Genomic DNA, 57,671 nt, shown 5'->3' on the forward strand with positions numbered 1-57,671 from the left:
AATGGTATACATACGCTTTGCCATATCTATTCCCGCCTTTTTTCGGTCAAGCGCCTTCTTTATCTTTTATCTTACTACACGTAAAAAACCAACGAAAATGAAACGGAGTTGTTGCATTGTTTTTGAGGAAGGCGTAAAATACATCCCGTGTCGAAATACGGGGCCGGTTGCGATGCTGGTGCACGCCAAAGTCTTCAAAACTTCCGGGAGGCGCGTGACGTCTCCGCTGGGTTCGATTCCCAGACGGTCCCGCCATTTCTTATCCCAGACCGAACAGTTTTTTCCACCACGGTTTTTGCTCTTCCTCACGTCCCTGTTCTGTTTCGGTTTCCTCTACAAATATTTCTTCTTTGTGAACAGCTTCCCCTTTGGCAAGCACGAGCCCTATATCACTTTGTTTATCAAGAGACGTTATCCGCTGCGATTCCACCCCGTACGAGGAGGCCAGTTTCGTGTAGGCCGAAAGCGCTTTATACCCAAGCTTTCCGTTCACAACCATCACCGCATCAGGGTGGTCATGAAGCATCTGTTCCACTTCCGGAAATGTTCCTTTTTTCATCACCTGTTTTTTCGTCAACGCAAGCAGTACCCTTTCTCTGAATGTTCCCAGAAACCTGCGTTTTTCATCCGGTTTTAACTCCTTCGGACCATAAATACCTTCTTCCAGATAATCGTTCACATTTTTTTCAGCCATGATTCTCTCCTTTCTGCCGTTTTCAGTGTACCAGAAGTCCCGGTACGTATAATATAAAAATGAAAGCCCGGTCTATGTTTTTTAAAACTGTTTATGATAAAATATCGTTAGGATGAACGAAGACGAGGTGAAACAGATGCCTTCTGATATGTTTATGTGGTTTATTGTGGCTTGGTCGGTATTTTTAACGGTCATGATGTTTATCGGCGGGTATTTCATGTTTCGCAAATTTCTGCAAAGGCTCCCCAAAGAAGACGGCCGTTCCATCCTCGACTGGCAGGATCATTATCTCGAAAAAACCATCCATTTGTGGCCGCAGGATAAAAAAGACCTCCTGGAAGAATTGGTGGAACCGGTGCCGGAACTTTTCCGCGATACCGCCCGGGAGAAAATAGCCGGTAAGGTCGGGGAAATTGCACTTGAAGAGCGCGCCCGGCGGATTGATGAGGACCTGCTGATACGCGGGTACATTACGGCCACTCCGAAGCGGGATCATAAATTCCTTCGAAAGAAACTGGATGAAAAACAGATTGATGTATCCCCCTATGAACATTTATTTCTATAACCCGTGCGAAAGACCGCTCCAATCAAACGAAGCGGTCTTTTTAATGCGAATGCGCCGGAGCTTGTCTACTGCTCTGCAGCCTTTTTTTCTTTTCCACTTTTTTGAACTGAACGAGCATGAAAATGCGCCACGGAATAATCATGCCATAGGCAAGAATAAAGAACATCCCCGCCAGCTCCTCCACGTTAATAGCATCTCCTATCAGCAGCTTAAACACGATTCTTGCTGCGAGCAGCGTGAAAAGAAGAAACACAAACGCTTTGGAACGGACCATGTAAATGTCACTGTCCCGTATTTCAAAACGGGAGGTTTTCATGAGAAGCAGGGAGAAAACGACCCCGACACTGAATGCTTCAAAAATCTGCGAAGGTTCGAGCCTGGTCGGTTCGTATACAAACATAAGAAAACCAGTGGACATGAAAAATGGCGGAAGTATGATTTTTTTTACCGTTGCCGGTCTCTTGATGGCTTTCATGCGGATAAAAATGGCGGCTAGTGCCACCATCGCAGCCCCGGCAGTGGATAACAGCAGCATGGCATTCATAATTAAGGCCAACTCCCATTCCCTGACTGCCAAAGCAGCAGGGTTATCTACTACATGTCATTATTTCCATGATACAACGAAAAAAAGCCGGGATGCAATCTCATCCCGGAAAAACCTCAAGCAGAGGCTGCTTTCCCGGCAGCCGTTTTATACCGTCTGCGTCCGGAAAAGCAGCCTTATTGAGCTATTTTTTATCCTGTTGTTTCTGCATAGCTTTCATCATTTGATTTATCTTCTTCTGTGATGGGTTTTGTCCCATCTGCATCATCATGACCCGGAGCATCTGCTCATTAATGGGTGGATTCTTCTTTAAGTAATTCATCATTGTTTTGCGGGCGATAAAAAACCCTAATGCAGCACCCGCCAATAAACAAAGAACACCGACGAGTACAAACCAAAGCCAGTCCATCCCGTTCATTTCCTCCTTCTACTACGTTACAGCGATACGTATATCATCATTACAATAATTCACCTTCATAATTATAACGTATCCCCGGACTGTTGGAAAGAGAAACTCCTTTTTTTGCTCATAAAACGGAATATACTTTAAGTGGCTTAAGCCATCCATACGTCTGTTTTTTCATATTTACCGCAAAGAAGTAAGGAGAAATTTTCTTGAAGCAGTCAAACACCTGCCACTCTTCTCTGGCATCTCCGGCATGATTAAAAATAATCTGCCGGTCGTCCAGAAAAATCGTGCTGCCGGTTTGCGCCCGCGTGTAAGCGTCACGGTTTTTTTTCAGAAACCCTGCTTTTTGCAAATCTTCATCGAGTGAATGGATGAAGTATGGATACAACAGAGGCTCGGTGATATAGTAAATCTGTTTTTCCAGAAGTGGGCGCGCCCATTCATAAGCCTGATGGTAATCGAGAAATAAACGGTAAAGCTTGTCCTCGGCCTGGTAATATTGAAGCGCCACTTCTTTTGTAATGATAATCAGTTGATATCTTGTCATGGATATGCACTCCTTTCACCTCTTATCGGGAGCAGCGGCTGGTGTGATGTACAAGACCAGCATAACCAATAATGCGTGAAAGACCTGTCATTTTCTGAATATAAAAACAACTTTTTTTGTCGAATACCTCTTTTTTCTCGACGTAACGAAAGGACCTATTGTCAAAATAAAAAAAAAAGACTGCCCTTCTCTGGAATGTCCGTCCAGAAAAAGACAGTCTCTTTGTCATCACTTGGAATCAAGAAGGGTTTTCACCCGGGCCGTGACGTTTTCGACCGTGAATCCAAAATTCTCGATGTTGACATCACCTGGTGCTGATGCACCAAAACGGTCAATACCGAGCACGCCTCCGTAAGCTCCTGTGTATTTATACCAGCCGTGGGAAGCCCCCATTTCAACAGCCAGCGCCGGCACGCCTTCCGGAAGTACCTCACGCTGATAGGAGACAGGCTGTTGATCAAAGGCATGCCAGCTCGGCATGCTGATCACATTCGCCTGAACGCCCTCTTTCTCCAGTGCCTGTGCCGCCTTCAATACAAGGGATACTTCCGATCCGGAAGCAAGAAGTAATACGTCGGGGCTCGCGTTGGTTTCAGCGAGAATATAAGCCCCTTTTCTGACACCGTCTTCCGCATTTTCAGCCGTGCCGGGCAGTGTAGGCACACCCTGCCTTGTCAGCACCAGCGCTGTCGGAGTGTGGGTGCTCTGCAGAGCCGCCTTCCATGCAGCGACCGTTTCATTTCCGTCTGCCGGACGAATCACGTTTAGATTCGGAATGGCACGAAGAGAAGATGTCTGCTCAATCGGTTCATGGGTCGGACCATCTTCTCCGACGGCAATGCTGTCATGGGTGAATACGTACGTGACCGGGAGTTCCATTAAAGCGCTGAGACGCAGAGCGGGACGCAGATAATCCGAGAACACCAAGAACGTGGAAACATACGGATGAACACCGCCGTGGAGCTTCAGTCCATTTCCTGCTGCTGCCATGGCGAACTCACGTACACCGAACCAGATATTACGTCCCCGGTAATTATCTCTGCTGAAATCCGTTTCTTCCTTAATCAGCGTTTTGTTGGAGCCGGAAAGGTCGGCCGAACCGCCGAACAACGAAGGCACCGATTTTGACAATGCCTGAAGTGCCTCCCCGGACACTGCACGTGTTGCCGCTTTTTCATCTGTGTAGACAGGAAGATGCTGTGCCCAGTCCTCTGGAAGGTCTCCTTGAACAGCAAGTCGGAACTGTTCTGCAAGCTCTGGATATGTTTCTTTATATTTATTAAACAGCTTGTTCCATTCTTTCTCTTTTTCTGCTCCTTTTGCTTTCAGACCGGCAAAGTGTTCTGTTACTTCCGGAGGAATATAAAAAGAATCTTCATAGGACCATTTATAGGAGTCCTTTGCAAGTTTCACTTCATCTTCCCCTAGCGGAGCTCCGTGGGCCGCACTTGAACCGCCTTTGTTCGGGGCACCAAAACCAATTTCCGTTTTCACTTCAATAAGGGATGGGCGGTCACTGTCTTTTGCTTCCTGCAATGCTTTTTCAATACTTGCCAGATCCGTGCCGTCTTCAACGAAAACGGTGTGCCAGCCGTAAGCTTCATACCGCTTCAGAACATCTTCTGAAAAAGCCTGATGAAGATCTCCGTCCAGGGATACATCGTTGGAGTCATACATGAGAATAAGACGGCTTAACTGCAGGTGGCCTGCAAGCGAAGCCGATTCAGCAGATATGCCTTCCATCAGATCCCCGTCGCCGCATAAAACGTACGTGTAATGATCGACAAGGGGGAAATCCTGGGTATTATAAGTTGCTGCAAGCTGACGTTCTGCCATCGCCATTCCGACAGCCATACCGATACCCTGTCCAAGCGGACCGGTAGTCGCTTCCACTCCCGGGGTGTCGCCAAACTCCGGATGGCCTGGTGTTTTACTGCCCCACTGCCGGAAATTTTTGAGTTCCTCCAGCGGAAGATCATAGCCTGAGAGATGAAGAAGGCTGTACAAAAGCATAGAACCGTGACCTGCCGACAACACGAAACGGTCTCTGTTAAACCAGTCCGGGTTGTCCGGATTATGGTTCATAAATGTGGACCAGAGTTTATACGCCATCGGTGCCGCCCCCATCGGGAGACCGGGATGGCCTGAGTTTGCTTTTTCCACGCTGTCTATCGATAGGGTTCGTATCGTATTGACGGCGAGTTCTTCTACATTGTTTGCGCTCATTATGTTCCCTGCCTTTCTTTTCGGAAAACGTTATATGTATATTGTACCTCTTCTATTATCATAAATGTAAATGCCCGAATGCACAAGCCTGGACAAAACACCAATGATAGGAGGAACCTTAAAAAACCCTGATGAATGAAGCAGCTCATCAGGGTTTTACAATTTTGTAATCTATAAGCAGTTGAAAGACTTTGCTGTTAACTGCGGTAATGAGGATTGTTTCGTTTCGCTTTTTCCAGTTTCTGAGGCGTGACATCGTCCCCTTCGGGATCCACCACTTTAACAGACTGCAGCTGACTTTTGAACGAGGAACGGAATTTCGCCAGGTATTCATTACGAAGTTCATGCTGCTCGTTTTCTTCCTGCTCTGTCAATCCTGTCGTTTTGGACCGGCGGGCCAGTTCATTTATCCGGTCAATCTTTTCCTGAGAAAGCATAGGCCTAGATTACCCTCCCTTTGCTCCTTAATCATTCCACATTCAATGTAAATCAGAACGTTTTGAAATGCAAACGAATCTGCTTACAGTGAGGGTGCATGAAAAGCAGTCCACTATACTGAAAAGCACGTTTATTCCATTTCCTCCTGATTCGATTCATATGTATGCCGCCCCTCGATATACTCTTTATATCTCCGGTGGACGGTTGCTTTTGATACAGAGTAACCAAGTCCCCGCAGCGTGGCGGCAATATCGTAAAAAGGAAGCTGCCGGCTGCGCAGCCGGATAATCTCTTCAAGCGGCGCTTCGATTTTCTTTCTTCCTCCGCCGCCGCTTTCCGGAAGGTTGTCCTCCGGATGATAGCCGGATTCCACTGCGCGCTTCATCCCGCGCTTTATCTTTAAATTGTGAAGCCGCCGCTGCTGTTCTTCCACCATGGACAAAATATCCATCAGCATGGTGTCATTGTCCGACAGCTGCAGTCTTCCTTCATCCCGTATAGTATAAACCGGCACATTCAGCGCGGACAATTGGTGCAAAAGGGCAATCTTTGCATTTCCGCGGCCCAGCCTCGTCTCGTCCTGAACGCAGAGAACATCTGCTTCACCCGCGCTGAACAGGTCCATCATGTCAAGCAGCCCGTCCCTTTCAAGAGTATAGCCCCCAGCTTCCTCCTTAATCGTCTGCCGGATATGAAACCCATTATTCTGCGCCAGCTGAAACAGTTCTTCCTCCTGACGTTTCAGGGAGGTCTGCTGAGTCTCTTTCGTAGTACTGACGCGGCAGTATATCATGCAGCTTGTCATATTATTCCTTCGCTTTCTCTTCGTAATTTACCGTCCAGTCATAACTAAGTATATCAGACGGCTCCTCCTGTTTTACAGTATCGGCATATCCACCCGTCTCCTCCGTCGTCTGCGACCATTCCACCACAGCAATCAGCGTAATAATAGAAAGAATAAACAGCAGCAGAATCATCCATTCCTGTAAGCTGATCCGTTTCCATCCAAAATTCATTTCGACCCCTCCAACTATGAGAATATCTGTTCTGCCTTCAACTAATATCAGTATATAAAAGAACTATTGTTCCCGTCAAGGAAAAATTAGAACGGGTGTTTGCGGACGTATGTTTTCCATGATATAATAAACACAATAAATTTATGGAAAAAGAGGTGCAGCCTATGCCTAAGCTTTCAAAAAGACAACAGCAGATTCTCGACTATATAAAAGATGAAGTAAAACTGAAGGGCTATCCTCCTTCCGTCCGGGAAATAGGTGAGTCGGTCGGACTTGCTTCAAGCTCCACCGTCCACGGCCATCTTGCCAGACTGGAAAACAAAGGTTATATACGCCGCGACCCGACGAAACCGCGGGCTATTGAAGTTCTTGAACTGGAAGATGACAATGTATCCATATCTGAAAGTCAGGCGGTCTACGTTCCGGTTCTCGGGAAAGTCACGGCCGGGGAGCCGATTACAGCGGTGGAAAACATTGATGAGTATATTCCTCTACCTGATCGTATGGTTTCCGATGAAAAAGTATTCGTCCTGACAATTGAAGGGGACAGCATGATCGAAGCCGGGATTTATGACGGGGACATGGTTATCGTAAAACAGCAGCAGACAGCTGATAACGGAGATATTATCGTCGCGATGACAGAAGAGCTTGAAGCGACAGTGAAACGGTTCTACAAAGAAGATAATTATATCCGTCTCCAGCCGGAAAATGCTGCAATGGAACCTATTATTCTTGATAACTGTACTATTCTCGGAAAAGTATCCGGCGTATTCCGCAACCTGCATTAATACTTATACCGCCGGATGGAATCATTTATCACGCAGCAGTCAGGCCCCGTTCCACATTTTTGTGGAACGGGGCCTGTCTTATACACCTCAATCACTTTACCACCCCCCTTTTTTCTTCCATCAGCCAAAACCAAACATAAATGAAAAGTCCGTAGAAAACGAGTGCTTTTTTCTTTGGTTCCCGGGGTTTTTGTATCGATTTCATTCTATATGGATTCCAAAGCGTTCCTTCCTTTTCTCTATTAGATCCCACGCATTTACCCATCAATATGCGCTCATACCAGCTCACTCAGCACTCAAACACAGAAAACCCCTGCCACCACATTGGTGACAGGGGTTTATACGTTTTAGTACGTGGAAAGGAACTGCTCTCTTTCCCAAGGATGAACCTGGGAGCGGAACATATCCCATTCAATTTCTTTTGCTTCGGCAAAGTGCTCGATGGCATGGGAGCCGATAGCGTTGACGAGTGTTTCATCGCCGAGAAGGTTATCAAGTGCAGCGCGCAGATCTCCCGGGAGATCCTTGATTCCTTCTTCTTCCCGTTCTTCTCTCGTCATAACGTAAATGTTGCGGTCTGTCGGTTCCGGAGCGCTGAGTTTGCGCTTGATGCCGTCAAGTCCGGCTGCAAGCATGGAAGCCATAGCAAGGTATGGGTTGGCCGACGGGTCCGGACTTCTTACTTCAATACGCGTGCTCATGCCGCGGGAAGATGGAATCCGGACGAGCGGACTTCTGTTTCGAAGCGACCATGCAACATATACAGGAGCCTCAAAGCCTGGCACAAGACGCTTGTAGGAGTTAACAATCGGATTCGTAAGTGCAGTAAAAGCCTGAGCATGCTCAAGGATGCCGGCGAGGAACTGCATAGCTGTTTCACTGAGCTGGGAATCGGTTTTCTTGTCATAAAACGCGTTTTCCTTGCCTTTGAAAAGGGACATGTTGCAGTGCATACCGGAGCCGTTCACGCCAAACAGCGGTTTTGGCATAAAGGTTGCGTGCAGTCCGTGTTTTCTTGCGATTGTCTTAACAACCAGCTTAAACGTCTGGATATTGTCACACGTCGTTACAGCATCTGCATATTTGAAGTCAATCTCATGCTGTCCCGGTGCCACTTCGTGGTGCGACGCTTCGATTTCAAATCCCATGTCTTCGAGTTCAAGAACGATATCGCGGCGGCAGTTTTCCCCGAGGTCGGTCGGAGCAAGGTCGAAGTAACCGCCTTTGTCGTTGAGTTCCATGGTAGGCTCGCCGTTTTCATCGTTTTTGAAAAGGAAGAATTCCGGCTCCGGTCCAATATTGAAGTCTGTATAACCGAGGTTCTCCGCTTCTTTCAGCACGCGTTTCAACACACCGCGCGGATCTCCTTCAAACGGCTTCGGTTCTTCGCCGGGAGCGCCTGGTTCATATATGTCGCAGATGAGACGTGCCACTTTGCCTTTTTCCGGAGTCCACGGGAACACAACCCATGTTTCAAGATCCGGGTATAAGTACATGTCGGATTCTTCGATGCGGACGAAACCTTCAATGGAGGATCCGTCGAACATCATCAGGTTGTCCAGCGCTTTATCAAGCTGGTCGTACGGGATCTCCACGTTCTTGATAATCCCCTGGAGATCGGTGAACTGCAGACGAATAAATTTTACGTTTTCTTCCTCAGCCATTCTCATAATGTCTTTTTTTGTAGTGGCCATGACGTAATCTCCTCTCTTGTAGATAAAATGAATATGAAATCCTCCGCCGGACGGCAGAAGAAGGTTCATCAAAACTAATGAAAAAATCGTGAAAGCTGTCCCTGAATCATAGAGGACCTGCCCTGGGATCCAGCCATCATCACTTCTTTCTGCAGATGGCGCCTCAGTTCTTTGTCACTCATGCTTTCGGTGTTTTTAAGCGCCGGCGCAGGTTTCTTCTGTTCTTGTTCAACCCGGAGTTCGAAAATTTCCCTGATACCGGAAATATTCACTCCCCGTTCGATCAGGCTTTTAATCTCGAGCAGTTTATCGACATCATTGAAAGAAAACTGGCGCTGGTTTCCTTCCGAACGGGAGGGATGAACCAATCCATTTTCTTCATAATACCGAATCTGCCTGGCCGACAGCTCTGTCAGTTTTTTCACAATACTTATAGGAAATAAAGGCATGTTCCGCCGGATATGATCATTCATCTGGCTGCCTCCTTTCCTCATTTAAGTTATGTTTATCTTACACGATGTAAGGTTTTTAGTCAATGACATGTTAACTATTTTTACATGAAAAATCACATATCCGATTCTGCCGGGAGTGTAATCAGTTTTTCCTGAAGCAGCGTCTCGATTCCGTGTGTCACCGCATAAATGACATGGGCGGCGGTCAGACCACCCTGCACGTAAGCCCGGTACGGCGGACGCAGCGGTCCGTCTGCTGTCAGTTCAATGCTCGACCCTTGAATAAACGTTCCGGCAGCCATGATGACGTCATCGGCGTATCCGGGCATCGGTGACGGCTGGGGCTGCACCATCGCATCCACCGGTGATGCTTCCTGCACCGCCTGGCAGAACCGGACCATTCTCTGTTTTTCTTTAAATTCCACAGCCTGCACGATATCGGTCCGTGCTTCGCTGGTTGAAGGGAACGTTTTTAACCCGGTCTGTTCAAAAAGAGCAGAGGTGAACAACGCTCCTTTCAGTGCTTGTCCGACAACGTGCGGCGCCATAAACAGTCCCTGATACATCTCAGGAAGGGTGTTGAACATGGCTCCGCCCTCAAGACCAATTCCCGGCGCGGCAAAACGTGACGATGCCTGTTCCACAAGCGGCTGCGCCCCCGCGATATAGCCGCCGCTTCGGACGATGCCGCCTCCAGGGTTTTTTATTAAAGAGCCGGCAATCAGGTCTGCACCGGCATGACCCGGCTCCTCTTCTTCGGCAAACTCGCCGTAGCAGTTATCCACAAACACAATAATATCCGGACGGTGCGCTTTGAGGCGGGAAATGGTGTCTTTTAGTTTCGTTATCGACAGAGACGGCCGGTCATCATATCCTTTGGAGCGCTGCAGCGCGACGACTTTCGTATTCTTCTCGAGACACGAAAGCAGGATCTCCGGGTCAGGAACCCCATTCTTATCAAGTGGTGCAATCGAGCATTCCATCCCGTACTCTTTCATCGTTCCTGCTTCTTCATTATTCAGCCCGACTGCCGTCTGAAGGGTATCATACGGCGCTCCTGCATAAAGAAGGTGGTCACCGGGGCGTAGTACTCCAAACAACGCAGCGGTAATGGCGTGCGTTCCCGAAATGAAATGGGGCCGCACGATGGCCGCTTCGGTTCCAAATACATCGGCATATATATTATCCAGTGTTTCCCGTCCGATATCATCGTACCCGTATCCACTTGATGCCTGCTGTATATGAACAGAAGACGCCTTATGTTTATGAAAAATCTGAAGCAGGCGGCGCTGATTGGCTTCCGCCGTTCTTTCCACCGCCCTATACCCTGGTGCCGCTGTTTTTTCCGCCTGTTCACGCAGAACATTCACTTTATCCGTTACAAACATGGTATGGTTTCCTTTCTATTTTTTCCATTGCTGAAGTGTCCCCTGGACCGGATGATCCAAAAAGGCAGACCCGGTAAAGATTACGTACCGGCTGTCATCACTCATCTCTTCTGTATCAACCATCGTTAACCGCTGAATATCGGCAATGGCTTTCCCTTCTTCTACGGGCACTTTCACTTTGTAATACTGCATTTGTTCCCTGAGCGTCTTCTCCATCAGATGCCGCAGGGAATCGACATCCTCTTCTTCAAGGGCCGACATATAAATAAACGGATGCTTCGATGCGGTCGTTACGTAATTTCCATTCATCTCATCCGCCTTGTTAAAAATGGTGATCGCCGGAATCGTATGGGCATCCAGTTCTTCAAGCAGCTTGTCCACAGTGTCAATATGGTCGTCCGCCGAAGGATCGGAGGCATCGACAACATGAATAAGCACATCTGCTTCTTTCACCTCTTCGAGTGTAGAGCGGAACGCTGCGATAAGTGTAGTGGGAAGATTCCTTATAAAACCAACCGTATCTGTAAGCAGCACCGGGTAGCCGGAGGGCAGCTGCGTCTGCCGGGTCAGCGGATCCAGTGTTGCAAAAAGCAGATCCTCCTTAAACGTCTCCGCACCGGAAAGGCTGCTTAACAGTGTCGACTTGCCGGCGTTTGTGTAACCAACGAGGGCAAACTGAACAGCTTTATTTCTTCGGCGCTGTTTCCGGTAGTTTTCCCGTTGCTCTTTCACTTCCTGCAGCCGGGCTTTTAAATCATCCATTCGTTTCAATAAATACCGCCGGTCCGTTTCCAGTTTTGTCTCACCGGGACCGCGTGTTCCGATACCTCCTCCAAGCCTGGAGAAAGATTCTCCCTGCCCGGCAAGCCTGGGAAGAAGGTATGAAAGTTGAGCGAGTTCCACCTGAATCTTCCCTTCTTTGGTATGGGCCCGCCCGGCAAAAATATCGAGAATCAGTTGTGTCCGGTCGATGACACGGACCGGAATTTCCCGGTCCAAATTCCGGATCTGCCCCGGGGATAACTCATCATTAAACACAACCAAATCCGCTTCCTGCTCTTCGACCGCATGATTGATTTCTTCAATTTTCCCTTTTCCGATAAACGTGGCCGGATCCGGTTTTTGTCTTGCCTGGATAAAGCGTTCCTGCACCTGCCCGTTGACGGTATGAACAAGGGCGGTTAATTCTTCCAGACTTTTCTCCAAATCCTCTTCCGAAACACCCGGAAATCGACATCCGGCTGTTATTACTTTTTCAGTCATTTCTTTACTCCTTTCATGCATCGGGCATATCTACTTCTTCGAGTGTCATCAGTGCGTGTTTATTCATCGTTACCGGTTCTTCCAGAAGACGAAGGGCATGGCGGCGGATGATGCGTTCCACCAAGTTTCTCACGTATCGGCCATTTTGACGAAAATCCGCTTCCCGCAGCATCTGAAAATGACGGGACAATTTCTGCCGCATTCGAGCTGTAGGCTGATACTGCTTTTCCTCCATCAGCTGTTCCGTCAGTGTAAGCATATCAGCTCCGGAAAAATCACGGAATGAAAGCGTATTGGGAAATCTTGAGGGCAGACCGGGATTCAGCTTTAAAAACTGTTTCATTTCATCAGGGTACCCAGCCAGAATCAAAACAAATTTATGCTGCCTGTCTTCCATTGCTTTTACAAGGGCATCAACGGCTTCCCTGCCGAAGTCTTTTTCACCGCCCCGTGCCAGCGAATAAGCTTCATCAATGAATAGAATGCCTCCTTCCGCTTTTTTTACGATATCTTTTGTTTTTTGTGCCGTCTGGCCGATATATTCCCCTACAAGATCCGCCCGGTCCGCTTCAATAAAGTGACCTTCTTCCAGAACATTCATATCTTTGAGCATGGAGGCCATAATCCGGGCAACTGTCGTTTTTCCTGTGCCTGGGTTTCCTGTGAAAAGCATATGGTAATTCTGGGGGGATATCGTCATCCCTAATTTTCTTCTGCATTCATTCACATAGACGAGCGCATACATTTCCCGGATAAAGGTCTTCACCGGATCCATCCCGATCATGCCGCTGATCCGCTTTTCTGCTTTTAACAGAGGATAATGCGTCGTCTCCGAAAAGCCTTCCCGTCTTTCGGCCGGTTCTATATTTTCCTGATTCAGCTGTATTTGTATTTTCCTGCTGTCTTTCATCTGTACCATCACAGTCATCCCCTCTTTCTGAGCACAATATCCTGTGGGCGTCTACCTATACTATACGTTTATCCATAGTGATTGGTGAATCAGGAGTCTGATATAATGGATACACGACCTTATGGAAAGGAAGAAAAGAATGACGGAAAACATGTATGCTCTCCCTTCACCGGCGCAGGAGTTTCTTGAATATCTGAAAACCAGAGGGAGAAAAGACAGCACGATCACCCGTTACCATTATGATCTTGCCGATTTTTTCCGATTTGTTGAAGTGTCTGCCGGTGCGGATCGCTTATCTGCTCTGGACGAAGCAACAACGCACCGGATTGAAGAGTATTTCGCGTTTCTCGTTCAGAGCAGGGACTACCAACAGCGCACGATAAAACGAATTCACACCGTGCTGAAACAGCACTTCGAATATCTTCACAGCACAGGCAGACGAAAAGACAACCCAATGAAAGCGTTCGATCCGGCGGAGTTAACCGGGGATGAGTTCACCTCCGATGATCTTATCCATCCTTCAGAAGAAAAAAAATTAATGAAAACCCTGCAGTCCGATGCAGGACTGAGTGAAAAGCAAGCAGCGGCACGTCCGCTGCTTGCTCCGAGAAATCTGGTTATTATCCGCTGGTTTCTCCGTTACGGCCTTCGTCTGCAGGAACTGGCTTCTCTTTGTCTCAAAGACATGAACCAGGGACAGGGGCAGCTTTTCATTCCGGAATCCACCGGTAACCCCCGCGTGGTTTCTTTATCCAAAAAAGATCAGTCTTTATTGTATCATTATTTTCAGGTTATTCCGAAACCAGTCCGTCCATTTCTTGAGGATCATCCGGTTTTTGCCGCCTTTGATTTCCAGCGTCGGACGTACCGGTGGAGTTATGAAGAAGACCGCCCCAAGCAGTTAACCGAAGTGGCTATTCAGAAAATGATACGCATGGAAAGGAAAAGGGCCGGCATTGAGCGTTCCATTTCATCGAAGCACCTCCGCAACACGTTTATTGTGCGTGCACTGGAATCAGGTCTAAGCCCTGAGTACATTCAGGAGACGCTCGGCCTGAACACGATCCTGACATTAACAAAGTACATAGACTATGCCGCCCGGAACAACAGTACTTCCAAGAACAGCAGTTTCTGAAAAAGCGCTGCTGCTTCGCTTTCACATAAGTCTGTGTTATGTACACGCATCGAAAAAGCTTCCAGGCAACCCTGGAAGCTTTTGTTTATTTTTCGGTGCCGGAGTCTGTGGATTCCGCTTCTACCTGCAGCGACACCTGACGCTGGGGTGCAAAGGTAGATATCGCGTGCTTATAAATAAGCTGCTGTTTGCCGTCGCTGTCCAGTACGACGGTGAAATTATCAAAAGCTTTAACATGCCCCCGCAGTTGAAAACCATTCAGAAGAAAAACAGTGACAGGTATTTTCTCTCTGCGCAGCGTGTTAAGGAATTGATCCTGAATATTAACCGGCTGTTTCATGACATAACGTCCTCCTCATCATACTCTGCCTCTATTCATACCTATTCGACGGCGGATCATATTCTCCTTCTATCAACTGAATCATTTTCTCGATTTTTTCTTCATGAAGGCGGTCTGTCATGTCGAACCAGTTCACATCTTCTTTATTGCGAAACCATGTTAACTGCCGTTTGGCATACTGTCTGGAATGCTGTTTCAGTGTCTCCACTGCTTCAGTGAATGAACAACGCCCTTCAAAGTATGGAAAGAATTCTTTATATCCGATGGCCTGGGCCGCCTGAGCATGATGCGGATACTCATCATACAGCCATTTTGCTTCGTCAATAAGCCCCTCATGAATCATCTGTTCCACTCTCGCATTGATGCGTTGGTACAATACACTTCGTTCCATCGTCAAACCGATCATGAGGTGGTGATACGGGGTAGCGGATTCTGATTCGAAAGACCGCGCCGCCTGTCCCCCGATATGTTGGATTTCCAACGCTCGAATCGTTTTTTTTATATTATTTGGATGAATACGGCCTGCACTTTCTTCGTCGATTCTCCGCAGTTTGTCATGAAGCGCGCGGGCGCCGTACTGCCGGGCAAACTCTTCCATTTCCCGGCGGAATTCCGGATCGCAGGGCGTATCGTGAAAATCGAATCCACGGATAACAGAGCGGATATAAAGTCCGGTGCCGCCCGCAATAATGGGTAGTTTCCCCCGTGCATTAATACTTCGGATGCGCTCGGCTGCTTTCTGTTGAAAGGCAGCCGCAGAATATGTATCATCCGGAAAACGTTCATCGATAAAGTAATGAGGGATGCCGCGCCGCTCGTCTTTGGGTACTTTTGCCGTGCCGATATCAAGACCTTTGTAAATCTGCATGGAGTCTCCACTCAGAATTTCCCCATCAAAATACGAAGCAAGCCGGATCGCGGTTTCTGATTTACCGACGGCTGTAGGCCCGGCGATAACGACGACTCTGTCTTTTGTCATGACAACTCTCCTTTTACAAACACTGTATACAAAACCCGGGGACCCAGGCCCACTCTGCTGCCGCAGTAAACCTGCTTTCTACTGGATTCAAGGAGCTCCTCACTCGCGCCTTCGTCAAAATAAAAATCCCTTTTTATAAAAAGGGATCTCCCGGAGGTATAAGAGCAGGGTTTAGTGATCGGATTGAGACTGCTTCATAAAATAAACAGCCATGATGGAGCTGATAAAGATAGCGAGTCCCGAAACACTGAGTATAGCAATCAAATCAAAAGCAGTCATGATCCACTTCTCCTTCATAAACCATTTTCAGGCATTATAACATATGATATACCCAGAGCATCCCCCGAAAATGTGACGAAGATGCAAACATTTTCACACTACATAACCCGCTTAAACATTTTTTCCATATCATAACCGGAAAAATGAATAAAAACAGGTCTCCCGTGAGGACAGGTGAACGGTGTCTCACAATGACGCAGGTCGTTTAGGAGCGACTGTATTTCATCACCACGGAGATGACGGTTCGCCTTAATTGCCCCTTTGCAGGACATCAATATGGCCGCTTCTTCGAGCAGCGCAGAAACGCGGATCTTCTTGTCTTCAAACAGCTGCTGAATCAATTCCCGGATCGTATTTTCTTCCTCTCCTTCGGGAAACCAGGCTGGGTGAGAAGAAACACGGTACGTCCGGAACCCGAATGGTTCAAGATACACACCTGCCTGCTTTAACTCTTCTTCATAGGAAGCGATGATGCGTTCTTCTTCCGAAGAGAGTTCCAGAGTGATTGGGATCATGAGCTCCTGAATATGGCGGTTGGTTTCTGTGATTTTGTCCCGGAAGTATTCATAATAAATTCGTTCCTGGGCAGCATGCTGATCAATAATATAAAGTCCGGTATCATTCTGGGCAAGAATGTACGTCCCGTGAAGCTGCCCGATAGGTTCAAGTTCGGGAACGCGGCCGGCATCGGGGTTCTCAGCTTCTGTTTTCCCGGATTCCGCTGCAGGGCGGACAGCGTATTGTGTATCGATGGTTTCTTCTGTCCGGGCAGCAGGGTCCGGTTCCAAAGCATAAGCCGGCGCACTGGACTCCATCGCTTCTTCCGGAGCGGGCTGCATCGCCTCCTGCGGCTGTGTGCTGGAGGCCGGAGAAGAGACGGTTTTCTGACGACGGGAATGCTCTGCTCCACGGGATGGTGTATCCCATTCGAGCGGCATCTGTTCCGACTTCGGATTTTTTGCCCGCGATGTTTCCACTTCCGGAATAAATGTCTGCTTTTGCAGCGTCTCTTTTAAAGCTTGTTCAATAAGTGAGAGCAGTTCCTGTTCCTTGCTGATTTTCACTTCCAGTTTTGCCGGATGGACATTGACGTCAATCAGCACCGGGTCCATCTCGATATGAAGAACAATCATCGGATGACGGCCGATTGGCAGCAGCGTATGATAAGCTTTTTCCACAGCTTTTACAATGGGGAAGTGTCTGACGTAACGTCCGTTAATAAAAATGGAGATGTACTGCCGCGATGCCCGGTTCACTTCCGGTTCAGCCGCCAGTCCCTGAATCCTGTAATCCATGGAAGATGCTTGCACCGGTAGAAATCCTGCGGCGGTGCGGCGGCCGTATATCGCCGCAAGAACAGCTTTCATATCTCCGTTTCCATTTGTGAAAAGGAGCTGTCGTCCATTGTGGGACAACGTGATGGCAACAGACGGATTTGCAAGCGCCAGACGGTTCACCACATCCGTAATATTACCGGTTTCGGTATGGATGGTTTTCATATATTTCAGACGAGCCGGTGTATTGAAAAACAAGTCCCGTACCGTAATGTCTGTTCCTTTCCGGGATTTTGCAGCAGAAAGGGCTATCCGCTTTCCCCCTTGATAACGGATGAGTGTTCCTTCTCCTTCCCCGGTTCCGGTCGTCAAGTCAAGATTGGACACCGCAGCAATACTGGGCAGTGCCTCGCCGCGGAAACCAAGGCTCGCAATCTGAAACAAATCCCGCTCTGATGTGATTTTGCTCGTGGCGTGCCGGAGAAACGCCAGCTCCGCATTATCCCGCGTCATACCGCTGCCGTTGTCCACCACCCGTATTTTAGACAGACCACCTTCTTCAATGTCAATATCGACCCGGGTACTGCCGGCATCTACAGCATTTTCCACCAGTTCTTTTACAATCGAGGCGGGGCGTTCCACCACTTCTCCGGCTGCGATTTTATTGGATAATTCGTCGGTCAGTTTTTTTACCTCTGCCATAACCGCCCCTCCTTATTCTTTCAATTTCTGCTGATACTCATACAATAATTCGAGTGCCTGAATCGGCGACATATGAAGTACATCCGCCTTTTTCAGGTCCTCCACAACAGGATGCGTTCTGCTCGTATGTTTTTGTTTTGTTCCGCTGGGAGATTCGGGTTCGAACAATGCGAGTTGTTCCCCGTCCCCGGGGTCAGTATCAGACGATGGATCGTCTGTCTGCACAGGAGCTTCCTCAATCCGCTCTTTTAAAATCGCAGCATCATTTCCTTCAAATTGATGAAGAAGCGTTTCCGCGCGGTCCAGCACTCCTTCGGGCAGTTCCGCGAGTTTGGCAACATAAATGCCGTAACTCCGGTCCGCTCTTCCCTGCTCCACCTTATGAAGAAACACAATATTTCCTTCTTCTTCCACAGCACGGACATGGACATTGAACAGTTTCGACATCGTGTCTTCGAGTGTCGTCAGTTCATGATAGTGGGTGGAGAACAATGTTTTGGCACCAACGCGCTCATGGATATATTCCACGATCGACTGCGCCAGCGCCATCCCATCGTAAGTCGACGTTCCGCGGCCGATCTCATCAAGAAGAATGAGACTGTCCGGGGTCGCCATCGAAAGCGCCTGCTTCGTTTCCAGCATTTCAACCATGAACGTGCTCTGCCCGGACGTTAAATCATCCGATGCTCCGATACGCGTGAAAATCTGGTCAAATACCGGGAGTTCAGCCTTTTCTGCGGGAACAAAGCATCCGGCCTGGGCCATGATGGAAATCAGCGCGGTCTGGCGCATGTACGTGCTTTTACCGGCCATGTTCGGGCCTGTAATCAGCAGTATCTCCCGCTGATCATTTAATTCCATGTCGTTGGCGACGTATTCTCCCTGGTCCAGCATCTGTTCAATCACCGGATGCCTCCCGTCGGTAATAGAGAGCCGGCGGCTGCTGGAGAATTCCGGGCGCACGTACTGCATCCGTTCACTCTGTACAGCAAATCCCTGCAGTACGTCCATTTCACTGATAATCCGTGCCGTCTGCTGAAGCGGCTGAAGGTATTCTTTAACCCGATCTCTGATTTCAAGAAACAGCTGGTATTCCAGTTCCGTGCTGTGCTGCTCTGCACCAAGAATCATCTCTTCTTTTTCTTTCAGTTCCGGGGTAATATAACGTTCGGCGTTCGTTAACGTCTGTTTCCGCTCATATCTGCCTTCCGGAAGATAGGGGATGTTCGGTCTGGTAACTTCAATATAATACCCGAACACCTTGTTAAATCCGACTTTCAACGATTTAATTCCAGTTGCGTCCCGTTCTTCTTTTTCGAGTCTGGATATCCAGTCTTTTCCGTTTCGGCTTGCTTCTTTATATTCATCCAGTTTATCATGCCAGCCTTCTTTAATAAGGCCCCCGTCCGTAATGGAAACCGGCGGATCCTCTTCCAGACTTTTCTCTAACATGCTGCGCAGACTACTGAAATCTCCTGCGCGTTCGGTCCATTCTTTCATTGTTTCATTTTCCAGCGAGTCAAGCAGGGAAAAAAGGTCAGGCAGCTCCTGAAGCGAACGCCGGAGCTGCACCATTTCCCTGGCATTCACATTGCCGTAGGCGGTTTTGCCGGCCAGCCGTTCAAGATCATATACGTAGCGGAGTCTGTCTCTTAGTTCCTCTCTTTCAAAATAATGCGCGAGAAACGACTCTACCACCGAGTGCCGTTTTTTCATATCGCCTGCATTCAAAAGGGGCTGCTCCACCCATTTTCTAACGAGACGACCGCCCATCGCTGTAACGGTCTGATCCATGAGCCAAAGCAGTGACCCTTTTTTATTGTGATCCATCAGGGTTTCTGTCAGCTCCAGGTTCCGGCGCGCATGAATATCAAGCTGCATGCTGTCTTTCGGGCGGTACAAAAGCATCGTCTGAAGGTGGGATAACGACCGTTTCTGAGTCCGCATAAAGTAATTCGTCAGGAGCGCGAACGCCGTCTCCACTTTTAATCCTGTATTTCCCGGAAGAAGGGTTTGAAATTCCTGCTGAAGCTCTGTGTTTTCTTCTGTGGAACAGACAATCGATGCGGGAAGAATGTTTCCGGCGTCAAAAAAAGAAGGAACAATCAGCTCCTTTATTCCGGTCCGCGTTATTTCGCGCTGCCACTGACGGGTATCTTTATCCAGGACCGCCCCTTCTATTTCTCCTGTTGTTAAGTCTGCTTTTACAAATGAAGCAGTTCCGTCCTCACAGGGATAGAGAGCGGCGGTGAAATTATTTTCATTCTCTCTGACAGCCCTTCCTTCCATGACAGTCCCCGGTGTTACCACCTGTACAACTTCGCGGCGGACGACACCCTTTGCAGTTTTTGGATCTTCCACCTGCTCGCAGATGGCAATCTTATATCCTTTTTCGATGAGAGTGGAAATGTACTGCTCAGCCGAGTGATACGGCACCCCGCACATTGGAATGTGCTGCTCGTTACTGCTTCCCCGACGGGTCAGCGTAATTTCAAGTTCCCGGGCAGCCTGCACGGCGTCATCGAAAAAAAGCTCGTAAAAGTCACCAAGCCGGTAAAATAAAAATGTATCCCCGTATTGCGATTTTATATCTTTATATTGTTTCATCATGGGTGTTTCTTCGGCCACGTCTATTCCTCCACTGCTGATTGATGTATATTCTTATTATATCATACGGGTTTTGATGAAAGGAAAAAGCCCGGTTTATTTTAACCGGGCTTTTTCCTTTCATTATTGATCCTTGTCTTCAAGAAAATCCGTATCAATAGACTTCAGTTCTTCTTCTGATACCTGCTCTTCCCATTTCACGTTTTTATAATCATCATCTTCGGCATCGGGATGTATCTGAATACATACTTTCGTTTCTCCTATAAGTTCCGCGGAAAATTCTTTTTCCACTTCCACTTCTACATCTTTTCCTTTCTCCCCGATTGCCGCTTCAATCGTATTGGGCTGCTTTAACGCCCTGGCGATAACATCCACTTCATCCGTGATGAGCTCCTTCTGCTTCATCTTCAGCGGTATCAACTCGGTATAGGTGACATTCCCGGTTGTCACATCCGTTTTCGTATTGTCTTCATAGGAATACCACACGTTGACATCATAACGGCCGTTTACCTCGATGGAATCTCCTCTTCTGTCCGCATCGTACTCATGATTTATGATCCAGCAGCCCAGGATGCTGGAAGGTTTTTGAGGGGGTTTTACAACATGAGTATCCCTGCAGTGTTTTTTTCCTTTACCACACACAGCCTTTGTGACGATTTCCCGGTATCTCGCTTCGTTTTCCGTCGGCATCGATGACCCTCCCTTTTCTACATAGAAGTGCCATGAAGACACTCCGTGTCATTCTTGTTTAACTATATGCAGGTCCACCGCCTAAGTTGACCACTTTATTTTATGAATTATTTTTAGTCTGAAATGAAAAATATTATGGTACGTGAAATTTTATATGAGGGTACCAGCAATGACGCTTTATACAGCATTAAAAAATCCGGACGATGCTGCCGATTGCAGGAACATCGTCCGGATTAACGCCGATCCGGTATTTTATTTCCCCGGCTTTTTCAGCCAAAACCCGGTTACTGCTGTTTCAAATCAAGGAACGGGGATCCGCCGGTCGTTCCTTTTAATTTGTCTCCACCGGTGGATTCAATAATCTCATCGGTTACTTTGTTGGAGATTGTCGTCGAGACTAATTGCAGGAGCTCGTTCACATCTTTTTGGCTCTGCTGAAACTCTTGCACAATCGGGATGTTTTCAATCTCTTCATTTAGTGCAGCGAGTTCTTCTTCCGCCTGCTTCAATGCCTCTTTTTTCTCGTAATGCTGCAGGTTGACGGCCTGCTTCTGTTTGTTTTTTATTTTCTGGATCAGTTCCTGCACCCTTACGTTGCGGTTAATCTGGGCTTCGGCACGTTTGAAAAAGTCCACTTCTTCTGTTTCAGAAATAAGCGTTCCAAGTTCGCGGGCCTTGTTCAATACTTCCTGTTTTGAATAGACAGATTCACTCATTACTTATTCACCTCTGCAGTTTCCACCATTTCGCCGTTAAGCGACCAGGTTTTTGCTTCTTGAATGCGGGCATATACGATCTCTCCGATAACCGATGCCGGTCCACGGAAATTCACCAGTTTATTTGTCCTGGTACGGCCGGATAATACCTCTGCATCTTTCTTGCTTTCCCCTTCTACAAGTACTTCTACAACCTTGCCTTCAAGTTCTTTGTTGCGGCGTGCCGAGATATCATTTACGACTTTATTCAGTCTCGCGAGACGATCTTTTTTCACATCTTGCGGCACGTTGTCCTCAAACTGGGCGGCCGGCGTTTTATCGCGCGGGGAGTAGATATAGGTAAAGGCACTGTCGTAATCCATTTCTTTCATTAAAGAAAGGGTCTCTTGAAACTGTTCTTCCGTTTCATTTGGAAAGCCGACGATAATATCTGTTGTAAATGAAGCGTGCGGAATCGCTTCTTTAATTTTACGGGCAAGTTCAATATATTCTTCCCTCGTATACTTACGCCCCATTAATTTCAGAACCTCACTGTTTCCGGACTGCACCGGAAGATGAATGTGTTCCACGAGGTTTCCGCCTTTGGCAAGCACCTGCACGAGGTCATCGTCAAAGTCACGCGGATGGCTCGTCGTAAAACGAACACGCGGAATATCAATCAAGCGCAGTTCATCCATCAATTCGGCAAGCCCGTAATCTTCGTTCAGATCTTTCCCGTACGCATTCACGTTTTGACCAAGAAGCGTAATTTCTTTATACCCTTGTCTGGCGATATCCCGGACTTCGGCGATGATATCTTCAGGACGCCGGCTTCTTTCTTTTCCACGTGTATACGGTACGATACAGTACGTACAGAATTTGTCACAGCCGTACATGATATTGACCCATGCCTGCGTTTTTCCTGCCCGTTTGCGCGGCATGTTTTCTACAACATCGCCTTCTTTGGACCACACTTCGATAACCATTTCCTTGCCTTGAATGGCATCCCACAAAAGTTCCGGCATGCGGTGAATGTTATGGGTGCCGAAAATAAGGTCGATATGCTGGTGCTTCTGCATAATCCGGTTGACGACCGATTCTTCCTGCGACATACAGCCGCATACGCCCAGAACCAGTTCCGGTTTTTCTTTTTTCAGGTTTTTCAGGTTGCCGATTTCACCAAACACCTTATTTTCCGCGTTTTCTCGAATGGCACAGGTGTTCAGAAAAATGACATCGGCTTCCTGTGGATCCTCGGTTGCGCTGAATCCCATTTCTTCCAGAATACCTGCCATGTTTTCTGTATCATGAACGTTCATCTGGCATCCGTACGTACGAATTAAATACTGTTTGCCGGTTCCAATATGCTGCATATGTTCCGGAATAGAAAAGTCATAATGCACTTCCACTTCTTCACGGCCTCGTTTGCGTCCTTTTTTATAATCAGGCTGCTCATTGATTAAAATGCTGCGGCCGCCGATTTTCATGTACTGTCTGCCGTCTTCTTCTTCCATTTCCGCGCCGGAAAAATCAAAGTACTTACTGAAATCTTTATGTGCCAGCCGATCTGTGCCGCTGCTGGATTTTAGGTCCGAGGGCGCATTATCGGCAGATGTTCTACGGTTCTCATCGTCGTTCATAGGAAAGTCACCGTTCCTTTCAATCTTTCATGATGTCCTGCCAAGCGGTCGGTACAGACAGTCATGTTTCCCCTGAAATTATACCTTCTAACCCGCTGGAAAACAATAGTGCGCTGCAGCAGCAGCGCACGTTTTAGTATTATTTCACTTTTACGGGACGGTAGCGGTTGATGGCTGCGGCGAGCTCGAATCGGCGCGGCCTGGCCAGGTCTCCAGGGTGCTGCCCCTGAAACGGCGATACGGCATCCAGACCTTGTTCTTTCAGCTCCCGTTCGATAAATGACAAAATGTCCTCCAGAACTGCTTCTTTTCCAAGTTCTTGCACAGCGTGGCGGATCATTTCGGCGATGGCGTTGGTCTGGCTTGAATCAATGAGCTGTTCCACGCCGGATACATCAATATTATCTTTGCCGTACATGATTGTGTAGAGGCCTTTTCCGCCCACTTTCTCTTTTTTCCCTTTCTGGGCCTGAAAGCTTGTAAGCTGTATCGTCCGCGGTGTAATGTCTCCAAAAGTGGTTCCCGCTTCTTTCCTGCGGTCCGAACCGATGCGTCCCGCAATATCTTTTGCTTCCTGCGTTACATCTTTTGGAAGGTATTCCTCCATCATGACAACGCGGTCGGCTACATCGAAATAATCACCCGCTCCGCCGACAACAAGAATCGTGGATACCCCGTGTTCTTCATGAAGAGCTCTCACTTTATCAATAAACGGTGTGATTGGCTCTTTTTCCTTAGCTACCAGTTCCTGCATGCAGCCGTCCCGAATCATGAAATTGGTTGCGCTCGTGTCTTCATCCATTAACAGGCATTGTGTCCCGGCTTCCAAGCTTTCCATAATGCCGGCAGCCTGGGACGTGCTTCCACTTGCATTGTCGGTCGAAAATGAGCGGGTATCTTTTTCATTTGGGAGGTTGGATATAAACGGAGATATGTTGACACCGGACACGCTTCGGCCGTCCTCTGCCCTGACTTTACAAGATGAATCATTGGTGAGAACAAACTCTCTTCCATCTTCAAGGCGGTGGTTATACACTCCTCGTTCCACCGCCTCAAGCAGTGTACTCTTGCCATGATAGCCACCGCCGACGATGATATTTATGCCTTCTTTCAGTGCCATCCCCTTGATGGTCCCGCGATGCGGAAGATCAATTTCCACTTCGAGCGATTCCGGCGAATGAAAAGGAACAACCCCGCTGTCACGCAGAGGTTTGTTGCTGATTCCACTTTGTCTTGGCAGAATGGAACCATTGGCAACAAACGTGATATATCCATTTTCATTCAGATAACGGCGAACCGCCTGCTGGTCGTCGGCAAGTTCCAGGTGCTGCTGCAGCTCTTCTTTCTGAAATTGGGTTACCGCTTTATCGATAATCTCAGGCAGGTCTTTTGTCAATCGCTGCTGCGCCTGTTTTCCAAGAATCGTCCGACCTTTGGCGGGCAGATGGAGAGAAAGACGGATACTCAGCTCCTTCTCACTGAGCGCCACAGCTGTGCGGTCCATCACTTCCTGGCCGGGACCATCAATGACAATCGCTTTCTTTTGTTCATCCTTGTTCAACTGCTGCTGCACTTTGCGGGCAAAGAAATCGACTGCTGCTGTCTCTCGTGCTTCTGTCTCATCACACTCCGTACCAAGTCCAAGACTGCTTCTTTTCATGACAACTCTAATGCGGGAGGGGCTGGCAAATGGGTCGGCCTGTACATGGTCCACCCATAGGGTAAAAGCTCCAAATGAATACGAACCTTTTATATCGTTATAGGCTTTATATCCTTTGTTATCAATTCGTTGTAAAATCTGCGTCAATTGCTGCATCGTAAGGTATACTCCCTTCATTCTTTTCTTTTTGTATATTTCCGTGAGCCTTCCTGATAAAACGTTGAAAAAACAGGATGCTGACTTTTTAGTGAAAAAAAGCAGCAGGTACACAAAAAAACCGGTTCCAGGCCGAAGCGGAACCGGAAAGCCTCGGCTTACAATCACCTTGGCTCTATAATTAATTTAATAGCCGTTCGTTCTTCGCCGTCGATCTGAATGTCAGTAAAGGCAGGAATACAAATCAGGTCGATACCGCTTGGAGCCACAAATCCCCGTGCGATAGCTACCGCTTTAATGGACTGATTAAGGGCACCCGCTCCGATAGCCTGGATTTCGGCAGCACCTCTTTCCCGGATAACGTTTGCTAATGCGCCGGCAACGGAATTTGGAGTGGATTTTGCTGAAACTTTTAATACTTCCATTTGTAGTACCTCCTTATGTGGTATAATGCCCCTCTTCCTTTTATATTCCTGTTAAAGCCGCCGTATTCCTGCCGTATACGTTTCTTTATTTTTTTTCAGGCGAATCATTCATAATAAGGGTTATCCTCACTGATCTGAATGCGTTCCACTTTTTTAGTTCTGCTTGTTTTGTCATCTATATGAAACAGTACTCCATTTAATTGTTCCCGGCCGCCGGCTACTTCAAACCTTACCGGCAGATTCGTTAAAAATTTATGAATAATATCTTCCTTTTCCATCCCCAAAATACCGTCCATGGGTCCTGTCATACCGGCATCGCTGATATAACCTGTACCTTCCGGAAGAATCCGGTTATCCGCTGTCTGTACGTGGGTATGAGTGCCGGTCACCGCTGTCACCCGCCCGTCGAGAAACCAGCCCATCGCCTGCTTTTCACTGGTTGTTTCCGCATGGAAATCGACGAAAATATAAGGTGTCCGTTTCCGGATCTTTTCAACAATCTCATCTGCCTTCTTAAACGGACAATCGTTGGGCTGCATAAAGGTTCGTCCGATAAGATTGACAATACCGATTTCCAAATCATTCACTTTCAGGAGAAGATACCCGTTCCCTGGATTACTTTCTGGATAATTAGCGGGCCGTATCATGGAAGATGCACTGTCGATAAACTCAAAAATTTCTTTGTTGTCCCATGTGTGATTGCCAAGTGTAACAGCCTGGGCTCCCTGTTCAAGAAACCCTTTATATATTTTCTCGGTAATTCCTTTTCCGGCCGCCGCATTTTCTCCGTTAATTACTGTTACGGTTGGTTTGTATTTTTGTTTCAGTTTCGGCAGGTACTCCTGAACCATGCTGCGTCCCGGTCTACCGACAACATCTCCAATAAATAATAGTTTCATCCAATTACCCTTTCTTCTTTGTTCATGATGCATCCTGGTTTATTTCTGCCCAAAACCAGAAAGTCTGTTTCCTGTCTACAAATGAGAGACATTAAAATAAAGCGGCATGTAAGCCGCTTTATTTAGCATATTCCACTGCTCGGGTTTCCCTGATTACCGTCACCCTGATATGCCCTGGATAGTCCAGGTCATTTTCAATCTGTTTTGTAATATCGCGGGCGAGCCGGTGGGAGGTCACATCATCCACCACGTCCGGCTTAACCATAATGCGGACTTCCCGTCCGGCTTGAATGGCATACGTCTTTTCCACGCCTTCAAACGATTCGGCGATTTCTTCGAGTTTTTCAAGACGCCGGATGTAGGTTTCCAGTGTTTCTCTCCGTGCTCCCGGGCGGGCAGCTGACAAAGTATCTGCTGCGGCAACCAGAGTGGAAATAACAGATGTAGCTTCTGTGTCCCCATGGTGAGAGGCAATGCTGTTAATCACTACATCGTGTTCTTTATACTTCTGAGCAAGCTCCACACCGATTTCCACGTGGCTTCCTTCCACTTCATGGTCAATGGCTTTTCCAATATCGTGAAGCAGTCCGGCTCTTTTCGCCAGCTGTTGGTCTTCACCAAGTTCAGCCGCCATCAATGCGGTAAGATTGGCCACTTCCATCGAGTGCTTCAGCACATTCTGACCGTAACTGGAGCGGAATTTCATCCGTCCAAGAATCTTAATCAGATCAGGATGGAGACCGTGGATGCCCATTTCAAACGTTGTTTCTTCCCCGTATTCACGAATGGCATCATCCACTTCGCGTCTGGATTTTTCCACCGTTTCTTCAATCCGGGCCGGATGAATACGACCGTCCTGAACCAGTTTATCAAGCGCCGTCCGCGCAATCTCGCGGCGGATTGGATCAAAACCGGAAAGAATGACGGCTTCCGGAGTATCATCAATAATGAGATCAATACCTGTCAATGTCTCCAGCGCACGAATGTTTCGGCCTTCCCTGCCGATAATGCGTCCCTTCATTTCATCGTTTGGCAGATTCACTACAGAAACGGTCGTCTCTGCAATATGGTCAGCAGAACACCGCTGGATGGCAAGAGACAGAATTTCGCGCGCCTTCTTGTCGGCTTCCTCTTTGGTCTTTTCTGTGTACTCCTTGACCATTAGTGCTGAATCATGCTCCAGTTCCTGCTGGAGGTCCTGTTTGAGCATTTCTTTGGCTTCTTCTTTTGTTAATCCTGAGATTCTTTCCAACTCTTCCTGCTGCTTAGATAAAATCTCCTCCACTTTGCTGTTTTGCTCTTCCACCTGTCGTTGTTTATCGGCGAGAGATTCTTCTCTCTTTTCCAACGATTCTTCTTTTTTGTCCAAAGTTTCGCTTTTACGGTCGAGAATCTCTTCTTTCTGCATTAAGCGGTTTTCCTGCTTCTGCACTTCATTTCTGCGCCCGCGGAGATCTTCTTCCGCTTCTTCGCGAAGCTTGTGCGCTTCATCTTTGGCTTCCAGCACCGCTTCTTTCTTATCGGCTTCCGCCTGACGGTGGGCGTCATCAATAATTTGTTTGGAAGCCTGTTCCGCACTGGCTATTTTAGCTTCTGCCGTCGACTTACGAACAAAATAACCAATCGATCCACTCAAAGCTGCAACGACAACAAGCAAAATGGAGATGAGAAAGATATTATCCATGTCTTTTCACCTCCTCTTGCTATCCTTTTGTACTTTCTGCCATCCTGCAGAAAGGTGTGTTGTTTTCGGAACTCATACATCATCCGAGGTGGATGATACTGCTAGAATGTTTTGGACACTTATGCCGATCGGCCGCGCCCTGACGTTCCGGTTCTTGGATTTTTGCGTTTTCTAAATAAAAAAAGAGAACACTTCAAACGGTAAACATTCCATGATGCTGAGAAAAGCATCATTCCCCTTAATTGTATCCCTGTGTCAGAACCATGTCAAGACTTGCCACAGCGCACTTCCCCGCGGTATGACGTGAAAAACCCCTCCGGAGGGAGAGGTTATATATCCTTTATTCACGGTTTTGTGTATCAAGCGGCAGCTCTTCTTCTGCGTCTTCCTCTTCAGGTGCTTCAGGCTTGTTCGTATCCAGCTGATAATAAGCCCGGATATTCTGCTCAATGGTATCTGTAACCCGGGGATTTTCCTTCAGGTACTGTTTGGCATTTTCACGCCCCTGGCCGAGGCGCTCTCCTTCATAAGAGTACCAGGCTCCGCTCTTTTGAATAATCTCCAGTTCCGCTCCCATATCAAGCACAGAGCCTTCTCTGGAAATGCCTTCGCCGTACATAATATCGACTTCCGCCTGTTTGAACGGAGGAGCGACCTTATTCTTAACGATTTTCACTCTTGTCTTGTTCCCGACCATGTCATTTCCCTGCTTCAACGTCTCAGCCCGGCGGACCTCAAGACGGACGCTGGAATAGAACTTCAGAGCTCTGCCGCCGGTCGTGGTTTCGGGACTTCCGAACATAACGCCGACTTTCTCCCGGATCTGGTTGATAAACATGGCGATGGAATTGGATTTACTGATGGCACCGGAAAGCTTACGCAGTGCCTGTGACATCAGGCGGGCCTGCAGCCCGACATGGCTGTCTCCCATTTCGCCTTCGATTTCCGCCTTGGGAACAAGAGCGGCAACAGAGTCGACGACAATTATATCAACCGCTGCACTGCGGACGAGAGCTTCTGCAATCTCAAGTGCCTGCTCCCCTGTATCGGGCTGGGAAAGAAGCAGTTCATCAATGTCCACCCCGAGATTCTGGGCATATACCGGGTCCAGCGCATGTTCGGCGTCAATAAAAGCGGCCTGGCCGCCCTGACGCTGTATTTCAGCAATTGAATGAAGAGCGACAGTTGTTTTACCGGAAGATTCCGGCCCGAATACTTCAACGATTCTTCCACGCGGATAACCGCCTACACCCAGGGCTACGTCAACAGCAAGCGCACCGCTGGAAAATGTGGAAACTTTACGTTCCGCCTGTTCACCGAGTTTCATAATGGAGCCTTTCCCAAATTGTTTCTCGATATTTTTCAGCGCCTGATCCAGGGCTGTTTTGCGTTCACTCATCAAGACCTCTCCTTTTTACATGCACTGCTGTTCCCGTTAATCCACCACCGCCCCCGATGCGGCGGCCGGTAACAGGAATCAGGTGCCTGTTTCTTTTGAACGGGGACCGTCTACCTTTATCACCACGTTCATCATATCTTTTTTTCGATCATTTGCCAATAGGGATGACGAACATTTATTCGTTTTTTTAAGCGAACAACCTTTCAGCGGAATATGCCGGATACGGAAAAACTGTCCAAGGCGCTGCCGTTGAACAGTTTATCTCAGGGTTTTACCGGGTCGCCCCTTTTTCCTTTGGAGGACCGGTTTTTTTCGGGCGCGGTTTAGCTGGTTCGAGATTAACACGAGCTCCGTTAATGCGGGAGTAACGGAGAGCTTCATAAACAAATGGAGCCGATTCTTCCGGTACTTCTACGAAAGTGAAGTTTTCAAAAATATCAATACGCCCGACTGCCTTGTCCGAGATCCCCACAGCATCGGAAATTTCCTGAACGAGAATTTTCGGATTCAACCCTACATTGCGGCCTACATTTATAAAGAAACGGATCATTCCCTTGGCAGCTCCTGTTTCTCCAAAGTGATAACCGTCACTTGTTTCATTGATAGACGTAGAGAAATTCATTTTCATCAAGGAACGAATGATGTTTTTCGCATCGTATTCGGCCAGCAGTTCATCTGCAATATCATCAAACAGAGAGAGGTTCTGCTCATCCTGAAACTGATCGATTACCATTTTCTTCCATGATTCCTGTTGTTTTTCGACGACTTCCTCGATCGTAGGAACACTCTGCGCCGGAATGGTCATTTTAATTTCTGACTCAATGGAGCGCAGATGCTTCATCTCTCTTGGTGTCACAAGCGTGAGAGCCTGACCTTTGCGGCCGGCGCGTCCCGTTCTGCCGATACGGTGTACATAGCTTTCCGGATCCTGTGGAATATCGTAGTTAATCACGTGGCTGACATTCTGAACATCGATACCGCGGGCTGCCACGTCTGTCGCGACGAGGAATTCGACCGTGCCTTCACGGAACTTGTTCATAACATCATCACGCTGGGACTGGGTTAAATCCCCGTGCAGGCCGTCGGCAAGATATCCACGCGCCTGCAGCACTTCCGCGAGTTCGGCGACCCCTTTTTTCGTACGGCAGAAAATAATACCGAGTTCCGGGTTCTCGCTGTCCAGAATACGGCACAGGGATTCCTGTTTGTTCCGCTCCAGCACTTTGTAGTACACCTGATCAATCGACGGTGCCGTAACTTCACTTTTGTTGACTGAAATCGTCGTCGGCTGCACCATATATCTCTTCGAAAGTTTACGGATTGCCGGCGGAATGGTAGCAGAAAACAGAAGGGTCTGCCGGTCTACGTTAATCTGTTTGAGAATCGTTTCAATATCATCGATAAAGCCCATATCCAGCATCTCATCGGCTTCATCAAGAACAACCGCGCGCACCCTGTCCAGTTTCAGTGTTTTCCGGCGCAGGTGATCCTGGACACGTCCGGGAGTTCCAATGACGATTTGGACCCCTTGTTTCAACGCTTTAATCTGATGTCCGATGGACTGTCCGCCGTAAATCGGAAGCGTGCGGATATTTAAGTTTTTAGACAGTTTCTGCAGCTCTCCGGAGACTTGAATGGCAAGTTCTCTTGTCGGAGTCAGAATCATCGCCTGCACGTGATCTTCATCAGTAATACGGTTAATCAGCGGGATACCAAATGCAGCCGTTTTCCCTGTTCCTGTCTGAGCCTGGCCGATTAAATCCCTGGATTTTAAAATTTCCGGAATGGCTTTTTCCTGAACCGGGGAAGGTTCTTCAAATCCCATTTCCCGTACGGCCTGCTTTATTTCATCTTTTACTTCAAAATCGTCAAAATACGTCATACGTTACCACCTTTTCTTTTAAAGAAGCCCGCTTTCCACTGACTTGTACAGCGGGAGGGCTGGTTTCAACCGGACGATGATACATTCCCGGCCGGTTCTATCTGTTCAATACGTACCAACATCCGTAATAAACCGCCATCCGCCGGATATGTTCCCGGCTCCCTGACAGTTGAAGGAGGTGCGATTCGATCGTTCCATTTACCGAAATTCCGATCCATACGGTGCCGGGTTCCTTTCCTTCCAGTGTTCCGGGTCCTGCACTTCCTGTGAAACTGATACCAATCGTCGTGCCGTAAAGAACACGAACCTTCTCGGCCATCTGCTCCGCGCATTCTTTGCTGACCGCTCCGAAATCATCAAGAATACTCTGTTCTATTTCCAGCACTTTCGTTTTGGCTTCTTCCGTATAGACAGTGAATGCCCCTTCAAACACATTAGACGCACCAGAAATGTCTACAAGAGCTTTTGAAAACCATCCACCCGTTATACTTTCAGCAGCTGCTATTGTATCATTGCTGCGCCCTAGTTCCGTAACAACCCGGGAAGGCAGCGTTTCCTGATCTTTTCCATAAAGGTAGGAGCCGGCTGTGCGGGTAATATCATGCTCCACATTATCCAGCATTTCTTCCGCTTTTTGACGGTCGGGCGCCTTGGCGGTCAGCCTGACGGTCACTTCCCCATCGGAAGCGAGAGGAGCGATGGTTGGATTTGTCTGCTTCTCAATGATATCAGAAAGCTGTTCTTCCAGACTTGATTCACCGATACCAAAAAAACGGAGTACCCGGGAATGAACCACCGCGTGCTCGTCCAACCGGTTCAGAAGGTAAGGTTTCATACTGTATTCAAACATATGTTTCAATTCACGCGGCGGTCCCGGAAGCAGCAGAAACAGAGAACGCTCCCACACTTGTGCAACACCGCACGCAAAACCTGCTTCATTATAAAATACATCGCTGCCCTCTGTATAGAGCGCCTGCTTCTTATTGTTTTGAGGCATCGGCTTTTCTTTTCCGTCGAAGTAAGATTTCATTTTTTCCATGGTAGGTTCATGAATAACGAGCGGTCTTTCGGTGAGGCGTGCGAGCATATCTTTGGTGAGATCATCCTGCGTGGGCCCGAGTCCGCCTGTAACCACGACGACGTCAGCACGTTCAGCGGCTTCCCGGAATGCTTCAAGAAGACGCGTCTCATTGTCACCAACGACTGTGTGGCGGTACACGTTAATACCGATTCCAGCCAGCTCCTCAGACAGATATTTTCCGTTTGTGTTTGCAATCTGTCCAAGTAGAAGTTCCGAACCTACAGCAATGATTTCTGCATTCATGATTATCCTCTCCGTTCTTTGTTTACATGGAGCCTTTGAAAACGTGGCGGTTCTTCACGAAATAGTCCACTCCCGACACAATGGTTAACAGTACGGCTGTCCACATGAAAATCATACCTGCGGGGATATTCCAGGCGGCAAACGGTACATTGTGCAGAAGCAGCACAGCCAGTGCCAGCATCTGAAACACTGTTTTCCATTTGGCCAGGCCGCTGGCAGCGATAACCATGCCGTCGGAAGCAGCCACCAGTCTCATACCGGTTACAGCAAACTCGCGGCTTAATATAACAATTCCCATCCAGGCCGGTACAAGCTGCAGCTCAATCAGCGAAAGGAGCGCGGCGGTTACGAGAAGCTTATCCGCCAGCGGATCGAGAAATTTTCCAAATGTGCTGACGAGATTATACTTTCTGGCATAGTACCCGTCCAGCCAGTCTGTTGCCGCCGCAATAATGAAAAGAACAGCACCTGCGAGGTGGGGCCAGGGGAGCGTTGTTCCGCTTATTTCAAACTGTCCCGTGGAAAAAGGAACAAGCATTAATACCATAAATACGGGGATCATCAGGATCCGGGCTGTTGTTATTTGGTTGGGCAGATTCATCAAGGTCCCCCCGCTTCTTTCTATTTGCACGGCGTCTGCAGAAATCCATTTTTCATTGTATCATACTGCCGGCACAAACGAGACGAAAAGGCTCCGATTCTTTCACAAAAAAACCCGGGAACTCTGTCGAACCCGGGGCTTTCGTTTATTCGGGCTGTTTATCGAAAATGAGGTGCTGGTGAACAGTCTCATTTGTATTAATCGGATATTCGACCATTTCTCCGTTAAACCGCACTGTCACATTGGGTGAACTGCCGATATTAAGATGAACGTAATTCTCATCGCTCAGATCCATTTCGATGCTGTCGCCCGGCTCCAGACCGGATACATCTTCCAGGTTATTTCCGTTCTCATCCTCCACTGCAAGCCATGCATTTCCGGTGAGCGACAGTTCTATCACCATTTCTCCCGCTCCCGATACATCAAAAATCGAGCGGTTCCCGTTGACCGTTTCTACAAATTCCGGGGTCACGGTCTCGTTTGTTTCATTCGAGTCGTTCGTACCGGCTTCTTCATCCGATGATGAATTTTCGGATCCGCTTTCGCCGCCGTTGTTTCCGGAATCTTCGTCCTCATTATTTTGGGATGAATCGGAATCAGAAGACGCGGGATCTTCTTCTTCCTGATCCTCCTGATTACCCTCCGGTTCCCGGTTGTCCTCGTTTGAGTCCATCTCAATACCCGGTTCTTCATCCGGTGAAGCTCCTTCCGGACTACCTTGATCTGTTCCCTGAACAACGAGATACACCGCCGCTGCTACAACAAGCAGAAAAAGAACCCCTAGCAGAGCGGGCAGTACAGGAGACTTGCGGCGCCCCGTTTTCCCGGCTTTGGGATTGACTTTTTCCGCGCGGGACGGCAGGTCTGTCGTCTGTTGTTTCGGCTGGGGCAGCTCCTTTCCATATGTTTCGAACACATCTTCCGGGTTCAGCCGAAGCGCTTCGGCGTAGCTCTTCACAAAAGCTCTCGTGTAAAAGGAACCGGGGAGGGCATCATACCGGCCTTCTTCAATGGCAGTTAGATACCTCTTTTGTATCTTTGTCATTTCCTGAAGGTTTTCAATCGTAATACCCTGTTCTTCTCTTTTTGTTTTTAAGTATTGACCAAGCTCTGACAATGTTACCACCTACCACTTAACTGATATCAAATGACGAAAAACCGGACTCCACGACCTCATATGTAATCTCTTCGGATTCATTGTTCCGCAGTTCTATCATACAGTCAAAATCATCCAGTGTATACCGTGATTCCCGGACAAATATATCCGGATGCTCCACCACTTTGACGGCGGGCTGTTTCATAATATCGTGCACAAGCTCCTGATGACGGCTGGAAGCTCTCATCATTGATACGATGCCGTCTATAATATAAATATGTCCCTTTTCGAGCTCATCTTCGGCCAGTTGATTACGCACTGTCTGTCGAAGCATCGTGGACGAAATAAAAGACCAGCGTTTATTGGCACACACACTGGCGGCCACCAGCGACTCTGTCTTGCCGACTCTGGGCATGCCCCGTATTCCGACAAGATAATGACGGTCCTTTTTAAACAGTTCAGCCATAAAATCCACAAGCAGCCCGAGTTCATCGCGGACGAAACGAAACGTCTTTTTGCCGTCGGCATCACGCTCAATATAACGGCCGTGCATAACCGCCAGCCTGTCCCGGAGCTGCGGCTCCCTCATTCTGCGCACCGTAATATTATCCATCGTGCCCAGAATCGCACGAAATCGCGCGACCTGATCATCCCGGGAACTGCGGATCAGCATACCGCGCCTTCCATCTTCCACACCGTTTATCGTTACTATATTAATGGAAAGAATGCCCAGAAGAGAAGAAATATCCCCGAGGAGTCCCGGACGGTTTTGATGAATCTCATATTCAAGATACCATTCTTTTTTCTCTTCCATGCTGCTTCCCACCTCTAAAACAGACAAATATATCAGATATATGTCATTTTACGCTATTTTTTTCTGTTTGAATAGTACTATTACAATTTTGAGTACAATATCTAACCTGTCATACATAAAACGGCAGGCTGTATCCGGAAACAGCCTGCCGCATTATTTATTTCGATGAATCAGATTGAACCAGTTTAACCATCATGTTGGCAATGGCGTGCTGCTCCTCTTTGTCTGCAACATGCCAGAGGTCGGATAAAATCCGTTCCTGCTCGTTTTTTGGATCAACCGAATCAGCAAGATACTCACCAACTTCATAGGCCACGTCCGACACGACGCTGTCATTCATGCCTTCCTGCTTCGCCTGATCCAGCCTGCCGTCCAGAAACTGTTTCCATTGATCCCAGTTGTCCATAACCGACATTACTATTTCCTCCTTCCAGAACATTTCTTTTCTAGTCTGCTCCGGTGGAAAAAATATATGTATCATCCGGCGTATGTTTTCACCAGGCTCCGTTAACATCGAGAATGTGTCCATTAATATACGATGCAGCAGGAGTCATCAGAAAACATACAGCTTCCGCTATTTCCCCGGGGCGGGCAAATCGTCCTGCCGGAACTTCTTCAGCCAGTTCGCGCTGCTCGTCTTCGGTAAATTCCTGCATCATAGGGCTGTCCACCATACCAGGGGCCACGGCATTAACACGGATGCCAGAAGGTGCCGTTTCCTTTGCGAGAGCCTTTACGAATGTATTCATACCGCCTTTCATAGCGGAGTATGCTGTCTCAAGCGCTGCACCACGCTCCCCCCAGATCGAAGAAATGAGAACAATTGACCCTTGTTTCCGGGAAATCATACCGGGAAGCAGTTCGTGAACAAGCCACATCGCGTTTAACAGATGAAGATTCGCAAGTTGAAACAATTCTTTCTCCTCCATATCCTGAAACAATCCGTAGGAAGCGGAGCCGCAGTTGTACACAATACGGCCGATTGGACCGTGAAGCTGCGCCGCAAGAGAAGAAGCTCCTCCTGCGGCGGAAAGGTCGGCTTCTATCAGATACACTTCACTGCCGTGTTCTTCACACTGCTTTTTCACACGTTCTGCGTTTTCTCTGGAACGATGATAATGAAGAAAAAGCACCTCGCCCTCCCCGGCCAGGGAACGGGAAACAGCACTGCCTATGGCCCCTCCCGCCCCGGTAATGAGTGTGCCGGTTTTCACGATGACTGCTCCTGTTTTTTCGTAATCCGGGATACCGCCCGGTTATGCTCTTGAAACAACTCCGGAAGCAGTGCCTGAATCTCTTCCATCGTAATTTCTTCCAGGAGCGGGATGACATCAAACAGATATAGTCCGAAAAACGCGTATTCGGTATATTGGTTGGCAAGAAACTCCGGCGAATTCAGCTGTTTCAGGAAAGAGCCGATCTTTTTACGACGGACCACTTCGATTTGGTTCTCGTTTATACCGGTTGATTTTGCGTCTTCCACCGCCTGGATAATACGATCGGCGAGTGCGTCGGGGTCGTTTGTATCTCCGCCGAAGGCCGCAAACGAAAAAGAGCGCTCCAGCATGAATTCCGAAGAAAAAGAATCATCAATCAAACCTTCACGGTAAAGGGATTCATAAACGTCCGATCCGGCCCCGAACAGCGTCTCCAGTAAAATTTCAATGGTCAGTTCATAACGGAGAAGAGCTTTTCCCTCTTTATCCGGTACCGGAATTTTATATCCCACCATACATTTTGGTGTGTTTACGCTCATCGGAACCGTTGATACCCGCTGTACCGCTTCAGCTGGTTCGTCTTCCACTACTCGTTCCACCGGTTCCGGCTCCTTGAATGTCTTTTGCTCCTGATTCTGTTTCACGAGCTCTATGGTGTGGGCAGGGTCTGCATTTCCTGCTACACAGAGGATCATGTTTCCGGGATGATAAAAGGTTTCATAACACGTATACAGGTCTTCCTTTGAAATCTGCTGAATGGAATCCACCGTCCCCGCAATATCTATCTTCACAGGATGATGGTGATAAAGGGAGGACAACAGATGGAAAAACAGCTGCCAGTCCGGGTTATCATCATACATTCTTATTTCCTGTCCGATAATACCTTTTTCTTTTTCCACGGATTCATCGGTGAAATAAGGGTGCTGCACGAAATCAAGAAGGGTTGTTAAATTTTTGTCGACTTCCTGGGTACTTGAAAAGAGATAAGCGGTTTTCGTGAAGCTCGTAAAAGCATTAGCCGAGGCTCCCTGCTCCCCGAAAGTCTGGAAAACATCTCCTTTTTCGTCTTCAAACATTTTGTGTTCCAGAAAATGAGCAATTCCATCCGGAACGTTTACCGGCTCATTTTTGCCGATTGGTACAAAACGATTGTCGATGGAACCGTAATTCGTTGTAAAAACAGCAAACGTCTTCTGAAAATCCTGTTTTGGAATCACTAAGACTGTCAGCCCGTTCGGCAGTACTTCTTTATGCACCGTTTCCTGTACCTGCTCGAATGTCAGCGTTTCACTCATGTATGATCCTCCTCATTTCTCAGAAAGTAAGCCGTATCCAGTACGGTTCTTGCAGCACAGTCTGTCACATCTTCACGGTTCACGTCTTCAATCTGTTTCAGCCAGTTCTCAAATGGACGCCGGTGCTGTGCCATGCGCTGCTGGTAATACAATTCAATCAACCCACGCGGGTGGTCCATTGTCTCCAGCAGCTGATTTTTCAACATTGTTTTCGTCTGTTCCAGGTCTTCATCGGTAAACAATCCCCCGCGGATATCCTCCATCTGCTGTTTAATGATGGTGGACGCTTTTTCGTAATCTCCCGGTTCAATACCCGCCATAACCAAAATGATGCCTTTCTGGCTTTCATAGCGGGAAGCGGCGTAATAGGCCATGCTTTCTTTTTCCCTGACATTGATGAACAATTTGGAATTCGGAAAGCCTCCAAACATTCCGTTCATCACCTGCATCGCCGAGAATTGTTCGTCGGCAAATGTTACAGGCGTCCGGTACCCAAGATGCAGTTTGCCCTGCTGAATATCATCTGTTTCCAGTACTTCTTTTTCCTCAGTCTGCTTTTTCTCTTGCGTTTCCGGAGAAATGGATGAATCTTGCGGATGAGGGGAGACTGAAAAAACTGAAACGGCTTTTTGTGCTTCATCAGTTGTTACATTTCCTAAAATGTACAGGCACATATCATCCCCGGCAAGCATGCGGCGGTATTCGTTCATCAAATCCTGCGCGGTAAGATGTTCTACATCCTCTGCTTCTCCGTACGGATGAACGGAAAATGGTTCTCCACTGCACATATGTTCAATGAGACGTTTATTCGCATACCGCATTTTGTCATCATAAATGGACTGAATCCTCTGAATCAGCGCCCTTTTCTCTTCGTTGATGACCTGCTCATCAAATGTCCCATCCGGTAGATATGGGTTTTCCAGAACCTGCTGCAAAAAAAATACGCTTTCCTGAAACAATGGAGGAGCATTCTTAATGAAGTTTTCGTTCGCAATTTCCATTTTTACTGAAATAACGTGATGTTCGCCTTTTCGCTGAACATCAGCGTGTAAAGAAGAACCGTACAGTTCATCCAGGTAACGGCGGATTGATTTGCGCGAGCGGTGGGTGTCTGTGGCACTCTGCAGAACACTTGCCAGCAGAGCCCGGGCGGCTGCCGTTTTTCTCTGTAACGTCGTTTTGATCTGCAGAACAAGCGTCGTCGTTTTATATTTTTCTGTCGGTATGATCCGGACATCCAGACCATGACTGTCTACTGTTTTTTCCTCAAGCATGCTTTTTTATCCTCCTTCTTCTCATCCACGTTCCCCGGCAGAAGGTTCCTCCCCGGAGTCGTGCACTGCACTGACCAGAACTTCCCGTGGTTTACTGCCGCCGTACGGACCTACAATACCGCGCATTTCCATCTCATCAATGAGCCGGGCCGCCCTTGTATACCCGATTCGGAATCTCCGCTGGAGCATGGAGACTGATGCGCTCTGCATATGCACAATCAGTTCCACGGCATCAGGATACAGTTCATCATCCACTTCATCCTGATTCTCCGGCTGTTCTTCCGGTATCATTTCTTCCTGATAGGCTGCTTTTTGCTGGGCCACAACAGCCTCTACCACTTTTTCCACTTCCTCATCCGATACGAAAGCGCCCTGCACACGGGTCGACTTGTTCGAACCGACAGACTGAAAAAGCATATCTCCTTTGCCAAGCAGCTTCTCTGCCCCTCCTGCATCGAGTATAGTCCGGGAGTCTGTTTGACTCGATACACCAAAGGCAATCCGGGAGGGGATATTTGCTTTAATAACGCCGGTGATAACATCAACCGACGGCCGCTGCGTGGCAATAATCATGTGTATACCTGCTGCTCTGGCCATCTGGGCAAGTCTTGTAATGGCATCTTCCACTTCACTTGAAGCGACCATCATCAAATCGGCAAGTTCATCCACGACAACGACAATGTACGGAAGTTCAGGATGATGCTCTCCTGTCTTTTCATTTTGTTTTTTCACCCATTCATTGTATCCTTCCATGTTTCTCGTTCCCGACTGGGAGAACAAATCATAACGCCGTTCCATTTCAGCAACTACTTTTTTCAGGGCCTGTGCCGCTTTTTTCGGCTCCGTGACAACGGGGGACAGAAGGTGGGGAACTCCGTTGTACACATTCAATTCCACCATTTTCGGATCAATCATCATCAGTTTAACTTCGTTTGGCTTTGCCTTCATTAAGATACTGGTAATAATCCCGTTAATACAGACACTTTTGCCGCTTCCGGTAGCCCCGGCAACAAGCAGATGGGGCATCTTATCAAGAGCGGCGAGAACCGGTTCTCCAGAGATATCGCGCCCGAGTGCGACCGAAAGGATGTGATCATCCCGCAGATAACCTGCCTCAATTACCTCCCGCAGCGTTACCATGGCAACCTCGGTATTTGGGACTTCAATGCCGATCGCAGCTTTACCGGGAATAGGCGCCTCCATCCGGATGCCGCTTGCAGCAAGCGCCAAAGCTAAATCATCTGCGAGGTTGACAATTTTACTCACCTTCACTCCGGTGTCCGGCTGCACTTCGTATTTGGTCACCGCCGGACCAAGATGCACCTCATTCACTTTTGCCTTTACTCCGAAGCTCTGCAGCGTTTCTTCCAGTGTTCTCGCATTGGAAGAAATCAAATTCCGCTCCTGTTCCTGCGAATTATAAGAAGAAGTACCGAGTATACTGATAGGAGGAAGCTCATAATTCTCGTTTTCCGTTTCATCCGGAAGAAGCGGAGCCTGGTTTTGCTCATGACTTTCTACGGACACGGCGTCCGCCTTATTTGGTTCTTCATTTGTAGTATGAACGTCTCCCTGCTCCCTATTCGCCTGGACCTTATCCCCATCCTGTTTTTGTTCCGAAGGAGGATAGGCGTTTTCGGCAAAATTATAAATGACGGGAGTTTCTTCGCTGGTGGAATCCGGCGTCTTCTTCTCATTATCATTAGAAGGAGGGACTGAAGCAGACTGCTTCTTTGTCTGTTTCGACTGCTGCTGCTTTTTTTCCTTTACTTCTTTTGATTTTTCCTGAAAAAAAGCACGGATGGTGCTCCATACAGGAGCCCCTTTGTTCATCCCGTACCGGGCGACATCCTGCAGCGACAGGCCGGTGACGAGTAAAAACGAAAGAAGGAACAAAAAGATGGATACAACCCGCGTTCCGCCGGCGTCAAATAAAAAGCGGCTGAACACAAACAGAACCGCACCGATCATGCCTCCCCCCAGATCATCAACTGTTCCGCTTCCAAATGGATCCAGCATAAACAGTTCAAACGTTATGACAATGGCTGAGTCTTCAGGGTACCCGCCCGTTTCGCCGAGGTTTTCAAACATTTGAACATGGGTAAGGAGCAGAATCGTAAGCACAGCAAGATAAATTCCACTCATTCGTTTACCGGTAAGCGGCGGGGCGCTTCTTTTAACGATGAACACGACCGCTGTCCATAACAATGCAGCTGTTAGAAGGACCGCCCATTCTCCGGCAAGAAAACGAAACAGGGACTGAATGACATCTCCAGCAAGTCCCAGATGGAAAAGAGCCAGGATACCGGCGGTAAATAAAATCAGTCCGGTTAATTCAAATTTCAGCTGGGCTTTCCACTGTCTCGATTTTTTTGTTCCGCGTTTTTTCCGCTTGGATTTCTGGGCCATTTTTATTTCCCTGCCTTCCGGTTCCGGTTTTCCTATGTATAGAACGAAGCAGGCTGCCTCCAGTTAACGATATAGAGACAGCCTGCGCATCACACGCTCTGTTTTCTATTATAGCATACCTCCCGCTCTATTCCTTCCCTTCTACAGAAGATCATTATGATGGATTCCAGACCGCTCCCGGCTGACAGGCAGGCTGAAGATAATCCTGCGGATCGGAGCTTTGAAGCGCATGAACAATCCATTCTTTCTGTTCATTTTTATACAGTGTCACTATACCCGATCCGGTTTCCACCGTTTTCATTTCCATCTGCGTTCCGGCTTCAGAAGGAAATACTGCTTCCGGGGGCATAGGGGTATAAAGTATCATTGAAGCATGTCCCCTTCCGTTTCTTCCATCATCTCATTCAGCCGGGAAAGAGCAGCGCCGATTCCGCCTACTGCATCAATCAGGCCGTGCTTCACAGCATCTTCACCGATTACGTTTGTGCCGATATCACGGGTCAGGTTTCCCTTGGCGAACATCAGGTCTTTAAACGTTTCTTCCGAAATATCTGAATGCCGGGTCACAAAGTTGATGACACGTTCCTGCATTTTTTCAAGATATTCAAAGGTTTGCGGGACACCGATAACAAGACCGTTCAGCCGGATTGGGTGAATCGTCATCGTCGCTGTTTCAGCAATATGGGAATAATCCGCGGCGACAGCAATTGGCACACCGATAGAGTGACCTCCCCCAAGAACAAGGGTGGTTGTTGGTTTACTCATGCTTGCCACCATCTCTGCAATAGCAAGACCTGCTTCTACATCTCCACCAACAGTGTTGAGTACCAGCATCAACCCCTTAATTTTCGGATTCTGCTCGACTGCTACGAGCTGGGGAATAATATGTTCATATTTGGTGGTCTTATTTTGAGGCGGGAGCTGCATGTGCCCTTCAATCTGGCCGACGACGGTAATGCAATGAATATTGGAGTTTTCCATGTCAGCAACATTGGTCTGCCCAAGCTCCTGTATTTTCTGGACGAGACTGTTTTTCTGATCGTCCTGCTCCGTCTTTCCGGGAGGGTTATCCGTACCAGGGTCCTGTGTTTTTTCAGGTTCCGGGGATTCATTGGTATTTTGTTCACGCGTCATAGTGAAACCTCCTTTTTTTTATCCATTTCTAGTATGAATCAATCCGCCTTTTCTCATTCTCTTCCATTGATTTCATCAGATAAATAAAAGGATCCCAAACATAACAGTATCCGCAACGTTAAAAACGCTTCCGACTATCATGTTTGATAATCGGAAGCGTTTTGTTTTAAAGAATCCATTTTGGGGCAGCATCGATGTCTTGTCATTTTCGAGCGCATGTCAGCGTATATGACTGCTGCTGTGTACCCTCAGACTTCCATAATAATCGGCAGAATCATCGGACGCCGTTTCGTTTTTTCATATAGAAAACGGCTGAGCACATCCCTGATGTTGCTTTTGAGTGTAGACCATTCTTTCACGTTTTCACTTAATGCTTTTTCCAAAGTCGTTTTCACTTTCGTATTGGCTTCTTCCATTAATTCCTCTGATTCGCGGACGTACACAAATCCTCTGGAAATAATGTCAGGACCGGAAACGATGCCGGTTGATTTTTTATTCAATGTGACGACAACGACCAGAATTCCATCTTCAGAAAGGAGGCGGCGGTCGCGCAGGACGATATTGCCTACATCCCCGACGCCAAGGCCGTCAATCAGTACATTGCCGGAGGGTACCTTGCCGGAGCGTTTCGCTTTTTTGTTCGTAAATTCAACAACTTCCCCTTTATCGAGGAGGAATGTATTATCCGGTGATACACCTGCTGTTTCTGCCAGTTCACCATGAGCCTGCTGCATCCGGAATTCACCGTGCACCGGAATAAAGTGGGTCGGACGGAGCAGGTTGAGCATCAACATCAGTTCTTCCTGAAAGCCGTGTCCGGAAGCATGTACGTTTTCACGGCCGTAGATAACTTCCGCTCCGAGCTGATAAAGAAAATCAATCAGGCGCGATACCGACTTTTCGTTTCCTGCTTTCGGATTGGCGGCAATAACCACCGTATCGCCTTTTTCCACCGCCAGTTCGTGGTGGGAGCCTTTAGCCATCTGGGTCAACGCCGACATCGGTTCGCCCTGGCTGCCGGTACATAAAACAGCTGTATTCGCGGGGTCCATATTTTCCACTTCAGACGGTTCGACAAATATGTCATCCGGGCAGTGCAGGTAACCAAGCTTTTGGGATATCTCAATCACCTTGTTTATCGAATGGCCGACGACAGCGATTTTGCGCTGCTCACTTTGTGCTGCATTAATCACCTGCTGAATGCGGTGTACATTGGAAGCAAACGTCGTCACAATGATTCGCCCCTGCGCTTCCTGAAACATTTCGGCAATACCGTATCCGGTTGACGTTTCCGATGGGGACGTCCCGGGAATCTCTGCATTAGTGCTGTCCGAAAGCAGACATAAAACGCCCCGCTTTCCAATCCGGGTGAGCTTGTCTATATCTGTATAGCGGCCGTCAACCGGATTCTGGTCAAATTTAAAATCACCTGTGTGGACAATAAGTCCCTGCGGTGTTTCTATACTGATTCCCACCGAATCGGGAATACTGTGCGTGACACGGAAAAAATGGATAGGAAACTGCCCGACCGTAATACGGCTTTCTCCGTGAATCTGGCGAAGGTCCGCTTTTTTACGCAGACCCTTTTCTTTTAAGTGATCTTCCACAAGTCCAATTGTTAATTTCGTTCCATATACAGGCGCATGAATCTTGCGGAGAATATAGGCCAGTGCCCCGATATGGTCCTCGTGACCATGAGTAATAATAATGCCGCGTACCTTTTCTTTATTCTGGACAAGATAAGAGATATCGGGGATCACAACGTCCACACCGAGCATATCATCCTCGGGGAACATCCATCCTGCATCGATAACAAGTATTTCTTCTTCTGTTTCAACGACATACATGTTTTTGCCAAGCTCTCCCAAACCTCCGAGCGCAAACACACGTATCGTATCTAAAGACTGCTTTGCCAACGTTATTTCCTCCTAAATATACCATTGTAAATATTACTGCAGCGTTACACCGTATTTATACACCCCAGGGCATTCCGCAGCCTGCGGCACACTTCTCCCAAGGCTCTCTTTCCACGGCGGCGGGAAAGACTGGTCAGTCTATGAAAAATTTCACACCCGAACATATCACTTCTTTGTAGTATAACCTAAACAGAAATGAGAATACAAGTCTCTTCTATTGCTGTACAGCGAAAATTAGTTCTATGTTTTCAGAACTGCCGGAATGTTACGCCGGATGCAAATCCGGTTCCGTCAAAATGGGAATGGGACAGAATCATCAACAGATAAAAATTTTCCGGCCGATTCGTAAAAGAACCGGCCGGAAAATTTTTATCACCAGACTGTCTCTCCCTCAAAATACTGTACTTAGTAATTGCTTTTTCATCAAGGTTCAAAATGTTCAGTTTTTATCTCCGGCCCGGGATCAAACGTCTTTTTTAGTTGAGTAACTTCTGCACCGGTTAAGGGCAGAAGCGGGGCTCTTGTGTATCTTGAAATCAAACCCAGCTGTTCGAGCATCCCTTTGACTGGTGCCGGGCTTGGGGTCATAAAGCATGCTTTCATTTTCGGCAGTAAAGAACGATGCAGAGAAGCCGCCTGGGCCGGATTTCCATCTGCAAAACGATCAATCATGGTGCTCATCTCACGTCCTGCAATATGGGAGGCAACCGATACAGCGCCTGTTCCCCCAACCGACATAAGCGGCAGAGTAGATGAATCATCCCCGCTGTACACTTGAAAATAGTCCGGAGTATGCTCAATAACGTGCGAAATCTGATCAAAGTCTCCGCTTGCTTCTTTCACAGAACGTATATTTGATATGCCCGTCATATGAAGCAGCGTTTTTGGCTCAAGGTTGACGATACAGCGGCCCGGAATATTATAAATCATGACCGGCAGCGACGGAGCGGCTTCTGCCACTCTTTTGAAGTGATGATACATTCCTTCCTGACTGGGCTTGCTGTAATAAGGTGTGACTGCCATAATGCCGTCTATGTCACAGGACACAGCTTTTTGTGTAATCTGCTCGGAATAGGCAGTATCGTTTGTGCCCGTTCCTGCTATAACGGCTGCGCGCGTCCCTGCAATCTCTTTCACCCTTCGAAACAAAGCCAGCTTTTCGTCGGTGGATAAAGTGGGAGATTCCCCGGTCGTTCCGGCCACCACCAAACCCTTCGAACCAGTGGCCAGCAGATGCTCTACTAGTGGTTCAAGCGCCTCCCAGTCAATGGCGCCGCTGCTGTCAAACGGGGTGACCATGGCGGTAATTAATCGATCAAATTCCAATCCTTTTCCGCCCCTTTCTTCATAGCTGTTGCTGCGGGCTTCAGCTTGAACGGTTCAGACAGAACGCATCGTGAAGCGCCGACACTGCCTGCTTTTCATTACTGGAGGAGACGAGCACCCAAATCGTTGTGTGGGAATCCGACGCCTGATAGATTTCAATATCGTATTTCGCCAGGGCATCAATCATGGTTGCAGCGACGCCGGGAATACCGGTCATTCCCGCTCCAACCGCCGATATTTTCGTACAGCCTTCCAGACACTCAGGTTCGTATCCCCTTTGCTCCAGCCGCCGCACCGCTTCCGGAGCACGTTCTGATGGAACAGTATACAAAACAGCGGAAGGCTGGATCGAGATAAAATCAACCGAAATACCCGCATCCGCCATTTCCCGGAATACATTCTGCTGCAAAGAGCCGTCCTCAACACTCCGAACGGTAATCCGCGTCAGTCCGGATTTATGAGCAATCCCTGTCACCTGTCGTTTCCCGGATCCCGACGCTGCGCTCCGCGAAGAAATCCACGTGCCCGGCCTATCAGATATCGTGGAACGGATGCGCATCGGGATACCGCCCTGTCTTGCTGTTTCCACTGCCCGTGGATGAACGACACGCGCTCCGTGCACTGCCAGATTACTTACTTCTTCGTATGTCACTGCCGTCAGCAGTGATGCTTCTTTGACAATTCCCGGATCTGCTGTCATCACGCCATCCACATCCGTAAAAATTTCCACGACTTCCGCTTGAAGAGCTGCGCCGAGTGCAGCGGCGGTCGTGTCACTTCCACCCCTGCCAAGTGTTGTAATGTCAGGGCCGGATGTTCCCTGAAATCCTGCCACAACAGCTGCATCGATATGTTCAAACGCCTCTTCAAGAAAACTTGTTTGTACTTCTTCGATGCCGGCGTCCCCGAACGTATTGTTCGTCCGGATGCCGGCCTGGCCTCCCGTAAAAGCCATGGTTTCAAGACCTGATGCCCGAAGCTGTTCACTAAAAACAACCGCGGAGATGACTTCCCCGCAGGAAAGCAGAAGATCCTGCTCCCTCCGCGGCGCCGGCGTTTTTTCGTCCCGAATCAGATCAGAAAGGGTGTCAGTCGCATAAGGACTTCCTTTGCGTCCCATGGCTGACACCACCACGACGACTTTCATCCCGCTCTCTACAGCCCGCTTCACATGAGCACATGCAGCAGACCTGGTGTTTTCATCTTGTACGGACGTTCCTCCAAATTTTTGAACCATGACTTTCATGAGTGTATCCCCTTTTTCATTGATCATTGTGCCGGGCACCCGCATTGGGGCTTTTCAGCCGTGAAATGCGGACATATTATTTTATGAGCTCTTGTTTAATCAGACTTTCTGCAATCTGAACGGAGTTGTAGGCGGCTCCTTTCATCAAGTTGTCAGAAACGACCCAAAAGTGGTAGCCATTTTCAAAATCAAGATCCCTGCGGATTCTTCCCACAAAAACATCCGGCAGTCCAACGCTGTTTACAGCCATTGGGTATTCCTGTTCTGAAGGATTATCCTGAATGGTGATCCCTCCGCCGGAACCGATTGTTTCTCTTAGTTCTGAAGCTGTTGGTGCGTCATGTTCTACTTCGATATAGACAGATTCCGAGTGTCCGGTTTCGACCGGCAGACGTACACACGTTGCTGCCACCGGCAGATCGTTTTCATGAAGAATTTTTTTCGTTTCATTAATCATTTTCATCTCTTCAAACGTATAGCCGTTGTCCTGAAATTTATCGATCTGCGGAACAGCGTTGAATGCAATCTGATAATGTTTTTTGTCTCCGCTTACCGGCAGCACTTGTGGATCGGCGGGTTTTCCATCAAGCACGTCTCTGGACTGTTCTTTCATTTCGTCAACCGCTTCATAGCCCGCTCCGGAAACAGCCTGATACGTTGATACGATCACTTTCTTTAATCCATAAGCACTACGCACCGGTTCGAGTGCAGCCACCATCTGAATAGTGGAACAGTTCGGATTGGCAATAATGCCTTTATGATTCTTTACGTCTGCCTCATTTACTTCCGGCACAACGAGCGGCACTTCTTCATCCATCCGGTAGGCGCTCGTATTGTCTATAACAATCGTCCCGCGTTTCACCGCTTCCGGGGCCAGTTCTTTAGAAATGGAGCCGCCTGCGGAGAAAAGACCGATTTGCACCCCGTCAAATGATTCAGGTTTCGCCTCTTCGACGGTATACTCTTCCCCGCGGAACGTGATTTTCTTCCCGGCAGAACGCGGTGATGACAATAATTTAAGCTCTTTCACCGGAAAATCTTTCATCTCGAGCGTTCTCAGAATCTGCTCTCCAACTGCTCCGGTAGCTCCGAGTACTGCTACAGAGTATCCTGTTTCTTCTGTCATGAATGATTATCTCCTTCCAGCTTCGTGTTTATCTACTTGAAGTCTAGTTTATTTAACGTCTATTGTAACATAATAGCTGAAGCTGAAAGAAGCAATTCCCGTGACAGTTTACTTATTGAAATTTTCCACGATGACAGGCTGATATTGGCGTCCGGAGAGCGCTTCTTCCAACGTTGGTTCGATATCTTCCATTCTGGCAACGAGGGAGGTGGGTTTGCCCGCCGGATTATCCTGCCCGAACGGAACAAAGTAGATGTTTTTGGCATTCATCAGTTTCATAATGTTGCCGCCGTTTAATCCAAGTGCATCGTTGGTCGAAATCGCGAGGACAACCGGGCTGCTGTTGCGAAGCGTTGCCTTGGCCGCCATTAATACCGGGGAATCCGTAATCGCATTGGCAAAACGGCTGATGGAATTCCCCGTCATCGGTGCAATAAGCATCGCATCCAGTGGATATTTCGGGCCGAACGGTTCTGTCTTAACGATCGAGTCGGCAACGTCGTCTTTCCCGGACGCCGTTTTAATTTCTTTCAGCCATTTTTCTGCCGCCCCGAACTTCGAATCGGTTTTCAAAACGGTCGGCGTAATGATCGGATAAACATCAGCTCCCTTTTCACGCAGGTCTTTCATATAAGGAATCGCTTCTTCAAGGGTACAATGCGACCCGGTTACGCCGAATCCTATTTTTTTATTTTCAAAAGGCAGCATGGTTACGCCTCCTTTACTCATTCGTACAGTCCTGAGGGAAATCTCCTTTTTTCTTCTCCGTATCTTCAAGCAGCTGAAGAAGAACACTGCCGAGAATACGTCCGGCTGTTTTTGGTGCTGTCTTTCCAGGGAGTCCGGGAGTCCAGAGGGCCGTCATTTTTCTTTGTGCAGCATACGAAAAGTCTGTTCCACCCGGCCGGGATGCGATATCGATGATTAACGTACGCACAGAAACATCCTGAAGCATGTTTTTTGTTAAAAGAAGAGCTGGAATCGTGTTAATGCACAAATCTTTACGCTGCAATGCCTGCGCCGTCTCATCGAGGTGAAAAACAAAATGTCCGTACGTTTTGGCTCTTGCTTTTTCCACGGGGTCTGAGGTCCCTACTTCTACATATGCACCGAGTGCGGAGAACGTGCGGGCAATGACGCTGCCTGTGCGGCCGAATCCGAGCACAACGACACGTGATCCGTGAATCGTTTCGTCCGTGTTCTGAATCGCTGTGAGCAGTACTCCTTCTGCTGTCGGTACGGCGTTATACAATGCTGTTTCTTCCTGTTCCAGAAGAGCTGTATACGTTCTGCCGGATTTTTTCATCAACTGATCGGCTTCATCAGTCGAAATTCCCGTGCAGATACGGGCTTCGCGGGGAAGGCGCTGCAGCCAGTTTTCTTCCACTTTTAAAGGCGATGCTGACAAAGGAGCATGTACGGTCATTCCGGATTGAATGCCCGATGCCGGGAAAACGACAACATCCAGGTATTCCCACTTCAGTTCTTCTCCTGCTTGATGACAGGGTATTTCTGTCGGTAAACCGCTCTCTTCCGGAAAACCGAGCATCGCAACGGACATTCCCTGTTCATGCAGATATTCTGCCATTTTCAGTTGTCTTTCATCTCCACCTGCGAGCAGTATGTTTTTTTTCATCATCCGCTCCGCCTTTCTTTTCATGAATAACTCTCTATGTATCCTATGATAAGCCGGAAAATGGGTGAAGGCAGAACAAAAGAGAAATCTGGGACAAAAAATAAAAACCGGGATATTACGAGTGATTCAACGGATAGACATCCGCTTCCTTTCACAGACTGCAGGGTACAATAAAAGACAGATCCCATACAAAAAATCCGAACAATAGATATCAGGAGTCTGCCGCAGCACCCGGATTCATCGTTCGGATTTTCTATCTCTGCTGTATTCTCTTTTCCAAGCCTTGTTAAACTCCCGGTCTATTGGATTGGTATTTACCGGCATTTATAATAATGACATCTTCACCGATTTTCAGAATGTCCTGCCAGTGAAACTTCCATTCTCCACCTTTTTTCCGAAACGGAGTGGAAGGAATAATTAATTCCTTAATCCGGCCGCTGTTTTCATCTATGTCGAGCTCAATGCGCCCCGGCATTCCCAGTTTTTCAGCATGACTTCCATCAATAATTTCCTTTCTGGATATATCACTTAACAGCACGGGAATCACACTCCTTGCATCTTATCTTGTTCTCACATAAACGTTTTCGAATTATACAAACGGGATTCTCCCGCTGTTTGATATAAAAGAAAGCGCGTATTCGGACCGGAACATCGTGGAGGCTGTTCGCTGAACGTCTTCCTTGCTGACGTTCTCAAGCCTCTGCACTGTATCTTCAAGGGAACGGTGACGGCCGAGAAGAAGCTCATTTCTTCCATTTCTGGACATACGGCTGCTTGTGCTTTCCAGACCAAGGATCAAATTCCCTTTTAACTGTTCTTTTCCATTCTCGATTTCTTTTTCCGTCAGCCCGTCTAAAGCGATGTCTTCTACAATCTCAAACACAGCAGCTGCCGCTTCTTCCTGCTGCTCAATCCCCGTTCCTGCATAAATGGTAAGCATGCCGGTATCAAGAAACGGCACGTGATAGGAAAAGACGGAATAAGCAAGTCCCCTGTCTTCGCGGATGCGTTGAAACAACCGGCTGCTCATGCTGTCTCCAAGTGCATTATTCATGAGCATTAACGGATACACCGATTCATCATCCATCGCGGCCCCTGGAAACCCAAGACAAAGATGGGCCTGTTCCGTTTCTTTTTGAATACCCGCTTTCCCGGGGAGAAACGCCGGCTTCTGGAAAGGCTGCTCAATGTACCCGCCCGGGAGTCCGCCGAACAACTTTTCCAGTTGTTCCAGCAGTTCGGTGCCTTCATTACCAACCGCGGATATGACCATATTTTCAGCGGTATAATGTCTTTGCCTGAAATCCAGGATGCCTTCTCTTGTAAACGTGCGTACGGTTTCTTCGGTTCCGAGAATGGGACGGGCAAGCGGGTGATGACCAAATGCCTCCCGGTCCAGATAGTCATGAATGATGTCATCAGGTGTATCTTCCACCATTTTAATTTCTTCCATGACCACCTGTTTTTCTTTTTCTATCTCTTCAGGATCAAACGTGGAGTGAAAAAGCATATCAGCCAGAATCGACAGCGCTGTCACCGTATGTTTATCCAGCACTTTTGCGTAAAAGCATGTATATTCCTTGGATGTAAAAGCGTTGACATCTCCACCGATTTTATCAAAACTCTCTGCAATGTCAGCGGCACTGCGGTGTGTGGTCCCCTTAAAAAACATATGTTCCAGAAAATGCGATATGCCATTTTCTTCTGCCGTTTCATACCTTGAGCCTGTTTTGATCCAGATACCAATTGTCATAGACTGTACCGCCGGGACGTGCTCCGTTACAACCCGCAGGCCGTTGGATAATTTGTTTCTCTTCATCATAAACGGTCTCTCCTTCTCCGTTGTCCTATCTATCTATACGCGTTTCATCCAGTACGCCGGATACGGTATCCAGACGTATTCCATCCGCTCTGATCTGCTCAATTATTTCTTTTAATCCCGAGGAGGCTGCCGAAGTCGGGTGCATCAAAATCAGTGATCCATTTTCCACTTTATCTGCTGTCCGGGAAGCCATAGCAGAAGGATCCGGATCTTTCCAGTCCACTGTATCGACCGTCCATAAAATAGTGTGCATACCCAGCTGATCCGCTGTCTCTACAACCGCGTCACTGTAACTGCCGGACGGAGGGGCAAACAATACCGGATCCTCTGACAGCACTGCCTCAAGCACGTCGTCTGTCTCCTGCAGTTCCTGCTTGATTTCTTCCTCGGAGGATGCTGCCATATCAGGGTGCGAGTAAGCATGACTTCCGATTTCATGGCCTTCTTCCTGAATCATTTTGGCGGCTTTCGGCTGATTGCGCACCCAGCGTCCCTCCAGAAAAAACGTGGCTTTCACCTTTTCCTCCCGTAGAACCTTAAGCATGCGGGGAATGTACTCATCTCCCCAGGAAACATTGATCATCAGCGCTGCCGCCGGCTTGGCCGGATTTCCTCTGTAAACAGGAGCAGGAGGAAGATCATCGAGGTGGACCTTGGGGGGCACCTGTTCAAAGACAACATCTTCTTTTTGGAACCTGCCGCGTTCTTTCATAGCTTCAAACGATGCCTTCATGTTGACCATTCTCCCATTATAGCCGGGAAGTGCTTTCCATACTTTATCAATAACTGCATCCCGTGGCGGTTCATTCCACTGTCCGGCTGCCTGTTCAAGTTTTTCATACATCGAATGTCCGGAAGGTTCCGAAGAGACTGGAGCGGCTTCTTCGTTATGTACAGAGAAAAAGTGATACAGCGGAGAGCTGTTCACAAGAATCGTAGTGATGATCATAAAGAAAAAAGGCAAGGAAAGCAGCAGCTTTTTCATGGTATCTCCCTCCTGCTTGTACAATATGATGGAATAAGCAGGAGTTAGAACATGAAAAAGAACTTGGCACCTGCCAAGTCTTTCCTATATCCGGTTCATTCAGCTTTGGTTCTGTTCGTTCAGAAGTGCTTTTCTGGACAGATTGATACGTCCCTGGTTATCGATTTCCGTTACTTTCACAAGGATTTCGTCCCCAATCTGTACAACATCTTCTACTTTATTCACGCGTTCTTCAGCCAGCTGGGAAATATGAACCAGACCGTCTTTTCCTTTGATTATCTCTACAAATGCACCGAATTTCTCAATCCGCTTCACTTTGCCGAGATACGTCTCACCGACTTCGACTTCGCGTACCAGATCTTCAATCTGCTTTTTCGCGTCGTCGTTGGCTTTTGCATCCGTCGATGAAATATAGACTGTACCATCTTGTTCAATGTCAATCTTCACGCCGGTATCTTCAATAATCTGATTGATTGTTTTTCCGCTGGGTCCGATAACGTCACGGATCTTATCCGAAGAAATCGACATGGTAAGGATTTTTGGTGCGTATTCAGACAATTCGGTTCTCGTTTCACTAATCGTTGAAAGCATATTACTAAGTACTTTCATCCGGGCGGAACGGGCCTTTTCCAGCGCAAATTCAAGAACTTCCCGGTTGATACCGGCGATTTTTATATCCATCTGAAGTGCCGTCACACCTTCCTCGGTTCCGGCCACCTTAAAGTCCATATCCCCAAGCGCATCTTCCATTCCCTGAATATCGGTAAGCACAGTAAGGTCTTCGCCTTCTTTCACAAGACCCATTGCGATACCTGCTACCGGAGCTTTAATCGGCACACCAGCATCCATCATGGCAAGAATGCTGGCGCAGATGCTTGCCTGCGACGTAGAACCGTTGGACTCCAGCACTTCCGACACAAGACGGATGGTATACGGAAAGTCCTGCTCCGATGGAATTACTGGTTCAAGCGCCCTTTCGCCAAGAGCTCCATGACCGATTTCCCGGCGTCCCGGCCCACGTATCGGTCCGGTTTCACCAACACTGAACTGCGGGAAGTTGTAGTGATGCATAAATCGTTTGGATTCTTCCATGCCAAGCCCGTCCAGCACCTGCACATCACCAAGCGGCCCGAGGGTGCACACGCTGAGCGCCTGTGTTTGTCCGCGTGTAAAAAGTCCGGAACCGTGTGTCCGTGGAAGCAGCTGCACCTGCGAAGCAAGGTTGCGAATTTCTTCGGGGCCGCGTCCATCGGGACGAATTTTTTCCTCGGTAATAAAGCGGCGGAATTCTTCTTTGACAATTCCCTGCAGGACGTCTTTCACATCTTCCTGCTCTTCTTCATCAAACTGTTCCACCACTGCATCTTTTGCTTCATCTATAGCTTGTTCACGCGCTTTCTTCTCTTTTACAAGTACAGCTTCTTTGATGCCGGCTTCCCCTGATTCGCGCACCCGCTCTTCCAGTTCTTTTGGCGGCTGCTTCAGTTCTACTTCCATCACTTCACCGGTACCGGCTTCAGCCATGATATCTTCCTGAAACGCGACCAACCGCTTTATTTCTTCATGACCAAACATGATAGCTTCCAGCATAACTTCCTCCGGTACTTCAGAGGCGCCTGCTTCCACCATGTTTATCGCATCTTTTGTGCCGGCAACGGTCAATTCAATATCTGTTTTCTCTTCCTGTTCGACCGTCGGGTTGATAACAAACTCGCCGTCGACTCTGCCGACCTGGACACCTGCGACCGGCCCTGAAAAAGGAATATCCGACAGGGACAGGGCAAGGGAAGAGCCAAGCATGGCTGCCATTTCCGACGAACAGTCCTGATCTGAGCTCATGACCATGCTTACGACCTGCACCTCATTGCGGAATCCTTCCGGAAACAGCGGGCGGATCGGACGGTCAATCAGGCGGCTTGTCAGCACGGCTTCATCACTCGGACGTCCTTCTCTTTTGATAAATCCCCCAGGAATCTTTCCTGCTGCATAAAGACGTTCCTCATAATTCACAGTCAACGGAAAAAAGGGAAGGTCTTTCGGAGTGTCCGAAGCAGTTGCTGTGGAAAGAACGGCTGTGTCTCCATATCTTACCATCACCGCTCCGTTTGCCTGTTTGGCAAGATGGCCGGTTTCTATCGTTAACTGCCGGCCGGCCCAGTCAAATGTGAATGTCTGCATACTCTGTTCCATTTCCAAAGGATCTTCCTCCTGTACTAATATGTTCTTACGTTAAAGTGTATCCTTCTGTCTTTTATTTTACAATCCTCAACATCAATATGAAAAGCGTAAGCGCCTCTGTCCAGTCTGTAAAGGCCGTACACAGGTGCTGAACGGCTGCATGAAACAGAGCCCGGGCGTATGCTTATCCATAACAAAAAGCGGGAGATATTACTCCCGCTTTTTTCTCTTTATCGACGCAGACCCAGCTGTTTGATCAGGCTGCGGTATCTGGTAACATCTTTCTTACGCAGAAATGTCAGCAGGTTACGGCGCTTACCGACCATTTTAAGCAGACCGCGGCGGGAATGATGGTCTTTCTTGTGATCCCGCAGGTGTTGGTTTAACGTCGTAATCTGTTCAGTCAAAATAGCAATCTGGACTTCCGGAGAACCAGTGTCATTTTCGTGTGTCTTAAACTCCTGTACCAGTTCCTGTTTTCTTTCATTTGTTAATGCCATATCCGGCACCTCCTATTCTTGTAATAACCGCCGATTCCCCAGTCATACGCCGGAGGTACGTTTTGACCGAGCAATGGCTGGCTTGCTGTTACAATCACCAGCATACCCGTTTTAACCGCAGAATGCAAGAGAAAAATTTCAGGATGATCCGGGCACATCAGGATATGCAGCCAGCGCGTCACGTGCTTTTTCCACATCCCTGTTCATTTCCTCTATCAATTCTTCGGCGCTGTTAAATGCTTCTTCCCCGCGTATAAATGTATAAAAGCAGACTTCAACATTCCAGCCGTATATATCCTCATTAAAATCAAAGATATATACCTCGATGACCGGGTCTTCCGGTGCTTCATCGTGGAAGGTGGGCTTAAAGCCGATACTTGCCGCCCCGTCAAGCCACCGTCCGCCGACATATATGCGCACAGAATAGACTCCAGGCTGCGGTACAGCGTACGTATGGTGTTTCTCAATATTTGCTGTAGGAAAACCAATCGTGCGCCCGCGCTGTTCTCCACCTTCAACAACGCCTCTGATGCTGTATGGTCTTCCAAGCAGGGAACAGGCTTTTGCGACATCTCCGGTGCGGATATACTCTTTAACGGCCGTGGAACTGATTTTTTCCCCGTTTTGAGTTACTTCCCCTACTACCGTTTGTCCGAACCTGCCTCTGGAGTGAAAAGGCAGAGTTTCCATTGTTCCTCTTCCAAGACGCCCGTAGGAATAATCAAATCCGGCTGTGACGTGAACAACCTGAAGCGGCAGAAGGTAATGATCCACAAATTCCTGTGGTTCCTGGGAGGCAAACTGCTTGTCAAACTGAACGACAAACAGATAATCCGGTCCTTCCCTTTCGAGACAGTCCTCTTTATGAGGAAGCGGTGTAATATAACGCATATTATTCTCATCGGTATCGGGAGAGAGAACGACCTTTGGATGAGGATGAAACGTCATAACACCCAGGGCACAGTTTTTTTCAGCTGCGATAGCTGCGGCTGTCCGGATCACTTCCTGGTGACCGATATGCACGCCGTCAAAATAGCCGAGTGCAAGTACCATATCCGGAAAGCCGGCGGGTATTTCATTTTGATGGGAAAGGTAGAAAGTTTGCAACGATGTTCACCTGCCGATCATGAATTTCCTGAAGTGGTCTGCTGCGTTGCAAGCTGCAGCATCGTTTTCGGTTTAATGAGCCACGGTTTTTCGGGATGGGTCTGATAAACAGCCACGGCTCTGTTTTGATGCAGAAACAAAAAAGAGGAGCTTTCTTTTGGACCTATTTCCCTGGGGAGCAGACGCCCGTTTCGAATGTTGTCCGCCGTTTCTTTGGTGACTTCAACGGAAGGAAGATGCTGAAGTGCTGTTTCTATGCTCAAACCAGTCTCATCAAGCGTATCGTTATCCCTTTTCGCTTCAAGCTCTTCAAATGTATAACAGCTTTGCACGTCCACCGGCCCGGAGCGGGTGCGTTTCAAATCCGACATGTGGGCAGGAAAGCCGAGCGCGCGGCCGATGTCCACCGCAAGTGTACGGATAAAGGTGCCTTTGCTGCAGGTCACCCGGATGGAAAATGATACAGTTTCGGTGCTCTTGCTGAGCGTTTCGCCCAGATACTGCAGTTCATGAATATGAATGTCCCTGGCCGGACGCTCCACTGTCTTTCCTTCGCGGGCATATTCGTACAATTTTTTTCCGTTTACTTTTACTGCCGAATACATAGGAGGGATCTGCTTTTGTTTTCCCTCAAAGGATTGAAGTGTATCTTTAAGCTGCGTTTCAGACGGTCCTTTCGACACCGGCCGGGTTTCTGTCACCGTGCCTTCTGCGTCTTCCGTCGTTGTAGCATATCCGAGTGTTATCTCGGCTGCATATTGTTTGTCAGTGTCTGTCATGTAGTCGGCGATTTTCGTTGCCCTGCCGATACAGACCGGCAGCACCCCTTCCACTTCAGGGTCGAGTGTACCGGTATGTCCTGCTTTTTTCACCCCGTACAGGCGGCGGATACGGTTTACGCAGTCATGGGATGTTAATCCTCTGTTTTTATAAAGGGGGATAACCATGTCTTGCATATGTATATCACCTTCATTCAGAACAGGAAAAAGGCTTGAGCGGCCCAAGCCTTTTATTCCTGCTTTTCTTCATTTAAATCTTTCAGGAGCCGTTCAATCCGGTTGCCGTAATCAATTGATTCGTCAAAGTAAAACGATATTTCAGGTGTCTTCCGGAGCTGAACCCTGTTTCCGATTTCACTTCGTATGAACCCCCGCGCTTTCTGAAGTGCCTGAATAGTGTTTTCCTGATCTTCTTCACTGCCAAGTACAGTCACATATACTCTGGCCTGCTGAAGATCTCCGGTGACGTCTACATCCGTGACAGTGACAAATTGTACGCGGGGGTC

Annotated in this window: 55 protein-coding genes and 1 tRNA gene (2 of these 56 running past the window's edge); 4 read left to right on the forward strand and 52 right to left on the reverse strand. The window is 48.1% G+C overall.

Annotated elements, in window-relative coordinates; translation table 11 throughout:
• Window positions 1-24, reverse strand: partial view of a selenocysteine-specific translation elongation factor gene (gene selB, locus BM058_RS05525; RefSeq protein WP_090926029.1) — the 5' end (the start) only. The gene continues 1,893 nt to the left of window position 1, outside the view; only the first 24 of its 1,917 coding nucleotides appear in the window; the start codon lies at window positions 22-24; its stop codon lies off the left edge, out of view.
• Window positions 25-159: 135 nt separating this feature from the next.
• Here selB and BM058_RS05530 point away from each other — a divergent pair.
• Window positions 160-255 (forward strand) — tRNA-Sec (locus tag BM058_RS05530).
• Between the two features lie 4 nt (window positions 256-259).
• Here the strand turns inward: BM058_RS05530 and BM058_RS05535 are convergent.
• Window positions 260-694 carry a YueI family protein gene (locus BM058_RS05535; protein WP_090926030.1) on the reverse strand — a complete coding sequence of 145 codons (435 nt, stop codon included), beginning with the start codon at window positions 692-694 and terminating at the stop codon, window positions 260-262.
• A gap of 136 nt (window positions 695-830) precedes the next feature.
• On the opposite strand from BM058_RS05535, the gene BM058_RS05540 reads away from it, so the two are divergent.
• Window positions 831-1,259: a DUF2621 domain-containing protein gene (locus BM058_RS05540; protein ID WP_090926106.1), complete on the forward strand. Its 429-nt coding sequence runs from the start codon at window positions 831-833 to the stop codon at window positions 1,257-1,259.
• 40 nt (window positions 1,260-1,299) lie between these two features.
• Here the strand turns inward: BM058_RS05540 and BM058_RS05545 are convergent, their stop codons facing one another.
• The 7 genes from BM058_RS05545 to BM058_RS05575 all read right to left on the reverse strand — a co-directional run bounded on the left by BM058_RS05545 (window position 1,300) and on the right by BM058_RS05575 (window position 6,439).
• The gene (locus BM058_RS05545) at window positions 1,300-1,803 is read right to left on the reverse strand and encodes a CcdC family protein (protein WP_090926031.1); all 504 of its coding nucleotides are present in this window, start codon (window positions 1,801-1,803) and stop codon (window positions 1,300-1,302) included.
• 184 nt (window positions 1,804-1,987) lie between these two features.
• Window positions 1,988-2,212, reverse strand: coding sequence for a YneF family protein (locus BM058_RS05550; protein ID WP_026701153.1), 225 nt, complete (start codon window positions 2,210-2,212; stop codon window positions 1,988-1,990).
• A 118-nt stretch (window positions 2,213-2,330) separates the two neighbouring features.
• A complete protein-coding gene (gene sirA, locus BM058_RS05555) occupies window positions 2,331-2,759 on the reverse strand; it encodes a sporulation inhibitor of replication protein SirA (protein ID WP_090926032.1) in 429 nt (142 codons plus the stop codon).
• A 228-nt stretch (window positions 2,760-2,987) separates the two neighbouring features.
• A complete protein-coding gene (tkt, locus tag BM058_RS05560) occupies window positions 2,988-4,985 on the reverse strand; it encodes a transketolase (RefSeq protein WP_090926033.1) in 1,998 nt (665 codons plus the stop codon).
• A 197-nt stretch (window positions 4,986-5,182) separates the two neighbouring features.
• Entirely contained in the window at window positions 5,183-5,422 is a 240-nt protein-coding gene (locus BM058_RS05565; RefSeq protein ID WP_090926034.1) for a DUF896 domain-containing protein, read from the reverse strand.
• 131 nt (window positions 5,423-5,553) lie between these two features.
• Window positions 5,554-6,228, reverse strand: coding sequence for a YneB family resolvase-like protein (locus tag BM058_RS05570; RefSeq protein WP_090926035.1), 675 nt, complete (start codon window positions 6,226-6,228; stop codon window positions 5,554-5,556).
• A gap of 1 nt (window position 6,229) precedes the next feature.
• The gene (locus BM058_RS05575) at window positions 6,230-6,439 is read right to left on the reverse strand and encodes a hypothetical protein (RefSeq protein WP_090926036.1); all 210 of its coding nucleotides are present in this window, start codon (window positions 6,437-6,439) and stop codon (window positions 6,230-6,232) included.
• A gap of 164 nt (window positions 6,440-6,603) precedes the next feature.
• Here BM058_RS05575 and lexA point away from each other — a divergent pair, with 164 nt between their 5' ends.
• Window positions 6,604-7,227 (forward strand): transcriptional repressor LexA, encoded by a 624-nt coding sequence (gene lexA, locus BM058_RS05580; protein WP_090926037.1) that lies wholly within the window; start codon window positions 6,604-6,606, stop codon window positions 7,225-7,227.
• 347 nt (window positions 7,228-7,574) lie between these two features.
• Here the strand turns inward: lexA and glnA are convergent, their stop codons facing one another.
• The 5 genes from glnA to BM058_RS05605 all read right to left on the reverse strand — a co-directional run bounded on the left by glnA (window position 7,575) and on the right by BM058_RS05605 (window position 12,943).
• A complete protein-coding gene (glnA, locus tag BM058_RS05585) occupies window positions 7,575-8,921 on the reverse strand; it encodes a type I glutamate--ammonia ligase (protein ID WP_090926038.1) in 1,347 nt (448 codons plus the stop codon).
• 74 nt (window positions 8,922-8,995) lie between these two features.
• Entirely contained in the window at window positions 8,996-9,394 is a 399-nt protein-coding gene (locus BM058_RS05590) for a MerR family transcriptional regulator (protein WP_090926039.1), read from the reverse strand.
• 92 nt (window positions 9,395-9,486) lie between these two features.
• Window positions 9,487-10,761: a methionine gamma-lyase family protein gene (locus tag BM058_RS05595; protein ID WP_090926040.1), complete on the reverse strand. Its 1,275-nt coding sequence runs from the start codon at window positions 10,759-10,761 to the stop codon at window positions 9,487-9,489.
• A gap of 15 nt (window positions 10,762-10,776) precedes the next feature.
• A complete protein-coding gene (hflX, locus tag BM058_RS05600; RefSeq protein WP_090926041.1) occupies window positions 10,777-12,024 on the reverse strand; it encodes a GTPase HflX in 1,248 nt (415 codons plus the stop codon).
• Window positions 12,025-12,037: 13 nt separating this feature from the next.
• A complete protein-coding gene (locus BM058_RS05605; protein WP_245736856.1) occupies window positions 12,038-12,943 on the reverse strand; it encodes an AAA family ATPase in 906 nt (301 codons plus the stop codon).
• A gap of 130 nt (window positions 12,944-13,073) precedes the next feature.
• On the opposite strand from BM058_RS05605, the gene BM058_RS05610 reads away from it, so the two are divergent.
• The gene (locus BM058_RS05610; protein WP_177195445.1) at window positions 13,074-14,069 is read left to right on the forward strand and encodes a tyrosine-type recombinase/integrase; all 996 of its coding nucleotides are present in this window, start codon (window positions 13,074-13,076) and stop codon (window positions 14,067-14,069) included.
• Between the two features lie 85 nt (window positions 14,070-14,154).
• Here BM058_RS05610 and hfq read toward each other — a convergent pair whose 3' ends face one another.
• From hfq to rbfA, 38 genes are all read right to left on the reverse strand, one after another.
• Window positions 14,155-14,409, reverse strand: coding sequence for an RNA chaperone Hfq (gene hfq / locus BM058_RS05615; protein ID WP_090926044.1), 255 nt, complete (start codon window positions 14,407-14,409; stop codon window positions 14,155-14,157).
• Window positions 14,410-14,440: 31 nt separating this feature from the next.
• Window positions 14,441-15,388 (reverse strand): tRNA (adenosine(37)-N6)-dimethylallyltransferase MiaA, encoded by a 948-nt coding sequence (miaA, locus tag BM058_RS05620; protein WP_090926045.1) that lies wholly within the window; start codon window positions 15,386-15,388, stop codon window positions 14,441-14,443.
• A gap of 377 nt (window positions 15,389-15,765) precedes the next feature.
• On the reverse strand, window positions 15,766-17,643 hold the full coding sequence (gene mutL, locus BM058_RS05625; RefSeq protein WP_090926046.1) for a DNA mismatch repair endonuclease MutL: 1,878 nt from the start codon (window positions 17,641-17,643) through the stop codon (window positions 15,766-15,768).
• 12 nt (window positions 17,644-17,655) lie between these two features.
• Entirely contained in the window at window positions 17,656-20,271 is a 2,616-nt protein-coding gene (mutS, locus tag BM058_RS05630; protein WP_090926047.1) for a DNA mismatch repair protein MutS, read from the reverse strand.
• 102 nt (window positions 20,272-20,373) lie between these two features.
• Entirely contained in the window at window positions 20,374-20,940 is a 567-nt protein-coding gene (cotE, locus tag BM058_RS05635) for an outer spore coat protein CotE (RefSeq protein ID WP_090926048.1), read from the reverse strand.
• Window positions 20,941-21,224: 284 nt separating this feature from the next.
• The gene (locus BM058_RS05640; RefSeq protein ID WP_090926049.1) at window positions 21,225-21,656 is read right to left on the reverse strand and encodes a RicAFT regulatory complex protein RicA family protein; all 432 of its coding nucleotides are present in this window, start codon (window positions 21,654-21,656) and stop codon (window positions 21,225-21,227) included.
• The gene (miaB, locus tag BM058_RS05645; RefSeq protein ID WP_090926050.1) at window positions 21,656-23,275 is read right to left on the reverse strand and encodes a tRNA (N6-isopentenyl adenosine(37)-C2)-methylthiotransferase MiaB; all 1,620 of its coding nucleotides are present in this window, start codon (window positions 23,273-23,275) and stop codon (window positions 21,656-21,658) included. Before miaB ends, BM058_RS05640 begins: the two co-directional genes overlap by 1 nt.
• A 139-nt stretch (window positions 23,276-23,414) precedes the next feature.
• Window positions 23,415-25,091 carry an ABC-ATPase domain-containing protein gene (locus BM058_RS05650; protein ID WP_090926107.1) on the reverse strand — a complete coding sequence of 559 codons (1,677 nt, stop codon included), beginning with the start codon at window positions 25,089-25,091 and terminating at the stop codon, window positions 23,415-23,417.
• 164 nt (window positions 25,092-25,255) lie between these two features.
• Window positions 25,256-25,516 carry a stage V sporulation protein S gene (locus BM058_RS05655; protein ID WP_090926051.1) on the reverse strand — a complete coding sequence of 87 codons (261 nt, stop codon included), beginning with the start codon at window positions 25,514-25,516 and terminating at the stop codon, window positions 25,256-25,258.
• A gap of 104 nt (window positions 25,517-25,620) precedes the next feature.
• Window positions 25,621-26,415, reverse strand: a complete 795-nt coding sequence (locus BM058_RS05660; protein ID WP_090926052.1) for a TIGR00282 family metallophosphoesterase — start codon at window positions 26,413-26,415, stop codon at window positions 25,621-25,623.
• A gap of 118 nt (window positions 26,416-26,533) precedes the next feature.
• Window positions 26,534-28,099, reverse strand: coding sequence for a ribonuclease Y (gene rny / locus BM058_RS05665; protein WP_090926053.1), 1,566 nt, complete (start codon window positions 28,097-28,099; stop codon window positions 26,534-26,536).
• A 340-nt stretch (window positions 28,100-28,439) separates the two neighbouring features.
• A complete protein-coding gene (recA, locus tag BM058_RS05670) occupies window positions 28,440-29,498 on the reverse strand; it encodes a recombinase RecA (protein ID WP_090926054.1) in 1,059 nt (352 codons plus the stop codon).
• Between the two features lie 271 nt (window positions 29,499-29,769).
• A complete protein-coding gene (locus BM058_RS05675; RefSeq protein WP_090926055.1) occupies window positions 29,770-31,380 on the reverse strand; it encodes a DEAD/DEAH box helicase in 1,611 nt (536 codons plus the stop codon).
• A 97-nt stretch (window positions 31,381-31,477) separates the two neighbouring features.
• Window positions 31,478-32,704 carry a competence/damage-inducible protein A gene (locus BM058_RS05680; RefSeq protein ID WP_090926056.1) on the reverse strand — a complete coding sequence of 409 codons (1,227 nt, stop codon included), beginning with the start codon at window positions 32,702-32,704 and terminating at the stop codon, window positions 31,478-31,480.
• A gap of 22 nt (window positions 32,705-32,726) precedes the next feature.
• Entirely contained in the window at window positions 32,727-33,305 is a 579-nt protein-coding gene (gene pgsA / locus BM058_RS05685; protein WP_090926057.1) for a CDP-diacylglycerol--glycerol-3-phosphate 3-phosphatidyltransferase, read from the reverse strand.
• A gap of 145 nt (window positions 33,306-33,450) precedes the next feature.
• Window positions 33,451-34,422 (reverse strand): helix-turn-helix domain-containing protein, encoded by a 972-nt coding sequence (locus BM058_RS05690; protein WP_177195446.1) that lies wholly within the window; start codon window positions 34,420-34,422, stop codon window positions 33,451-33,453.
• 16 nt (window positions 34,423-34,438) lie between these two features.
• Complete coding sequence (locus BM058_RS05695) at window positions 34,439-35,215, reverse strand: DUF3388 domain-containing protein (RefSeq protein WP_090926059.1); 777 nt, start codon at window positions 35,213-35,215, stop codon at window positions 34,439-34,441.
• 157 nt (window positions 35,216-35,372) lie between these two features.
• The gene (locus BM058_RS05700; RefSeq protein WP_090926060.1) at window positions 35,373-35,630 is read right to left on the reverse strand and encodes a DUF3243 domain-containing protein; all 258 of its coding nucleotides are present in this window, start codon (window positions 35,628-35,630) and stop codon (window positions 35,373-35,375) included.
• Window positions 35,631-35,709: 79 nt separating this feature from the next.
• Window positions 35,710-36,429 carry an elongation factor P 5-aminopentanone reductase gene (ymfI, locus tag BM058_RS05705; protein ID WP_177195447.1) on the reverse strand — a complete coding sequence of 240 codons (720 nt, stop codon included), beginning with the start codon at window positions 36,427-36,429 and terminating at the stop codon, window positions 35,710-35,712.
• Window positions 36,426-37,727: an EF-P 5-aminopentanol modification-associated protein YfmH gene (gene yfmH / locus BM058_RS05710; RefSeq protein WP_090926062.1), complete on the reverse strand. Its 1,302-nt coding sequence runs from the start codon at window positions 37,725-37,727 to the stop codon at window positions 36,426-36,428. The genes ymfI and yfmH overlap by 4 nt, the downstream gene beginning before the upstream one ends.
• Window positions 37,724-39,001, reverse strand: a complete 1,278-nt coding sequence (gene yfmF / locus BM058_RS05715; RefSeq protein WP_090926063.1) for an EF-P 5-aminopentanol modification-associated protein YfmF — start codon at window positions 38,999-39,001, stop codon at window positions 37,724-37,726. The genes yfmH and yfmF overlap by 4 nt, the downstream gene beginning before the upstream one ends.
• Window positions 39,002-39,022: 21 nt before the next feature.
• Window positions 39,023-41,410: a DNA translocase FtsK gene (locus BM058_RS05720; RefSeq protein ID WP_090926064.1), complete on the reverse strand. Its 2,388-nt coding sequence runs from the start codon at window positions 41,408-41,410 to the stop codon at window positions 39,023-39,025.
• 154 nt (window positions 41,411-41,564) lie between these two features.
• Window positions 41,565-41,777: a YlzJ-like family protein gene (locus BM058_RS05725; protein WP_090926065.1), complete on the reverse strand. Its 213-nt coding sequence runs from the start codon at window positions 41,775-41,777 to the stop codon at window positions 41,565-41,567.
• Window positions 41,774-42,544, reverse strand: coding sequence for a ClpP family protease (locus BM058_RS05730; RefSeq protein WP_090926066.1), 771 nt, complete (start codon window positions 42,542-42,544; stop codon window positions 41,774-41,776). Before BM058_RS05730 ends, BM058_RS05725 begins: the two co-directional genes overlap by 4 nt.
• A gap of 248 nt (window positions 42,545-42,792) precedes the next feature.
• The gene (locus BM058_RS05735) at window positions 42,793-44,460 is read right to left on the reverse strand and encodes a ribonuclease J (protein WP_090926067.1); all 1,668 of its coding nucleotides are present in this window, start codon (window positions 44,458-44,460) and stop codon (window positions 42,793-42,795) included.
• Window positions 44,461-44,883: 423 nt separating this feature from the next.
• Complete coding sequence (gene dapA, locus BM058_RS05745; RefSeq protein ID WP_090926069.1) at window positions 44,884-45,786, reverse strand: 4-hydroxy-tetrahydrodipicolinate synthase; 903 nt, start codon at window positions 45,784-45,786, stop codon at window positions 44,884-44,886.
• A 40-nt stretch (window positions 45,787-45,826) separates the two neighbouring features.
• Window positions 45,827-47,032, reverse strand: a complete 1,206-nt coding sequence (gene dapG, locus BM058_RS05750) for an aspartate kinase (RefSeq protein ID WP_090926108.1) — start codon at window positions 47,030-47,032, stop codon at window positions 45,827-45,829.
• A 76-nt stretch (window positions 47,033-47,108) separates the two neighbouring features.
• On the reverse strand, window positions 47,109-48,158 hold the full coding sequence (asd, locus tag BM058_RS05755; RefSeq protein ID WP_090926070.1) for an aspartate-semialdehyde dehydrogenase: 1,050 nt from the start codon (window positions 48,156-48,158) through the stop codon (window positions 47,109-47,111).
• 108 nt (window positions 48,159-48,266) lie between these two features.
• On the reverse strand, window positions 48,267-48,866 hold the full coding sequence (locus BM058_RS05760; protein ID WP_143082981.1) for a dipicolinate synthase subunit B: 600 nt from the start codon (window positions 48,864-48,866) through the stop codon (window positions 48,267-48,269).
• A 13-nt stretch (window positions 48,867-48,879) separates the two neighbouring features.
• Window positions 48,880-49,797, reverse strand: a complete 918-nt coding sequence (gene dpsA, locus BM058_RS05765; RefSeq protein ID WP_177195448.1) for a dipicolinate synthase subunit DpsA — start codon at window positions 49,795-49,797, stop codon at window positions 48,880-48,882.
• A gap of 283 nt (window positions 49,798-50,080) precedes the next feature.
• The gene (locus BM058_RS05770) at window positions 50,081-50,332 is read right to left on the reverse strand and encodes a YlmC/YmxH family sporulation protein (RefSeq protein WP_090926072.1); all 252 of its coding nucleotides are present in this window, start codon (window positions 50,330-50,332) and stop codon (window positions 50,081-50,083) included.
• Between the two features lie 51 nt (window positions 50,333-50,383).
• Window positions 50,384-51,616, reverse strand: coding sequence for a M16 family metallopeptidase (locus tag BM058_RS05775; protein WP_090926073.1), 1,233 nt, complete (start codon window positions 51,614-51,616; stop codon window positions 50,384-50,386).
• Window positions 51,617-51,641: 25 nt separating this feature from the next.
• Window positions 51,642-52,601 (reverse strand): polysaccharide deacetylase family protein, encoded by a 960-nt coding sequence (locus BM058_RS05780; RefSeq protein ID WP_090926074.1) that lies wholly within the window; start codon window positions 52,599-52,601, stop codon window positions 51,642-51,644.
• A gap of 99 nt (window positions 52,602-52,700) precedes the next feature.
• Complete coding sequence (locus tag BM058_RS05785; protein WP_090926110.1) at window positions 52,701-54,791, reverse strand: polyribonucleotide nucleotidyltransferase; 2,091 nt, start codon at window positions 54,789-54,791, stop codon at window positions 52,701-52,703.
• A gap of 218 nt (window positions 54,792-55,009) precedes the next feature.
• Window positions 55,010-55,279, reverse strand: coding sequence for a 30S ribosomal protein S15 (rpsO, locus tag BM058_RS05790; protein ID WP_090926075.1), 270 nt, complete (start codon window positions 55,277-55,279; stop codon window positions 55,010-55,012).
• A 138-nt stretch (window positions 55,280-55,417) separates the two neighbouring features.
• Window positions 55,418-56,386 (reverse strand): riboflavin biosynthesis protein RibF, encoded by a 969-nt coding sequence (ribF, locus tag BM058_RS05795; protein WP_090926076.1) that lies wholly within the window; start codon window positions 56,384-56,386, stop codon window positions 55,418-55,420.
• 17 nt (window positions 56,387-56,403) lie between these two features.
• Complete coding sequence (gene truB / locus BM058_RS05800; protein ID WP_090926111.1) at window positions 56,404-57,342, reverse strand: tRNA pseudouridine(55) synthase TruB; 939 nt, start codon at window positions 57,340-57,342, stop codon at window positions 56,404-56,406.
• 53 nt (window positions 57,343-57,395) lie between these two features.
• Window positions 57,396-57,671, reverse strand: partial view of a 30S ribosome-binding factor RbfA gene (gene rbfA, locus BM058_RS05805; protein WP_090926077.1) — the 3' portion only. It continues 78 nt past the right edge of the window; only the last 276 of its 354 coding nucleotides appear in the window; the start codon falls outside the window, past its right edge; its stop codon occupies window positions 57,396-57,398.

This window comes from Salibacterium qingdaonense, assembly GCF_900114715.1.
Classification (GTDB): domain Bacteria; phylum Bacillota; class Bacilli; order Bacillales; family Marinococcaceae; genus Salibacterium; species Salibacterium qingdaonense.

Coding starts and splice junctions, on each gene's coding strand:
- BM058_RS05535 (WP_090926030.1), bottom strand. CDS start 694: ATGGCTGAAAAAAATGTGAACGATTATCTGGAAGAAGGTATTTATGGT.
- BM058_RS05540 (WP_090926106.1), top strand. CDS start 831: ATGCCTTCTGATATGTTTATGTGGTTTATTGTGGCTTGGTCGGTATTT.
- BM058_RS05545 (WP_090926031.1), bottom strand. CDS start 1,803: ATGAATGCCATGCTGCTGTTATCCACTGCCGGGGCTGCGATGGTGGCA.
- BM058_RS05550 (WP_026701153.1), bottom strand. CDS start 2,212: ATGGACTGGCTTTGGTTTGTACTCGTCGGTGTTCTTTGTTTATTGGCG.
- sirA (WP_090926032.1), bottom strand. CDS start 2,759: ATGACAAGATATCAACTGATTATCATTACAAAAGAAGTGGCGCTTCAA.
- tkt (WP_090926033.1), bottom strand. CDS start 4,985: ATGAGCGCAAACAATGTAGAAGAACTCGCCGTCAATACGATACGAACC.
- BM058_RS05565 (WP_090926034.1), bottom strand. CDS start 5,422: ATGCTTTCTCAGGAAAAGATTGACCGGATAAATGAACTGGCCCGCCGG.
- BM058_RS05570 (WP_090926035.1), bottom strand. CDS start 6,228: ATGACAAGCTGCATGATATACTGCCGCGTCAGTACTACGAAAGAGACT.
- BM058_RS05575 (WP_090926036.1), bottom strand. CDS start 6,439: ATGAATTTTGGATGGAAACGGATCAGCTTACAGGAATGGATGATTCTG.
- lexA (WP_090926037.1), top strand. CDS start 6,604: ATGCCTAAGCTTTCAAAAAGACAACAGCAGATTCTCGACTATATAAAA.
- glnA (WP_090926038.1), bottom strand. CDS start 8,921: ATGGCCACTACAAAAAAAGACATTATGAGAATGGCTGAGGAAGAAAAC.
- BM058_RS05590 (WP_090926039.1), bottom strand. CDS start 9,394: ATGAATGATCATATCCGGCGGAACATGCCTTTATTTCCTATAAGTATT.
- BM058_RS05595 (WP_090926040.1), bottom strand. CDS start 10,761: ATGTTTGTAACGGATAAAGTGAATGTTCTGCGTGAACAGGCGGAAAAA.
- hflX (WP_090926041.1), bottom strand. CDS start 12,024: ATGACTGAAAAAGTAATAACAGCCGGATGTCGATTTCCGGGTGTTTCG.
- BM058_RS05605 (WP_245736856.1), bottom strand. CDS start 12,943: ATGGTACAGATGAAAGACAGCAGGAAAATACAAATACAGCTGAATCAG.
- BM058_RS05610 (WP_177195445.1), top strand. CDS start 13,074: ATGACGGAAAACATGTATGCTCTCCCTTCACCGGCGCAGGAGTTTCTT.
- hfq (WP_090926044.1), bottom strand. CDS start 14,409: ATGAAACAGCCGGTTAATATTCAGGATCAATTCCTTAACACGCTGCGC.
- miaA (WP_090926045.1), bottom strand. CDS start 15,388: ATGACAAAAGACAGAGTCGTCGTTATCGCCGGGCCTACAGCCGTCGGT.
- mutL (WP_090926046.1), bottom strand. CDS start 17,643: ATGGCAGAGGTAAAAAAACTGACCGACGAATTATCCAATAAAATCGCA.
- cotE (WP_090926048.1), bottom strand. CDS start 20,940: ATGCCGACGGAAAACGAAGCGAGATACCGGGAAATCGTCACAAAGGCT.
- BM058_RS05640 (WP_090926049.1), bottom strand. CDS start 21,656: ATGAGTGAATCTGTCTATTCAAAACAGGAAGTATTGAACAAGGCCCGC.
- miaB (WP_090926050.1), bottom strand. CDS start 23,275: ATGAACGACGATGAGAACCGTAGAACATCTGCCGATAATGCGCCCTCG.
- BM058_RS05650 (WP_090926107.1), bottom strand. CDS start 25,091: ATGCAGCAATTGACGCAGATTTTACAACGAATTGATAACAAAGGATAT.
- BM058_RS05655 (WP_090926051.1), bottom strand. CDS start 25,516: ATGGAAGTATTAAAAGTTTCAGCAAAATCCACTCCAAATTCCGTTGCC.
- BM058_RS05660 (WP_090926052.1), bottom strand. CDS start 26,415: ATGAAACTATTATTTATTGGAGATGTTGTCGGTAGACCGGGACGCAGC.
- rny (WP_090926053.1), bottom strand. CDS start 28,099: ATGGATAATATCTTTCTCATCTCCATTTTGCTTGTTGTCGTTGCAGCT.
- recA (WP_090926054.1), bottom strand. CDS start 29,498: ATGAGTGAACGCAAAACAGCCCTGGATCAGGCGCTGAAAAATATCGAG.
- BM058_RS05675 (WP_090926055.1), bottom strand. CDS start 31,380: ATGACGTATTTTGACGATTTTGAAGTAAAAGATGAAATAAAGCAGGCC.
- BM058_RS05680 (WP_090926056.1), bottom strand. CDS start 32,704: ATGAATGCAGAAATCATTGCTGTAGGTTCGGAACTTCTACTTGGACAG.
- pgsA (WP_090926057.1), bottom strand. CDS start 33,305: ATGAATCTGCCCAACCAAATAACAACAGCCCGGATCCTGATGATCCCC.
- BM058_RS05695 (WP_090926059.1), bottom strand. CDS start 35,215: ATGGAAGAGAAAAAAGAATGGTATCTTGAATATGAGATTCATCAAAAC.
- BM058_RS05700 (WP_090926060.1), bottom strand. CDS start 35,630: ATGTCGGTTATGGACAACTGGGATCAATGGAAACAGTTTCTGGACGGC.
- yfmH (WP_090926062.1), bottom strand. CDS start 37,727: ATGAGTGAAACGCTGACATTCGAGCAGGTACAGGAAACGGTGCATAAA.
- yfmF (WP_090926063.1), bottom strand. CDS start 39,001: ATGCTTGAGGAAAAAACAGTAGACAGTCATGGTCTGGATGTCCGGATC.
- BM058_RS05720 (WP_090926064.1), bottom strand. CDS start 41,410: ATGGCCCAGAAATCCAAGCGGAAAAAACGCGGAACAAAAAAATCGAGA.
- BM058_RS05725 (WP_090926065.1), bottom strand. CDS start 41,777: ATGATACTTTATACCCCTATGCCCCCGGAAGCAGTATTTCCTTCTGAA.
- BM058_RS05730 (WP_090926066.1), bottom strand. CDS start 42,544: ATGACGCGTGAACAAAATACCAATGAATCCCCGGAACCTGAAAAAACA.
- dapG (WP_090926108.1), bottom strand. CDS start 47,032: ATGAAAGTCATGGTTCAAAAATTTGGAGGAACGTCCGTACAAGATGAA.
- asd (WP_090926070.1), bottom strand. CDS start 48,158: ATGACAGAAGAAACAGGATACTCTGTAGCAGTACTCGGAGCTACCGGA.
- BM058_RS05760 (WP_143082981.1), bottom strand. CDS start 48,866: ATGCTGCCTTTTGAAAATAAAAAAATAGGATTCGGCGTAACCGGGTCG.
- dpsA (WP_177195448.1), bottom strand. CDS start 49,797: ATGATGAAAAAAAACATACTGCTCGCAGGTGGAGATGAAAGACAACTG.
- BM058_RS05775 (WP_090926073.1), bottom strand. CDS start 51,616: ATGATGAAGAGAAACAAATTATCCAACGGCCTGCGGGTTGTAACGGAG.
- BM058_RS05780 (WP_090926074.1), bottom strand. CDS start 52,601: ATGAAAAAGCTGCTGCTTTCCTTGCCTTTTTTCTTTATGATCATCACT.
- BM058_RS05785 (WP_090926110.1), bottom strand. CDS start 54,791: ATGGAACAGAGTATGCAGACATTCACATTTGACTGGGCCGGCCGGCAG.
- rpsO (WP_090926075.1), bottom strand. CDS start 55,279: ATGGCATTAACAAATGAAAGAAAACAGGAACTGGTACAGGAGTTTAAG.
- truB (WP_090926111.1), bottom strand. CDS start 57,342: ATGCAAGACATGGTTATCCCCCTTTATAAAAACAGAGGATTAACATCC.